Annotated in this window: 36 protein-coding genes and 2 pseudogenes (1 of these 38 running past the window's edge); 25 read left to right on the forward strand and 13 right to left on the reverse strand. The window is 69.2% G+C overall.

The window, feature by feature from the left end:
* The 3 genes from ACWEKS_RS36820 to ACWEKS_RS36830 form a co-directional block, all read right to left on the reverse strand.
* Positions 1 to 615: ATP dependent DNA ligase (locus ACWEKS_RS36820; protein WP_452344373.1), on the reverse strand; the 615-nt coding region annotated here is incomplete at its 3' end.
* On the reverse strand, positions 513 to 1,199 hold the full coding sequence (locus ACWEKS_RS36825) for an MspA family porin (RefSeq protein ID WP_452344374.1): 687 nt from the start codon (positions 1,197 to 1,199) through the stop codon (positions 513 to 515). The genes ACWEKS_RS36825 and ACWEKS_RS36820, both read right to left, overlap by 103 nt.
* 629 nt (positions 1,200 to 1,828) lie before the next feature.
* Positions 1,829 to 2,233: a hypothetical protein gene (locus ACWEKS_RS36830; protein WP_452344375.1), complete on the reverse strand. Its 405-nt coding sequence runs from the start codon at positions 2,231 to 2,233 to the stop codon at positions 1,829 to 1,831.
* A gap of 80 nt (positions 2,234 to 2,313) precedes the next feature.
* Here ACWEKS_RS36830 and ACWEKS_RS36835 point away from each other — a divergent pair, with 80 nt between their 5' ends.
* Positions 2,314 to 3,654 carry an alpha/beta hydrolase gene (locus ACWEKS_RS36835; protein ID WP_452344376.1) on the forward strand — a complete coding sequence of 447 codons (1,341 nt, stop codon included), beginning with the start codon at positions 2,314 to 2,316 and terminating at the stop codon, positions 3,652 to 3,654.
* A gap of 41 nt (positions 3,655 to 3,695) precedes the next feature.
* Positions 3,696 to 4,619, forward strand: coding sequence for a diguanylate cyclase domain-containing protein (locus tag ACWEKS_RS36840; protein ID WP_452344377.1), 924 nt, complete (start codon positions 3,696 to 3,698; stop codon positions 4,617 to 4,619).
* Positions 4,620 to 5,029: 410 nt separating this feature from the next.
* Here the strand turns inward: ACWEKS_RS36840 and ACWEKS_RS36845 are convergent, their stop codons facing one another.
* Both ACWEKS_RS36845 and ACWEKS_RS36850 read right to left on the reverse strand, forming a co-directional pair.
* Positions 5,030 to 5,509: a transposase gene (locus ACWEKS_RS36845; RefSeq protein ID WP_452344378.1), complete on the reverse strand. Its 480-nt coding sequence runs from the start codon at positions 5,507 to 5,509 to the stop codon at positions 5,030 to 5,032.
* Positions 5,510 to 5,546: 37 nt separating this feature from the next.
* Positions 5,547 to 6,170 (reverse strand): GntR family transcriptional regulator, encoded by a 624-nt coding sequence (locus tag ACWEKS_RS36850; RefSeq protein WP_452344379.1) that lies wholly within the window; start codon positions 6,168 to 6,170, stop codon positions 5,547 to 5,549.
* 269 nt (positions 6,171 to 6,439) lie between these two features.
* Here ACWEKS_RS36850 and ACWEKS_RS36855 point away from each other — a divergent pair, with 269 nt between their 5' ends.
* From ACWEKS_RS36855 to ACWEKS_RS36875, 5 genes are read left to right on the forward strand one after another with little or no spacing between them, the layout of a single operon-like run.
* On the forward strand, positions 6,440 to 7,207 hold the full coding sequence (locus tag ACWEKS_RS36855; protein ID WP_452344380.1) for an ABC transporter permease: 768 nt from the start codon (positions 6,440 to 6,442) through the stop codon (positions 7,205 to 7,207).
* Complete coding sequence (locus ACWEKS_RS36860) at positions 7,207 to 7,944, forward strand: ABC transporter ATP-binding protein (RefSeq protein ID WP_452344381.1); 738 nt, start codon at positions 7,207 to 7,209, stop codon at positions 7,942 to 7,944. Before ACWEKS_RS36855 ends, ACWEKS_RS36860 begins: the two co-directional genes overlap by 1 nt.
* A 22-nt stretch (positions 7,945 to 7,966) precedes the next feature.
* The gene (locus ACWEKS_RS36865; RefSeq protein WP_452344382.1) at positions 7,967 to 9,055 is read left to right on the forward strand and encodes an NrtA/SsuA/CpmA family ABC transporter substrate-binding protein; all 1,089 of its coding nucleotides are present in this window, start codon (positions 7,967 to 7,969) and stop codon (positions 9,053 to 9,055) included.
* A 13-nt stretch (positions 9,056 to 9,068) separates the two neighbouring features.
* Positions 9,069 to 10,433 (forward strand): LLM class flavin-dependent oxidoreductase, encoded by a 1,365-nt coding sequence (locus ACWEKS_RS36870; RefSeq protein WP_452344383.1) that lies wholly within the window; start codon positions 9,069 to 9,071, stop codon positions 10,431 to 10,433.
* Positions 10,430 to 10,843 carry an OsmC family protein gene (locus ACWEKS_RS36875; protein WP_452344384.1) on the forward strand — a complete coding sequence of 138 codons (414 nt, stop codon included), beginning with the start codon at positions 10,430 to 10,432 and terminating at the stop codon, positions 10,841 to 10,843. The genes ACWEKS_RS36870 and ACWEKS_RS36875 overlap by 4 nt, the downstream gene beginning before the upstream one ends.
* Positions 10,844 to 11,477: 634 nt before the next feature.
* On the opposite strand, the pseudogene ACWEKS_RS36880 reads toward ACWEKS_RS36875, so the two are convergent.
* Positions 11,478 to 11,701: pseudogene (locus ACWEKS_RS36880) on the reverse strand (transposase); the annotation flags it as partial.
* Between the two features lie 257 nt (positions 11,702 to 11,958).
* Between ACWEKS_RS36880 and ACWEKS_RS36885 the strand changes: the two are divergent.
* Entirely contained in the window at positions 11,959 to 12,261 is a 303-nt protein-coding gene (locus tag ACWEKS_RS36885; protein ID WP_452344385.1) for a DUF6907 domain-containing protein, read from the forward strand.
* 87 nt (positions 12,262 to 12,348) lie between these two features.
* On the opposite strand, the gene ACWEKS_RS36890 is transcribed toward ACWEKS_RS36885, so the two are convergent.
* Positions 12,349 to 12,771: a Scr1 family TA system antitoxin-like transcriptional regulator gene (locus tag ACWEKS_RS36890; RefSeq protein WP_452344386.1), complete on the reverse strand. Its 423-nt coding sequence runs from the start codon at positions 12,769 to 12,771 to the stop codon at positions 12,349 to 12,351.
* 512 nt (positions 12,772 to 13,283) lie between these two features.
* Between ACWEKS_RS36890 and ACWEKS_RS36895 the strand changes: the two genes are divergently transcribed.
* Complete coding sequence (locus ACWEKS_RS36895) at positions 13,284 to 13,835, forward strand: hypothetical protein (RefSeq protein WP_452344387.1); 552 nt, start codon at positions 13,284 to 13,286, stop codon at positions 13,833 to 13,835.
* Between the two features lie 175 nt (positions 13,836 to 14,010).
* On the forward strand, positions 14,011 to 14,181 hold the full coding sequence (locus ACWEKS_RS36900; RefSeq protein WP_452344388.1) for a hypothetical protein: 171 nt from the start codon (positions 14,011 to 14,013) through the stop codon (positions 14,179 to 14,181).
* A 655-nt stretch (positions 14,182 to 14,836) separates the two neighbouring features.
* On the opposite strand, the gene ACWEKS_RS36905 is transcribed toward ACWEKS_RS36900, so the two are convergent.
* From ACWEKS_RS36905 to ACWEKS_RS36915, 3 genes are all read right to left on the reverse strand, one after another.
* A complete protein-coding gene (locus ACWEKS_RS36905) occupies positions 14,837 to 15,295 on the reverse strand; it encodes an ABC transporter substrate-binding protein (protein ID WP_452344389.1) in 459 nt (152 codons plus the stop codon).
* A 57-nt stretch (positions 15,296 to 15,352) separates the two neighbouring features.
* Positions 15,353 to 16,555: an aminotransferase-like domain-containing protein gene (locus ACWEKS_RS36910; protein WP_452344390.1), complete on the reverse strand. Its 1,203-nt coding sequence runs from the start codon at positions 16,553 to 16,555 to the stop codon at positions 15,353 to 15,355.
* 118 nt (positions 16,556 to 16,673) lie between these two features.
* The gene (locus ACWEKS_RS36915) at positions 16,674 to 17,579 is read right to left on the reverse strand and encodes a sulfurtransferase (RefSeq protein ID WP_452344391.1); all 906 of its coding nucleotides are present in this window, start codon (positions 17,577 to 17,579) and stop codon (positions 16,674 to 16,676) included.
* Positions 17,580 to 18,050: 471 nt separating this feature from the next.
* Between ACWEKS_RS36915 and ACWEKS_RS36920 the strand changes: the two genes are divergently transcribed.
* From ACWEKS_RS36920 to ACWEKS_RS36990, 15 genes are all read left to right on the forward strand, one after another.
* Positions 18,051 to 18,542, forward strand: a complete 492-nt coding sequence (locus ACWEKS_RS36920; protein WP_452344392.1) for a cupin domain-containing protein — start codon at positions 18,051 to 18,053, stop codon at positions 18,540 to 18,542.
* A gap of 126 nt (positions 18,543 to 18,668) precedes the next feature.
* The gene (locus ACWEKS_RS36925) at positions 18,669 to 20,021 is read left to right on the forward strand and encodes an FAD-binding oxidoreductase (protein ID WP_452344393.1); all 1,353 of its coding nucleotides are present in this window, start codon (positions 18,669 to 18,671) and stop codon (positions 20,019 to 20,021) included.
* Between the two features lie 194 nt (positions 20,022 to 20,215).
* Positions 20,216 to 21,409, forward strand: coding sequence for an acyl-CoA dehydrogenase family protein (locus ACWEKS_RS36930; protein WP_452344394.1), 1,194 nt, complete (start codon positions 20,216 to 20,218; stop codon positions 21,407 to 21,409).
* Positions 21,410 to 21,454: 45 nt separating this feature from the next.
* Positions 21,455 to 23,146 carry an ABC transporter substrate-binding protein gene (locus tag ACWEKS_RS36935; protein WP_452344395.1) on the forward strand — a complete coding sequence of 564 codons (1,692 nt, stop codon included), beginning with the start codon at positions 21,455 to 21,457 and terminating at the stop codon, positions 23,144 to 23,146.
* Positions 23,147 to 23,173: 27 nt separating this feature from the next.
* Positions 23,174 to 24,130: an ABC transporter permease gene (locus tag ACWEKS_RS36940; RefSeq protein WP_452344396.1), complete on the forward strand. Its 957-nt coding sequence runs from the start codon at positions 23,174 to 23,176 to the stop codon at positions 24,128 to 24,130.
* Positions 24,127 to 25,044, forward strand: a complete 918-nt coding sequence (locus ACWEKS_RS36945) for an ABC transporter permease (RefSeq protein WP_452344397.1) — start codon at positions 24,127 to 24,129, stop codon at positions 25,042 to 25,044. Before ACWEKS_RS36940 ends, ACWEKS_RS36945 begins: the two co-directional genes overlap by 4 nt.
* Positions 25,041 to 26,720 (forward strand): dipeptide ABC transporter ATP-binding protein, encoded by a 1,680-nt coding sequence (locus tag ACWEKS_RS36950; RefSeq protein WP_452344398.1) that lies wholly within the window; start codon positions 25,041 to 25,043, stop codon positions 26,718 to 26,720. The genes ACWEKS_RS36945 and ACWEKS_RS36950 overlap by 4 nt, the downstream gene beginning before the upstream one ends.
* 37 nt (positions 26,721 to 26,757) lie before the next feature.
* The gene (locus tag ACWEKS_RS36955) at positions 26,758 to 27,519 is read left to right on the forward strand and encodes a DUF1684 domain-containing protein (RefSeq protein WP_452344399.1); all 762 of its coding nucleotides are present in this window, start codon (positions 26,758 to 26,760) and stop codon (positions 27,517 to 27,519) included.
* Positions 27,516 to 28,553: a ketopantoate reductase family protein gene (locus ACWEKS_RS36960; protein WP_452344400.1), complete on the forward strand. Its 1,038-nt coding sequence runs from the start codon at positions 27,516 to 27,518 to the stop codon at positions 28,551 to 28,553. Before ACWEKS_RS36955 ends, ACWEKS_RS36960 begins: the two co-directional genes overlap by 4 nt.
* A gap of 155 nt (positions 28,554 to 28,708) precedes the next feature.
* The gene (locus ACWEKS_RS36965) at positions 28,709 to 30,391 is read left to right on the forward strand and encodes an ABC transporter substrate-binding protein (RefSeq protein ID WP_452344401.1); all 1,683 of its coding nucleotides are present in this window, start codon (positions 28,709 to 28,711) and stop codon (positions 30,389 to 30,391) included.
* Positions 30,388 to 31,335, forward strand: a complete 948-nt coding sequence (locus ACWEKS_RS36970; RefSeq protein ID WP_452344402.1) for an ABC transporter permease — start codon at positions 30,388 to 30,390, stop codon at positions 31,333 to 31,335. The genes ACWEKS_RS36965 and ACWEKS_RS36970 overlap by 4 nt, the downstream gene beginning before the upstream one ends.
* Positions 31,332 to 32,192, forward strand: a complete 861-nt coding sequence (locus tag ACWEKS_RS36975) for an ABC transporter permease (RefSeq protein ID WP_452344403.1) — start codon at positions 31,332 to 31,334, stop codon at positions 32,190 to 32,192. Before ACWEKS_RS36970 ends, ACWEKS_RS36975 begins: the two co-directional genes overlap by 4 nt.
* Positions 32,189 to 34,015: a dipeptide ABC transporter ATP-binding protein gene (locus ACWEKS_RS36980; RefSeq protein ID WP_452344404.1), complete on the forward strand. Its 1,827-nt coding sequence runs from the start codon at positions 32,189 to 32,191 to the stop codon at positions 34,013 to 34,015. Before ACWEKS_RS36975 ends, ACWEKS_RS36980 begins: the two co-directional genes overlap by 4 nt.
* Positions 34,012 to 34,779 carry an SDR family NAD(P)-dependent oxidoreductase gene (locus ACWEKS_RS36985; RefSeq protein WP_452344405.1) on the forward strand — a complete coding sequence of 256 codons (768 nt, stop codon included), beginning with the start codon at positions 34,012 to 34,014 and terminating at the stop codon, positions 34,777 to 34,779. Before ACWEKS_RS36980 ends, ACWEKS_RS36985 begins: the two co-directional genes overlap by 4 nt.
* Before the next feature lie 54 nt (positions 34,780 to 34,833).
* Positions 34,834 to 35,259 (forward strand): ester cyclase, encoded by a 426-nt coding sequence (locus ACWEKS_RS36990; RefSeq protein ID WP_354847899.1) that lies wholly within the window; start codon positions 34,834 to 34,836, stop codon positions 35,257 to 35,259.
* A 66-nt stretch (positions 35,260 to 35,325) separates the two neighbouring features.
* On the opposite strand, the gene ACWEKS_RS36995 is transcribed toward ACWEKS_RS36990, so the two are convergent.
* From ACWEKS_RS36995 to ACWEKS_RS37005, 3 genes and pseudogenes are all read right to left on the reverse strand, one after another.
* Positions 35,326 to 41,541, reverse strand: a complete 6,216-nt coding sequence (locus ACWEKS_RS36995; protein ID WP_452344406.1) for a type I polyketide synthase — start codon at positions 41,539 to 41,541, stop codon at positions 35,326 to 35,328.
* A gap of 221 nt (positions 41,542 to 41,762) precedes the next feature.
* Positions 41,763 to 49,985: pseudogene (locus tag ACWEKS_RS37000) on the reverse strand (type I polyketide synthase); the annotation flags it as partial.
* Between the two features lie 29 nt (positions 49,986 to 50,014).
* Positions 50,015 to 57,671 carry the 3' portion of an SDR family NAD(P)-dependent oxidoreductase gene (locus ACWEKS_RS37005; protein WP_452344407.1) on the reverse strand. It continues 2 nt past the right edge of the window, so only the last 7,657 of its 7,659 coding nucleotides appear in the window; the start codon is cut by the window's right edge — 1 of its three bases falls inside, at position 57,671; its stop codon occupies positions 50,015 to 50,017.

A 57,671-nucleotide genomic window follows, 5' to 3' on the forward strand; every position in this document is an offset into this window, starting at 1 on the left:
GTACTCGTCGCCGGACTGCCTGCAACAGTCCGGCGACGACCCCCACACCCCGACAATCCACAACCCTGACCCAGCCGTGAACGAGTCAAAGACCCAACCAACCTCGGCCCTCGTGCCAACGCCGGCCCGACGGTGAGCCCACCGTGACCGCTGGCCACGACGATCGGAGCTCGACCTCGGCCGGGTCGATGTCTCGCAGCCCACGCCATGCCGGGTGACACAGATGCCCGCGCTGGTCGGCTCGGCGAAGACTACCTCTCCCACCAGCACGAGCTCCACCCAGACAACGCCTGCGGTCGCCGCAACGCCGACGACCGCAGGCGTATCACGTTGCAGCGCAGCCAGTCTCGTCTCCAGCTTCGCCCACATCACACGAATGAAACCGGTCCCGGCACTTCCGGCCCACACCCGCGAAGTCCGGACTGCGGCAAGCAGCGACCCGATCCGACCGGTGCGGATGCCCGCACCCGGCCGCCAACCGATGACCAGTGCTCGAAACCTGGGCCGCCGTTTCAGAAGGTGAACTGGTCGCCATAGGCCGTGGTCTGCGCCAGCCCCTGCGCGGTGCTCACCGTGGCGGTGACGAAAGGGACCGCCGACACCGGCGAGGCGCACTGGGCGACATTGAGCGCGGCATTGTCGAACGCGATGCGACGCGGGAACGCCGTGGCCGCATCCAGGCGGGCCGTCTCGGTTCTCGCGATAGTGACGTGGCCGGGTCCCAAGTTCCCGAACACGCCTTCGCCCACGCCCAGAATCCCGCGGACAGCAGGCCCGAGACTCACACTCGGCGGGCCGACCGCAGAACTGGGCGGGCTGACCGAAGGGGAAATACTGCCGAGCAGCCGTTGACTGCCATCGACATCGACGTCGACGCCGCCGGCCACACTGATCCCGCAACCGAGGATGAATCCCGCAACCGCCTGACCGGACCTGATCTGGCCACCGTCCACGGTCACCGAGTAATCGCCCGACATCTGCGCGGCATGCGAGAACGTCATGAGGAAGCTCGGTGTCCGCTCACCAGGCGGGTTCACCCCGATGCTGTCGACCGACGCCGTCAAATGAACTCCCCCACCAGAGACATCCCCGCCCGGCGGCTGGGCACGGCCGAGCCCGGCGCCACCGGCCCACAGGCCCAGCCCGGCCAGACTTACCACAACCGCAGCGGCCGCAGCGCCGGTGAACGAACGTCGCATGCCTGGAGCCTTCCGGTTCGCGACGATAGGCAACTCGACAACACAGCAACAAACCCGCACGTGATACCGCTTGGCAAGTCTAAACGGTGACACCGGCCGAGCAGCCTCGCCACAGACAGGCGTGTCGACCACGCCCCGTCGACCCCGACCAACATCGACACCAGAGCCGCCTCCCCCACTGATTCACCGAGCACTGATTCACCGAGCCCATGCTCGGTTCGGAAAACGATCTTGGGCTCAAGGGACCGATGCCCACGTGGATGATCATGTCAGCGTGGAGGTTTCGGTGCAGGACTACGAGATATGGGCCCGCTCGTCAGGACGAGCTGTGGCGTCGGTGGCGGACCGGCGATTTATTCAGCGCAATCGCTCGAACCCTCGGGATGGTGCTGCAGCACGGGCGGCGGCTCCTCGCGCAGACCGAAGGGGCCCGCAGACCGCCGTCGCGGCGGCGTATCCAATGCTTGACGATGGCCGAGCGGAGGTCACTGGGCCCCGACGGCGGGTCCACCGGCTATGCGAGTTGTAGCCGTTGCTCGAACTCGGTGAGTGACCATTGCTGCCGGAATGCGTTGGGGGGTAAGGAAACCCAGCGATCCGTGTGGCCGGCAACCGTTGTACTCGATGCGTCAATCCTCGGCAAGGACCTGCCCCTCGGTCAGGAAATGAAACACCTCGCAGGACAGGAATTCGTCGGTGAACGAACGTCGCATGCCTGGAGCCTTCCGGTTCGCGACGATAGACAACTCGACAACACCACAACAAGCCCCCACGGGGTACAGATTGACAAGTTCAAAACGGTGCCACTCGCCAGGTGCTGTCACGGAAAGGCGTGTCGACCAGGCCACCCCCGTCGACCCCGATATCGACACCGAAGCCGCCCCGCTTGCTGATCCACCGTTTGCGCATGGTCGAGTCGACCAGCCGGCCGATGGCCGCGCGACCATCAAGCCTGACAGCACATCGGTTTCGAAATCGGCGGTCTCGTCCTCGATCGCCAGTTCCCGCAGGTCCCGCACTGCCGCAAGCGCCAACCCACTCCTGCTGAGCTTGATCCGCAGTGAAGGAACGTCGGTCCAAACGCAGGTCACTCGGCACCGATGACGTCAGTTCGATGGAGGATTCGTCGGCGACGCCACAGGTGGCCCTGGTCCAGGACGGATTCAGCGAGCGGGGAGCAGCCCGGGAAATCAGGAACTCAACGACTGTCGGTTTGGACCGATACAGGTATGCCTGTGGTAGGTCGGCCGCTGTGCGCGTGCCTCCACTCGTTGAGGATTGGCCCGTGTCATTTGTAGGTCGTGCTGCTGAAGGATCGACGTTGCGACATGCAGAAAACCGGGGTCGTGCACCCATCCAATGCTGTTCGAGGAGTGCCCAGCGCTCGGCCGGCGTTGGTGTCCGGGCTGAATGCAAGTCGTGTTCGGCTGAGCCCGACCTGCAGATTACAGCGTCAGCACTGAGGATCCAGCGGTCGTACCGGGCCAGTCTCGGCACCAGAATCGCCCATCCGCTGCTGCGTGGCACAGTCGGGCTCGGGTTGGCGGCATTGACCCGTGTTGCCGACCATGGTCGGTTCGAGCACCTGGCGTGGCTCGGCGGCTTGCTCGATCTTGCGGCCGCGGCGCTGGCTGCTCCGAAGGGCACCAAGCGCCGGATGGTGCGATTCGAGAAGTTCCGGGCGGAATGGCTGTGGCACGACGATCGCGACCCGCAGCAACGGCAGGACTCGGCATTGCTGTATTTCCATGGCGGCGGGTTCATCTGCGGCGGGTTGAACACCCACCGGCGTATGGTCGCCAAAATCGCGCAGGCCAGCGCGATGCCGGCGTTCAGTGTCGATTACCGGCAGTTGCCCAAGGCGCATCTGACCGACACGCTCGACGACGCGGTCGAATCGTATCGGTATCTGCTGCAGCAGGGCTTCGCGGCCGAGCGCATCATCGTCTCCGGTGACTCGGCCGGCGGCGGGCTCGCTTTCCGGCTCGCGCTGGCGACTCGTGAGCGCGGGCTGCCGATGCCCGGCGGCATCTCCGCGATCGCACCGTGGGCCGACCTGGACTCGACCGTGCGCGACGCACACCCGAATCGGCATCGCGATTCCTACATTCCGGCCCAGGCTCTGGAGGTCATCGCACGCCGGGGCTTCGCCGCTGACAGCGAACTCGACCCTGCTTGGTCACCGGTCAACAGTGATTTCACCGGCCTGCCACCGGTCCTGATCCAGGTCGGCTCCACCGAATGCCTGCTACCCGACTCGCAGATGCTGGCCCGCCGCTGCGCCGAAGCCCGGGTACCGACGCTGCTGCAGATCTGGGACCGTGCCCCGCATGTCCACCACCTTGGCGCGGATCTGCTCTCGGATGCCCGCGCCGCGATCGACCACCTCGGGCAATTCCACCAACAGCTGATAACCGGCCCGATTTCATCGACCACACTTCCCGACGCCGGCTGACTATGGCCGACGACGCGGAGCAATACCCCGGACCCGAACGAGTGCCTGAGCAGCAGGCGTCCCGCGCAGGCGAGGAACGGTTCCGGATCGTCTTCGACAACGCCGCGATCGCGATCGCCATCGCCGACACCACGGGCACTGTCCTCGATGCCAACCCCGGCCTGGCCGCCATGATCGGCGTCCCGGTCGAAACACTGCGCGGGACCTCGGTCTTCCGGTTCGCCCACCCCGACGACCGCGACGAAATCCGCACACTGATCTTCGGCACCCTGGTTGCGGCGCGCGAAGGCACCACGAAACTGGAGAAGCGATTCATCCGCACCAACGGCAGCACCGGATGGGCATCGTTCGCCATCACCTACGTGAAAGGATCCAATGGGCAGGCCGACTATCTCCTCGCGGTCGGACAGGACGTGACCGAGCAACACCGGCTGCAAGCCGAACTGCACCGGCAAGCGCGCCACGATATGCTCACCGGCCTACCCAACCGCCGCCACCTCCTCGAACAGATCGAGGAGCTCACCGCTACAGCCACCGACAGCCATCGAGTAGGACTGTGTTTCGTCGATCTCGACGGATTCAAACAGATCAACGACCGCCACGGTCACGGAATCGGCGACCAACTCCTCATCGCCGTCGCAACCCGCCTGCGCGACAGCCTGCCCGACGACCAGGACACGATCGCCCGCATCGGAGGCGACGAATTCGTCGTCCTCGTCGCACCCCCCGCTGACGAACCTCGCGTCACCGCCATTGCCGACCGGCTGCTGTCCGCACTGGCCACCCCAATCATCATCGGCGAGCACGAACTACGGATCTCGGCCAGCATCGGGGCCGTGACAACCACGGCCCACACCCCGGCCACGGCCCTGCTCGACGCCGCCGACCGCGCGCTCTACCACGCCAAAACTAGCGGCAAAGACCAGTGGGTACTCCGCGTACTCGACACCCCAGCAAACGAGTGAACACAAATTGCGGGCCACACTGAAGCATCGACTCTCAGACCGTGGTGCTCGAAGATGCCCGAAACTGATGCAGCTGCGGTTACCGGCATGTCTTGGCGGAAATGTCCTGATCGGTTCGGGACTGAGTTGGCCGGCGCCGGACGAGGCCTGGGCAGTCAGGACTGTGACGGTGCTTGTTCGCGGCAAGGTCCCTATCGGGACACGCCCGGCCCGGTCCGGCGACAGCAAACACCGCCCGGGATGATGGTCGACAGATCAGACTCGAGGCGCCCAAGGGCCAGTCGAATCGCGGGTCATCCCATTACCCGAGGCGGCACACGATCATCTTCATAGTCGAACCTGGTTGCCAAGGGCCGGTTGGGCTCGAGCGGGTTGATGCCTCGCTCGACAGCGTTGGCGCTCGCGGTAGATCACGGGTCGAAGACAGGTGGCCGCCCGCCCGCCGAGCCATGGTTGCGGCGATGCCGGCTTGGTCGGCCCGGGACCGGGAGAGTGGCTTTGATCCCACGCCGACGCAGGTAGTCCCGGTTCGCGCGCGAGGAATACGCCTTGTCGGCCAGCACCCGATCAGGGCGCAGGCGCGCCCGCCCGGCTCCCGGCCGCGGAATCCGAATCTCGGCGAGCACCGCACCGCACTGCGGACTGTCACCAGCCTGGCCACCGGTCAGCAGCCTCGACAGCGTCCGACAGCCCTGCTCGCGGGCCAGATACAGTTTGGTCGTCCATCCGCCCCGCGACCGGCCCAGACCGTGATCGGCAGGCTCGCCGACGTATCCACCCGGTGGTTGCGCGTGCGTTCCGCCGTCACGGTGCGCGCCGGCGGCGTGCTGATGGGCCCGCACGATGGTGGAGTCCACGCACACCTGCCAGACGGATGCGGCCGGCGGCATCGGCGAAGGCCGCCTGTAGGTCGGCCGCGCGGCTGGCTCAGCGTTTCGCCATCGCCGCAATCCGCAGGTCTCGGGTACGGGACTGGTGGGCGATCATCAGCACACGAGCGCTCGCGGCGTCGCCGGTCTGGACTGCGGCGAGAATATCGCGGTGCTCGGTCTCGATCTGCTGCAGATTCGATTCGGCCCGCGATTCTTTTGCGTCGTAGACACGTAGCTGAGCATCGAGCCGGTCCATCAGTTCGGCGATGGTGTGGTTGTGTGCCGCGCTGCGCAGGGCGATGTGCCATTCGTTGTGCAACGCCAAACTCGTGACGGGATCGGTCGAGTCAACGGCCTGCTCGAACAGCCTCGTAAGGCGGGCGAGGTCCAGTTCGGTACGGCGGCTCGCCGCCGAGCAAGCGATCGCCGATTCGAGGGCGATGCGCGCCTCGCAGATCTCGAGTACCTCTTCGGCGGTCCGTTCGCGTACCCGGTATCCACGCGACGCCTGAACGACCAAGCCCTCGTACTCGAGTCGCTGCATGGCCTCGCGCACCGGTGTTCGCGACAGTCCCAATTCTGCCCCGACCGTCGCGGGAACCAGCATCGTACCGGGCGCATAGTCGCCTGCGGTGATGCGCTCGCGTAGTTGCTTGTACGCATGTGACTCTCGATCCACCACGGTCCCCTCTCCGGCAAGCATTACATGCCACGACGCAAGCCTTACCAGAGCCGAAGCTTCCGAGCAAAGGATTCGAATCCATGTGTATACAAATGCAGACACTAGTGTGCACTGACTTCTAGGCTGCCTCCCGTCCGCATTAGGAGGAGCCATGCACATCCGTTCCGCTCGACCGGGCGACACCCATGCCTGACACCGAACAGACATTGCGTCCCACCATCCCGCCAGCGCACGCCCCCCCGTTACCGGTTCCACGGCGGCGGCGCGTGCGGCCCGTCGTGCTGCTGCCATGGGTTGTGCCGGTCCTGGTGGTGAGCGGCTGGCAGTGGGCATCCTCAACTGGGGTGATCTCACCGTCGATCCTGCCGCCGCCCACGAAGGTGCTCGCTACCGCACGTCTGTTGTGGGCGAGCGGTGAGCTGCAGCACCACCTGGTCGTGAGCCTGCGCCGCATCCTGATCGGATACACGATCGGCGCGACGATCGGGCTCGTGCTGGGATTCGCCGTCGGCTTGTCCAAGATCGCTGAGGGCTTGGTGGACCGCACCCTGCAAATGGTGCGGGCGCTGCCGCATCTGGCGTTGGTCCCGCTGCTGATCGCCTTCTTCGGCATCGGTGAGTTGCCGAAAATCGTGCTGGTCTGCCTCGGCGTGATCTTCCCGGTATACCTCAACACCGTCGCCGGTATTCGCACCGTTGATCCCAAACTCGTCCAGCTGGGCCAATCCTACGGCCTCGGCCGGGGCGCACAGATCCGCGACATCATCGTTCCCGGCGCCATGCCGATGATCCTTACCGGCATCCGCTATTCCCTCGGCGTCGCCTGGCTCACCCTGGTCGTCGCCGAGACCATCGCTACCAGCGAGGGCATCGGCTTTCTGGCGCAGAACGGCCGCGAAATGCTGCGCAACGACCGGATCGTGCTCGCCATCTTGCTCTACGCCGCCGCGGGGCTGCTCGCCGACCAGATCACCCGACTCATCGAAGCACGGGTACTGCGCTGGAACCCACACTTCCGGATCGGAGACCGTTGATGACCACGCCCGCACTCGTCGGACTCGACCTGGTCGGCTTGGGCCACCGATACGGCGGCAACATCGTCCTGCACGACATCGACCTGCATATCGCGCCCGGCGAATTCGTGTCCTTTCTCGGTCCCAGCGGCGTCGGTAAGTCGACGCTGCTGCGCATCCTCGCGGGTCTGGAGATACCGACAACCGGCTCGGTCGAACCGGTCGGCACCTCCGCCGACGCGCTGGTCTGCCGGATGATGTTCCAGGAAGACCGACTGTTGCCGTGGTGGTCGGTCCTCGCCAATGTCGAGCTCGGTACCCGCGGTCAGCGAGGCCGAGCCGCCGAGCTGCTGCGCGCCGTCGGACTGGCCGGGCGTGACAAGGACTGGCCGGCAGAACTTTCCGGCGGTCAACGGCAGCGGGTGGCGCTCGCCCGGGCGTTGCTGCACCGGCCGCATGTGCTGTTGCTCGACGAGCCGTTCGGCGCCCTCGACGCGATCACACGAGTCGCCATGCAGCGGCTGCTCGAACAGGTACTCGCCGAAGGGCCCCGCACGGTCCTGCTCGTCACCCACGACGTGGAAGAAGCACTGACACTGTCCGACCGCGTGCTCGTCCTCACCACACACGGCATCACCCGCGACCTGCACATTCCACAGCCGCGGCCGCGGCACCGCAGCGATCCGCAGCTGGCCATCTGGAAAGAAGAACTACTCGACGGACTGCTGCAGACCGACGCCGCACTCACCTACCCCTAGCTCCGAAAGGGTTTACCCCCTCATGTCCTCCCACGTCCCTGCACCGTTTCGGGCGCTCGATCGTCGCGGACTGCTCAAGGCCGCCGGCGCCGGTGCTCTCGCACTGGCGGGTCTGTCCGTCGCCGCCTGCGCGCCCGGAACCACGTCGCGGCCCTCCGGTGGTCCGCTCACTCGGGTGCGTTATGCCCTGATCGGCGACGGCAAAGCTGAACCGGGCACCATCCTGCGCAACAACCTCGGTGGCTTCCATCTCGCCGGCGACCTCGGCGTACCCGTCGAGTGGCCGACGGGTTTCCCCGCATCACTGCCGGTGATGGAAGCGATCAAGGCCGGCAGCGTCGACTTCTCCTTCGCCACGGCGACCGCCGTCATCTACGCCATCGGCGGCGGCGTGCCGATCGTCCCACTCGTGTCCTACCCCCTGCCCGCGAACGAGGTCGACATCCTCGTGCCGCGCGGGTCCGACATCCGGACCGCGGCGGATCTGAAAGGCCGCAAAGTCGCCGACCAGCGCGGCACCACCAGCACCTACAGCCTGGTGAAGTACCTACAATCAGCCGGTCTCACCCTGCACGACATCGACTACGCCAACCTCACCGCCGCCGACGCCGAAGCCGCCTTCGCCCAAGGCAAAGTCGACGCCTGGATCAGCTGGCAACCCACCATCGAACTGGCCAAACGCAAACACGACGCTGTGGCACTACCCGGCGTCAAAACCTATGACTACGCGTTCTTCGTCGCCAGCGAAGACCTGGCCTTCCACCACCCCGACACCGCCGCCACCCTGGTGCGCAACGTGCGCAACGCCCAGCGATGGATCGACAACAACCCCGACACGGCTGTCTCGGCCTTCGCCGGCCTGGGCGGGTTCGGCAACAGCGAACTCGAACAGCAGGTATACCTCGATTTGGTGAAGTCCCGGCGGCTGTCATATTCCGGTGCAGGCGAATTCGGCGCCGTCGACGCCGCCGCGGTGCGCGCGACCCAGGACTTGGCCGACAACTTCCACAGCCTCGGGGTCTACCCCGACCGGGTCGACGTCACCTCCTGGTTGGCCGACTCACGCTTCGACTCGATCAAATCCTCGATCACCCAGGCACTCGCGAACTAGGACCAGCGCAATCATGTCATCACCCCGTATGCATCTGGCCGCCTTCATCACCGCCGGGCCGGGCCGCCCCGGCGGATGGCGCTACCCCGCGTCCGTTCCCGGCTGGCTGTCGGCCCGCTACTACCACAACATCGCCCGCACTCTCGAAGACGGACGCTTCGATCTCGCGTTCTTCGCCGACATCCTGTCCGTGCCGGACCGATTCGGCGCCAGCACCGACGCACAACTACGCAACGGCGCGCTCGGTGCGATGCGCCTGGACCCGCTGCACGTCCTGTCCTCGATGGGCGCGGTCACCACACACCTCGGATTGGCGGCGACCGTCTCCACCACCTACTCCCAGCCCTTCACCCTCGCCCGATCCCTCGCCACTCTCGACCACCTCACCGACGGCCGCGCCGCCTGGAACATCGTCACCTCCTTCCAGGAATCCGAAGCCCGCAACTTCAACCGCGACGAGCAATTCCCGCGAGACCAGCGATACGAGCGCGCCGACGAATTCCTCGAAGTCACCGCGAAACTCTGGGACAGCTGGGACGACGACGCACTGGTCCTCGATGCCGCCGCACCGCTGTTCGCCGATCCCGAACGGGTGCACCCCATCAACCACAAAGGCCCATGGTTCACCGTCCAGGGACCGCTCAACGTCGCGCGTCCACCACAGGGCTACCCCGTCCTGATCCAAGCCGGCGCATCCGCCAAGGGTAAAGACTTCGCGGCGCGCTGGTCGGATGTGATCTTCTGCAGTCACGCCTCCCTCGACTCGGCCAAGGATTTCTACCGAGAGATCAAACAACGCGCCGCCGCGCACGGCCGCGACCCCGACACCATCAAGATCCTGCCCGCCATCACCCCGGTCGTCGCAGCGACATCAGCGATCGCGCAGCAGACATTCGAGGAACTGTTCGACCTGGTGCCACCGCTGGGCGGGCTTTCGACCCTCGCCTACCACCTCGACGTCGACCTGTCCACATTCCCCCTCGACGAACGCCTGCCCGAGGTCGAGGTCCCCGGGGTCGAAGGACACTACCGCGAAGTCCGCGAGATGACCGAACGCGAAGGCCTCACCCTGCGCGAGTTGGGCAAACGCTACGGCGGTCGCGTCGAGGGCGGATTCATCGGCACCGCAACCGAGGTCGCCGACGGACTCGAACAATGGTTCACCGAGCAAGCCTGCGACGGCTTCATGGTGCAAGCGCCCTACCAGCCCGGAGGATTCGAAGACTTCACCCGCCAGGTCGTGCCCGAACTTCAAAAACGCGGTCTCTTCCGCACCGAATACGAAGGCCGCACACTCCGCGACAACCTGGGCCTGCAGCGCGTCCCACCCGCCGAATGGCAGCGCCGCATCCGCCACACCAGCGAGGTCGGTGCATGAGCAGCGACATCGTCGAAGTGACCGGGCACACCATCACCGGCGTGCCAGGACGGTTTCTGCTCGACGCCCGTCACAACCATCTCGTCAGCGACTCCCGCTTCGGGCCAGCCGAATCCATCCAAGCCGGCGAGCTACTCCTGTCTGCCCTCGCGTCCTGCGCAATGGCCAACATCCAATCCAATGCCGACATCGACAACATCACCATCGCCACCATCCATGTCCAAGCCACCCACCAGCGCGCAACCCAGGACCCCACCCACTACGACAACACCACACTGCGCATCGATATCCACGGCACCGGCCAAGCCATCGCCGAGGCACTCGCCGCCCGATTCGCCGCCACATGCCCCATCTACAACACCATCCGCCGAGGCAGCGGCATCGACCTCATCGTCCACGCAAACCCTTGACTCGACCGCGAACTGCCCTGCCAGGTAGCCACAATTCAGTCTCCAACACAAGGTCACCGACTCCGCTTAAACCGTGCCGGCCAAGATCTGGCCGAACGGCACGGGACAGACACCCAGGCTGCCGTCACGTGACATCAACTGCTGAGACTGCCAACAGCAAAATTGGACTTAAAAGGACTGGGAGCAGAACGCCCGCTGAAGCGACTTTTGACCCAGGCCAAGCTGAAGAAGGCATCCGATTTAGCGAATCCATCGATGTCGTAGCGGATTCTGTTCTGCACCAACTTCTTCCCGACGCTGTCGCGAATGCAGATCTGGTGATGGGTTCCGCCCCAGTCGATTCCGGCGAACACAGGGCCGCCGGAGAGGGCGGCCGATGGGTAAGCCGACGATGCTCCTCGAGGAGGATCGGGTCACCGCTCGGCTGGCTTCCCCGGAACCTCATCTCGGCGCTCGAAGCACGACTCCCGCTGACCGATGTGAAGCCCGCCGCCATCCCGGTCCGGCAGGTCTGCGCCTGGACCTCGAAGGTTGCGCGTCTGCAAAGGCCGTGACCGGGATGGCGTGTGTGACCGCCGCGACCATCCCGGCGCAGCCATTGTCGACAAATGAGGACTACACCACCGGCGACCAGCCAGACCTGCCCGAACGCCCCGCGGAGTCCTCTGAGGCCGTCGCAGACGAGCATGCACACGTCCTCGACGCCCCGGTCGCGCAGCTCGGTGAGGATCTACAGCCAGAACTTCGCGCCCTCACCACCGTCGCCGGCCCAACATCCGAGGATCTCGCGGCCACCTCGCAGGTGACCGCCAACGCCACGTAGATGGGCCGGTTGGCGACCTTCCCATCGCGGATCCTGGCTCCCGAGCAGAAGGCCGCAGGTTCGAATCCTGCCGAGAGCACCAGGGAATCAGACCCTCTGACCAGCACACCAAGCCGGTCAGGGCCTCTCTCGTACCCGAGCACTGTAGCCAAACAGGTAGCCTGTGCACCCAATACTCTCGGTCGTCCGACTCCCAACTGACAGCGGAAGGTCACCGACTGGAGGTCGTGAAGTGAGATATGCAACAGGCCGGAGTACTGAGCCGCACGCCGGGTTGGGCAGGATAGAGCCCATGACTCAAAACCCATGCCCGCGATGGTGTTCCGAACACATCTACCTCAACGCCGCAGACCCCGACGCGGAGCCACTGCATCGCAGCGCCCCCGAGGAACTGGCCATCTCCGGCACGAACCTGGCACAGGTGTCAGCGATGGTCCGGATCCGGATCGAAGGGGCATACACCGCCGAAGGGTTCTTCGAAGAGTGGGCCGACCTCAACATCGCGGGCAACAACACCGAACTGACCGCTGTCGAACTGCGCGCGCTGGCGCACCTACTCAACCGCACCGCCGACCAGCTCCAGGGCGCACGATAGCCTAAAGCCGCGGTCACACCCGCGACGCTTACAGGCGCGGCTCGCCGACGCGGTGCGCCAGGTGGGCGACGACGAACTCGACGACCGTTACCGAGTGCCCGTGTGTCGGCAGCCGGCCGCGGGCATGATCAGTGTGCGGGCGGGGTCACCGGTGCGGGACAGGCCGGCGAGCAGGTCGAATGTCTCTCCGTACACCGCGATCTCGCGCGGCTGGGTGATCGTCAGCTCGGCCGTGATGGTCTCGACGGTCGTCATGCGATCGTTGAACATGACGAAATTGGTTGTCTGCTGCGGAATCTCAGCGACGCCTGGGATTACTCCGATGGTAACCCGAGGAAGTCCGATCGCGACGAGCAGGCGGTCGAGCTGCCCGATCATCACGGAGTCGTCGCCGATGGTGGTCAGCAGGGCGTGCTCGGCCAGCACGATATGAAACCGCCGGTCGCCGCGATAGAGGAACTGCTGACGTTCCATGCGTTTCGCGACCCCGGCGTCTATGTCGTCGGTCAATCCGTGCCGGGCGACGGACCGTTCCAGGACCGCGCAGGCATACTCGGGTGGTCTGCAAAATGCCTGGTATCAGTTGCGCCACAAACCTACTGGAGTCCCACGACTTGCTCCGGGGGCCTTTCCATGGCCGCCGGGCCTGGTCGCGAGGTGGCAATGCGTGCCCTAATCGGCGGCCACCAGCGAGAATTCAGCGAGAGAACCTGGTGGTTCGCAATCGTTTTCAGTAGTAGTACTTCTTGTTCCAGTTCATGACGTGCCACGCATAGACAATGCCGCCGAAACCGGCAGGTAATATGAACAGTAAGTGAACGGGAAGTATTCTAAACCGTTGGTGCGTGCCCTTTTCATGACCCTATGTGCCAAATGCCGACCCGTTGCTGGATAGAATTGGTAGACCGTGCAACATTTGTCGTCGTGACTTCTCCTGTCGGGGGGGTCACCGAAACACATTCACTCCCAGGGGAATCCATGCGAATTGCGCTCGTCTGTCCATGCACCTCGGCGGTGGCCGAGTGACCTACCAATACCCGCAGCAGCAGCCCTACGCTCAACCGCTGCGCCCGATGCCTTCCAAAAAGAAGACGCCAATGTGGGTGTGGGTTGCGGCGGTCATCAGCGGCTTGTTCATCCTCGGAGTTATCGGCAGCGCGCTCAGCGATGGCGACAAGAAGACAGCAGCCACCATCACTGTGCCGGTGCCGATTACGACGTCGGTACACGTGCTCACTGGTCCGCCGACAACCAGCGCGGCAGCGCAGGTGAAAGACCTGGTCGTGCCTGATGATCTGGTGGGCAACAACGGTGCGGTCGCTGCGGATGAACTCAAGCGGCTCGGATTCACGAACGTGACCTACGGCTCGGCGACGCCCGGCGTCAACGCGGTACTGCTGCCTTCGAACACGATCGAGTTGCGGGCCGGAATCGGCGCGGTCATGGGATTCTTTGCCGGGCTGCCGATATTCATCGTCGGCTCGATACCGGCCGCCTTCGCGGGCGCAGGGACGGGCGCTCTCTCACCAGTCATCGCGAAGTGGTCTGCCAATCAGATGCCGGGCCCGTACTGAACTGACGAGTCGATCCACACCGCGGTCATGCGCGCCTTCGTTGTCATCGCCCTGGCATCATTTCTTCTTGGCATCGCCATCTTCGTGGTCATCCGCTGACCATTGCACGGACGGGCCAGTCATTCATCAACGGGCAGCCCGGTCCAAACGCCACCCGCGTCCAGCCGGTCACCCCGTGCAGCTTACCACCCACCAGCTCACGTCCGGCGTCATGCGCGGAATCATCGGCGCCACTGTGGCGCGCGCCACGATCGGGTTTGTGCTTGCCATCGCCATTTTCGCCCTGTTCGCTCATTCCAAACGGGAAAAGCGCCACAGCCGAAACATCTGGGGCAGGCATCAATAACCAGATTGCTTAACGTCCGTACAAGAGCATGCGCTGTTCGTCTTGTGACTTTCCGTGTCAATTCTCTGTCCGGTTGCTGACCCGCGACGCACGGCCAGGAAGTATCGGGGCGTGACGTTCCATCTGGAAATATCGCGGCGCGGTGGGGCCGCGAGGGGAGCCCGCCCGGAAATCATGCGATACGAAAGATGCTGAATATGAGCCATTTTGTGCGGTTCGGCCTGCTGTCTGGTATCGCCGCGGCGAGCGCTCGACACGCATCGTTTCCTGCATCAAGGCTCCCATTTCACGAACGGGTCGGAGCAGCATGGCAATACACCCACAACGGCGTGAAGGAAGAGTGCTCGGCGAAGGCTAGCGATAGCTGGATCAGCGAAATTCCCGCCTCCGCAGGGAGTTTCGCGAGGTTCTCGACTGCTTCCCGTTTGCGCTGATTGGCTGCCAGTAACTGGGTCGTGGCGGTGAGGCTGACGCGCCAGCCGGCTCGAGACAGCCACCGGTCCGGTGCGCGTGGAGCGCCCGAAGTCACCGCGTCCGGCGGCGGCCAGCCAGTGCAGGTACTTGGCCAATCAGTCCACCGCGCGCTATCACGACCAGGCCGAGGCCGTCTCCTTGTGGCCGGGCACCTTCAGCTCCCTGATACGCAAGTCGAAGCTCACCCGCACCGTCGATGGATCCAATAAGGCGGTGCCGGTGTAGCCAAACAGTAGGCGGTCACCAGCACGATGCCCAGCCCCTTGTCCCCGCGACCGAACAGATCGAAGTCTTCCTTGACCGAATCGGCGGTGAACTTCGTTCCGTCGCTGAAGCTCACGTCGTCACACAGGTGGAAGGTGAACTGGGTCAGCGCATCGTTGATTTCCCAGGACTTCGCCAGCCACGATTCGATGGCTCCGGTGTCGGGGTTTTGGTAGGTGAGCTGTTGGTGACGTTGTTCAAGATAAGCGATTCGGGATAGGAGCTGCCCGAGTACGGGTCGAGATTGTCTGGCGCGTCCAGCACCCCGAATTCCAGGGTGCCTCCGGATACCGGAGGTCCGGCGTGGTCGGCGCCTGGAAGTGGCTGCCCGAGGCAACGTATCGCCCAGGACCGTGGCCAATACAGCGGTGGCCATGAGGACCGTCGTACAACCGGAATCGGTTGCTTTGCATGATATTCGAAACTCCTGCTGTCAGCGCGGCGTGAATGCTTCGGCGATGCGGTCGACCGCGGTGCGGAGGTCGTCGGGGGTGTTGTTGCTGAAGCCCAGCCGCAGATGATCGGTGAAGGCCACCGCACCCGCCGGATCGAAGTAGCGGCCCAGGGAGAAGTCGGTGCCCAGAGCGCGCGCTCGCGTCTGCACCGCCGCCAGATCCACGGTGGGATCGGTGACCTTGACCCACAAGAAGATTCCGCCATCGGGGTCGGTGAATTCGACGGCGTCGGCCAAGGTGGCGCGCAAGGCGTCGGTCAGTGCGGCCGCACGGGTGCGGTAGATCTCGCGTGCGGTGACCAGGATGTCGTCGAGCACCGCGGGGGTGTGTAGCAGTCGCGAGACGGCGGTCTGGCCGAGCAGCGAGCTGTGCTGATCGACATTGCCGCGCAGGCGCGCCAGCACCGGCACCAGCCAGGCAGGCGCGGCGATCCAGCCCAGCCGCAGACCCGGTCCCAGCGTCTTGGAAAAGGTATTGACCCGCACGACGTGATCGCTGTCGAGGCTGAGGTCTTCGATGGTCTCGCCGCCGAAGCGCAGATCCCGGTAGGGATTGTCGGAGACCACCACGAATCCGTACCGCTCGGCCAACGCGACCACACGGACCCGATCCGGCGCCGGCAGGGTTGTTCCGGTGGGGTTCTGGAAATCGGGGATGAGATAGAGCAGCTTGATCCGCAGCCCTGCCCGCAGTCGCTGCGCGAGGTCGTCGAGATCGAGGTGACCGTCGGTGCTGGGCACCGTAACCACCTGTGCGCCATGATGTCCCAGCACCCGCACCGCCAACGGGAAGCTGGGTCGCTCGACGGCCACACTGTCACCGGGATTCAGCAGCGCGGAGAACAGCAGGCTCAACCCGTGCAACGCCCCGTTGGTCACCAGGACACGGGCGGGCTCGGCCTTCTCACGCGCACCGATCCAGGAACGCAGCGGCTCGATGCCGTTGACCACCGAATACTGCAGTGCCGCAGCCGATTCGGCTCGATCTTCGAGCACCTCGCGATAGGCGCGAGCCAACTGCGCGGTAGGCAGGGCCTCGTCGGCGGGAACCCCGCCGAGCAGGCGGATAGCATCCGGCACGCTACCGGTGGCCGGTGGACCGAACCCGCCGATCGGGGATTCCCGCGCACCGAGCGCGGACAACAGGGTACCGGTGTCGAACTGATCGAGCGTGCCGGTCATCGAGGAACTCCTTCGAAACAGATCGGGGCGCGATGGATGTGTGCGCTGGTGAACAATCCAGCCGTCCTTCGAGATTCGTTCAGAATTCGCGAAAGGGGCGGCGGCACGGCAGCCGAATTCACGGCCGCGAATCGTCGTCGCCGCGAGCGGTCGACGAGCCGGCCGCAACGGGAAGCGCCGGATTGGCACTCCATTGGGACCACGAGCCCGGAAACAGGGCGGCGTCGATCCCGAGAACGGCCAGTGCCGCGATTTCGACTGCTGCGGTCACCCCGGACCCGCAGTACACCCCGACCACCGCTGCGTCTGCCGCTCCGACCGCACCGAAGCGTTGCTCGAGTTCCGCTGCGGGACGGAAGAATCCGGCGTCATCGAGCAACGACCCGCTGGGCAGGTTGCGTGCGCCGGGGATGTGTCCGGCGACGGGATCGACCGGTTCGGCGGCACCGCTGAAGCGCTCGGGGGCACGCGCGTCGAGCAGCACCCCACGATCGGGGACGGCCGCGGCCTCGATGACCGTGAGTGTCGGCAAGTCACCATCGTGGAGATCGTCGTGGAGGACTCGGACATCGCCGGGGACCGGATTCTCGATGCCGTCTGCGATCGGCAGCCCGGCCGCACGCCAGGCCGGCAGCCCGCCATCGAGAATGCGGACGTCGTGGATGCCCGCGGCACGCAGCACCCACCAGGCACGCGCCGAGCCGGCCCGATTCCAGTTGTCGTACACCACAACCGGAACGCCGGATCGCAGACCCCAGCGGCGCGCCGCCGCCTGCACCGCCGCCCCGCTCGGCAGCGGATGGCGGCCGTGCCCGCAGATCGAGTGATCCGACAGTTCGCCCTCGAGGTCCACATACACCGCGCCGGGGATGTGCCCGAGGCCATGATCGGCCCGACCGTCGGGACGATCGAGCTGCCAGCGCACGTCGAGGATGGTGATCGCCTCGCCGGCCTGGACCCGTTCCGCCAGCTGTTCGGCGGTGATCAGGATGTCGGCGCGAAGCACATCGGTGCGAATGGTCATGACATGACTCCTCTCGCGTTCCAGCGAAACAGACACGGCCACACCGATGAATCCTTGCGCTCAGCGGAATCGGAATCGCATCGCCCCGTGCCGCGCGGGTCAGCAGTGTGCCACCGCATGTCAGGACCGCGGAGGTCCCAGCCGGACGCTGCGCCCGCCATCGAGAATTGATGTAGTGCTTCGACTCGTTCGAGTCCGGGGTACCGGTGGCAGGGGCCCGCGAAGTCAGCCTGACCGATCCTGAATCTGGACGCCCACGCGGATACCTGGTACCGCACACTTTGAGGCAAGTCCGCTGTCAAACTGCCTCCACCGGCAACACTTCTCGCTCCGTCACGCCCTTCTCAGGAATTGCCCGCATCTCGAGCCGAACCCTCGGCGAACGCAGCCAAAGACTGAACGATCGTGTCGCGACCTTCACCACCGCGACCGGTCTTACTGTGGAATCGAACCGAGAAGGAGAGCTGGCGTATGACAACTCATGGGCGGCAAGAGGATTCGAGATCAGCCACCGAGTGGCGCGAACACGGGGTCCGGGTGATCAAATCCGGCCAACTCGACCCCAACACAGCGCAAACGCCGGGCATGAACCGCGCCGCAGCGATCGACGCGGCCCGGGTGGGCGCCCAGCGGATCTGGGCCGGAACCGTCACGATTCACCCGGACGCCAAGACCGGCGCGCACCATCACGGCGAGCTGGAGAGCATCATCTACGTCATCCGCGGGCGCGCCCGAATGCGGTGGGGCGAGCGGCTGGAATTCGTCGCCGAGGCCGAGCCGGGCGATTTCATCTTCGTCCCGCCCTATGTCCCGCATCAGGAGATCAACGCCAGCACGGACGAGCCGCTGGAGTGCGTCCTGGTCCGCAGTGACAGCGAGGCGGTCGTCGTCAACCTCGATATCGAACCGGTCGAGGCGCCGGAGACCGTGCACTGGGTGGACCCGATCCACCCGCATCCCTAGTCGGTGATGGGTCCCCATCGGGTATTCCGATCGTTCGTGACCGCCGCGAGTAAGGCCATCCGGACATGATGGATTCTTGCCCGCGTCATGCCGGGCGCGTTCCCATCGGACAGGAGGAAGGCCGAGATGACCGTGGCTCGCCCGGAGGCAGAATCGTTCGCGGGCACGGTGTTCACCGGAGCGGACATACCGGCGACCGCACAGCGAGACAGGTCCGGTCATGCTGTCGCGGGCGACCCCGACGTATTGATCAGAGCCGCGGATGTCGCCGACGTACAGCGCGCAGTCACCTTTGCGACCCGGGAAGGACTGTCGGTGGTCGTGCGGGGAGCCGGGACGGGCCTGGCAGGCGGTGCCACCGCGGGTGCCGGGACACTGGTCCTGGACGTCTCCGGGCTGGACCGGATTCTGGAGCTCACGGCCACCGATGAGCTGGCGGTCGTCGAGGCCGGGGTGCCGGCCGCGACCCTCGATGCCGCGGCCGGTCGCATCGGACTGCGCTACGCACCGGATCCGGCGAGTACCGCGATCTCGACCATCGGCGGCAATATCGCCACCAACGCCGGTGGCCTGCGGTGCGTGAAGTACGGCGTGACCGGCGATTCGGTACTGGGCCTGAGCGTGGTGCTGGCCGATGGCACGCTGCTCCACACCGGGCGCAGGACCGCGAAAGGTGTTGCGGGACTGGATCTGACGAGCCTGTTCACCGGTTCGGAGGGCACTCTCGGCGTGATCGTGTCGGCGACCGTGCGCCTGCAGCCGGTCCCAGTCCGGACCGTGACAATCGCGGCATACTTCGACGACGTGGAGACCGCCGCCGCGGCGACGGCCGAGGTCCTGGCCGCCCGGGTCCGGCCCGCCATGCTGGAGCTGCTCGATGCCGACTCGCTGCGGGAGGCCCAGGATCTGCTGGGTCACCAGGGGCAGGACGCGGGCGCCTTCGTGGTGGCGCAGACCGACGGTTTCGGCGCGGACGCCGAGGCCGCTGTCGTGGAGTCCTGCTTCGCCCGCTTCACCTCCCGCGTCTCGGCCGAAGCGGATCCCGGTGCCGCCGAACATCTCCTGGCGGTCCGCCGGGCAGCGCTGCCGGCATTGGAGCGGCACGGTCGCGTACTCATCGAGGACATCGCCGTGCCGCGCTCACGCATAGCGCAAGCCGCCCGGCGTATCTCCGCGATCGCCCGGGAGTACGACAGCCGCATCCACACCTTCGGTCACGCGGGTGACGGCAACCTCCATCCGATCATCGTCGTCCCCGCCCACGACCCCGGAGCCGGCGAGCGCGCGCAGGCGGCCGCCGACGAGATCTTCTCCACCGCACTGGAATTGGGCGGCACGATCACCGGAGAGCACGGTGTCGGCCTGCTGAAACGGGACTGGCTGGCCCGTGAACTGGGGCCCGACGCTCTGCGGGTGCAGCGGGCGATCCGTCGGGCCGTCGATCCGGGCGGACTGTTCAATCCCGGAAAAGTATTCTGACAACCTTTCCGATCTCCGAGACCCGAATACGGAGCACTGTTTTCGCCTATCGGTCGCAATCGGAGAACTAATTCGATCCCCTGATTCGAACTCTTTTTCCACCGGCACCGGACTCATAGCATGGCGTCGCGCACACGCAATCGAATCGCTTCGCGCACAACAGCACTCGCCTCACCGTGCGGGAAAGGATTGCCATGCCCGAGGTTCGGACCCGACGCCCAGCGCTCACGGAATATCCGCAGCTGACGGTCCCGGATACGTCGGCCGCCGCGCTGGCCGCGCTCACCGCGAAAGTCGCCGCCACCGCCGCGGAATACGATCGCAGCGGCGAGATTCCCACGGCCGGACTACTGGCCGCGCACCGGGGCGGCTATCTCACCGCCACCGTCGCGGCCCGGTACGGCGGACCCGAATCGGACCCCCTCGAGGTGGCGCGCATCCTGGCCGCGCTCGGTGCGGGCGATGCGTCGGTGGCGCTCATCGCCGCCAACAATCTGCAGGCGCATCAGCTCCAGACCGCCACCGGCGCTTGGCCCGACGACGTGTATGCGGAGCTGGTGCGCCGGTCGCTGGACGGCCCGGTCCTGCTCAACGCGATCCGCGCCGAGCCCGAGCTCGGTGCCCCGGCCCGCGGTGGCCTGCCGGCCACCGTGGCGCGTCGAACTCCCGCGGGCTGGGTCATCAACGGGCGCAAGACCTTCGCCACCGGCGGCTCGGCCCTGGCCTACCACATCGTGTGGGCCGTCACCGACGAGACGCCGCCGCGGGTGGGCCATTTTCTGGTCCCGGCGGACGCGGACGGTATCACCTGGCACGACACCTGGGATCATCTCGGATTGCGGGCGTCGAACACGCACGACGTGAGCTATGTCGATGTCGCGGTCCCGGAATCGCACTTCCAGGAGATTCCGCTGGTGGACGGCGTCTACCGCGATCCGGCGACCACCGCCAATCCGGCGGTCCTCGGCCACGCCGCACTGTATGTCGGAGTGGCGCGCGCCGCCCGGGACGCGTTCGCCGAGTTCGCCCGTACCCGGGTGCCGACGGCGCTGGGTCGGCCGATCGCCGAGACCGAGCGCATCCAGTTCGTGGCCGGTGAGGTCGAGACGCAGCTCGTCGCCGCCGAATCGCTGCTGTTCGGTACCTTGCTCCGGCTCCCCACCGAACCTGAACTCGAGCAGCGGCTACCGGCGGTCAAGGTGGTCATCGCCCGCTCGGCGATCGCGGCCGTGCAGGCCGCGGTGGCGGCACTCGGCAATGCGGCGCTGACCCGTCACCATCCGCTCGAACGGCACCTGCGCGATGTGCTGTGCGTCCGAGTCCATCCGCCGCAGGAAGACTCCGCGCTGCTGACCACCGGCCGCGCCGTGCTGTCCGCTGCCCACTGACCGCTCCCTCCGCTTCATCTCCGCCATCCTCCGAGGAATCACCCCATGTCGCATTCTGTTTCGCTGTCCCCTGCTCGCCGCGCGCGCCGATGGCGGCTCACGGCTTCGGTCGTCGCACTGACCTCGGCGCTCGTCGCGAGCGCGTGCGGCGGTGGCGGATCGGCCGGCGGTCCCTCCGGTGACGGCAAGGACCCGGTGCGCGGCGGCACCCTGCGCATCGCGTTCTGGCCGGACAACGCCGCCTTCCCGTGCATCGACCCGTTCCAGGTGTATTGGATCGAAAGCCGTTCGCTGATCCGGAATTTCGCGGACTCGCTTACCGATCAGAACCCCGACACCGGCGAGATCGTGCCGTGGCTGGCCACCGGTTGGCAGATCAGCCCCGATGGCCGCGACTACACCTTCACCCTGCGCGACGGAGTCACCTTTTCCGACGGCGCGCCCCTGGACGCCGCGGCGGTGAAGACCAACTTCGACGCCTTCTCCGATCTCGCGCGGTCCAGTAATGGCACCGCCTACGGCGCGAGCTATATCGTCGGGCTCGAGTCCACGCAGGTCGTGGACCCCAAAACCGTCACATTCCATTTCTCGCAGCCGAATTCCTCGTTCTTGCAGGCGACGTCGACGACCAACCTGGCGCTGCTGTCCCCCGCCTCGTTCGCCAAGACGCCGCAGCAGCGCTGCCAGGGCCAGATCGCGGGGTCCGGCTTGTTCGTGCTGGACAAATACACACCCGCACAAAGTGTTTCGCTGAGCCGGCGCACCGGCTACCACTGGCCGTCGGCCCTGAGCAACAACAAAGGCGAGGCCTATCTCGACAAGGTCGAGGCGAGCTATATCGCCGAGGATTCCGTGCGCACCGGGAATCTGGTGAGCGGTCAGATCGATATCGCCTGGCCACGTAACCCGTTCAGCGCCGAGGACCGGCAGCTGATCTCCCATTCCGGCTCCTACCTGCGGTCCCGTCCGCTGCCCGGAGTCTCCTACACGCTGTACCCGAACGCGTCCGAGGGACACCCCCTGGCCGACGACGCGGTCCGCCAGGCGCTCTACCGGGCGATCGATGCGAAGACCTACGCTGCCACCATTTTCGGCGCGGACTACCCCGTGGTGGGCGGCCCCTTCGATGCCACAACCCCGTATTTCTCCTCACAAGCCGCCAAACTGACCTACGACCCGGCGGAGGCAGGACGCCTTCTCGACGCCGCCGGTTGGCGCATCGCGCCCGGCGACCAGTACCGGGCCAAGGACGGCAAGCGCCTGGCGCTGACCGAGCTGGTCACCGCATCCAGTCCGGGCGCGGAGTTGTTCCAGGACCAGTTGCGCAAGGCGGGCATCGATCTGCAGCTGAAGGTCATCACCGACGCCGAACGGGCCGGACTCGTCGCTGCCGGCCAATACGACCTGATCGAAGGCTATTTCACCCGCGCCGACCCCGGCGCACTCCAGTTCCTGCTCGTCGAACAACTGGCCAATTCCAAGGCGCTGGCCCGCAATGCGCAGCAGCCCGCCGTCGCCGCACGGGTGCGGGATCTGTTCGCCCAGGCACTGCAGACCACCGACGAGACCCGCCGCCACGGTATCTACGCCGATCTGCAGAACGTGCTCATCGACAACGGGGTCACCTTCCCGTTGTTCGAACGGCAGCAGTACGCCGGAATCAGGAACCAGGTCAACGGATTCCGATTCACCTCCGAGAGCTTCCTCGCGCTCAATGACACCTGGATCCAGCCCTAGTCCGGGACGTCGAGCGAGGACGACATCATGATCCGATATATCGCGGGACGGGTCGCGCAGGCGGCGGTGGTGCTATGGGCGGCCTTCACCGCCACCTTCATGGTGCTGTATCTGCTGCCCAGCGATCCCGTCCAGATCCAGCTCGGGGCGGCCGGCATCCAGCCGGATTCGCTGACCCCGCAGCAGCTCGCGGCCGCCGAGGCGAAGTATGGGCTCGATCGGCCGGTGGCCGATCAGTATCTCTGCGCGCTGACCGGGGCGCTGCACGGCAACTTCGGCACCTCGATCGCCAAACAGATCCCGGTCGATGACCTGATCGGCGATCGGCTCGGCGGGACCCTGGTCCTGAGCGCCCTGGCCGGACTGCTGGCGGTCGTCGCGGGCACCGCGGTGGCCTATCTGGCGGCGCTGGTCCGCTTCCGTCCGGTGCGCGCACTGCTGAGCCGGTTGCCCGCGCTCGGGGTCGCGGTGCCCTCGTTCCTGGTCGCACTGATCCTCATTCAGCTGTTCGCCTTCCAGCTGGGCTGGCTGCCCTCCCTGGGCAACAGCGGTCCGCGTGCACTGGTACTGCCGGTGATCACCATGGCGATCCCGCCCGCCGCCCAGCTTGCGCAGGTGCTGATCCGCAGCTTCGAGGACACGCTGCGCGAGCAGTACATCGTCACCGCCCGGGCCAAGGGCCTCTCGCGCGGGCAGGTGCAATTGCGGCACGCCTTCCGCAATGCCGCGCTGCCCGCGCTCACGATTCTCGGACTGCTCGTCGGCACCACCGTGACCAGCGCGATCGTGGTCGAGACGGTGTTCAACCGCAACGGCATCGGCCGGCTGGCCCAGGAAGCGGTGCTGGCGAAGGACATTCCGGTGGTACTGGCCATCGTGGTGATCGCGGCCGCCGGGTTCGTGGCGGTGAACCTGCTCGTCGACCTTCTGTATCCGCTGCTGGATCCCCGAATCACCCACATACGGTCACGGGAGCTGACATGACAGATCCGGCAACGGACGGACCGGGCGACCCGGTCCCAGTCCTGGCCGAGGGCGCAGTCTTACTCGACGATCGGCCGATTGCCATCGGCGGCAATCGATTCCGTCGCTGCGCCGTGCGCCTGCTGCGGCGTCCCGGGTTTCTGGCCGCAAGTGCCGTCGTCGGATTCGTGCTCGTCTCCGCGTTCCGGCCCGCGACATTCACCGCTGCCGACCCCTTTGCCACCGACCCGGCCGAGCGGCTTCGGTCCCCCAGCGCGGCACATCTTTTCGGGACCGACAGTGTCGGCCGCGACCTGTGGGCGCGCACCTTGTACGGCTCCGCACTCACCGTCCAGGCCGCACTCATCGCGGTCGGCATCGCCTTGGTGACCGGCCTGGCGGTGGGGCTGCTGTCGGGTTTCCTCGGCGGTCTTGCCGACGCCGTGTTCATGCGCGGAGTCGATGTGCTACTGGCCATTCCCGGTCTGCTGTCCGCGCTGGCGATCGTCACCGCCCTGGGTTTCGGCACCGTCCCGGTGGCGATAGCGGTCGGCATCGCGATCGTGCCCGGCTTCGCCCGCACCACCCGCTCGGAGGTGCTGCGCGTCAGATCGCTGCCCTATGTCGAGGCCGCGCGGGCCGGCGGCGGCTCCTGGCTGCGTGTCGTGGTGCGGCATGTGCTGCCGAACTCGTGGGGACCGGTGCTGGCGTTGTCGGTGCTCGATGTCGGCACCGCGATCATCGCGGTGGCCGCCCTGAGTTTCCTCGGATTCGGTGCGGCGCCACCGCAGGCCGAATGGGGGTCGCTGGTCTCGGGTGGCCGCAATTTCCTGGTGACCGCGCCGTGGGTGTCCCTGCTGCCCGGTGCTGTGATCGCCGTGACGGTGCTCTCGCTCAATCACATTGCCATGACCTTGCAGGAGCGCACCCGATGACCCGGACCATCCATCCACGGATACCGTCGGCCACACCGCCGACGCCGATACCCGACCTCGTGGAAATCGACCGGCTCGGTGTCGGTTACCTCAGCGACGGCGCGGTGGTTCCCGCGGTACGCGATGTCACGCTGCGCGTGCGATGCGGCGAGATCGTGGCACTGGTCGGCGAATCCGGCTCCGGCAAGACCACCGTCGCGCAGGCCGTCATCGGGCTGCTGCCGGATCGGGCGCGCATCACCGGGGGCTCGGTGCGAGTGGCGGGGATCGACATCACCGCGGCCGCGGAGCAGGTGGTGCGCCCCCTGCGCGGTGCAACCGTGGGGCTGATCCCCCAGGACCCCATGGTCGGGCTCAACCCGACCCAGCGGATCGGGCACCAGGTCGCCGAGGCGGTCGCGCTGCGTGGTCCGAGTGGCCGGCGACGCGACGCGGAGGTGCTCGACATCCTGCGCGCGGCCGGACTCGACGATCCCGAACGTCACCTGCGCCGCTACCCGCACGAGCTGTCGGGCGGGCAACGCCAGCGGGTACTCATCGCGATCGCGCTGGCCGGCGAACCCGATCTGCTCATCGCCGACGAACCCACCAGCGCCCTGGACGTCACCGTGCAGGCCCGCATCCTGGACCATCTGCAAACGCTGGTCCGCGACCGCGGCACCGCGCTGTTGATCATCACCCACGATCTGGCCATCGCCGCCGACCGAGCCGACCGGATGGTGGTGATGCGGCGCGGACGCATCGTCGAAGAGGGCACGCCCGCAAGGATTCTCGGCGATGCCGAGCAGCCCTACACCCGCCGTCTCATCGCGGCCGCTCCCGCGCTGGCCCATGGCGGCGTGCTCGAACCGCGATTCACGCTCACCGCTGAGGAGGCCGAGAGCGGTGATTCACTGCTCGAACTCGATGCAATCACCAAGCGCTATCGATCCGGGCGAAGCCCCTCGGCGGAACACCTCGCATTGGATCAGGTATCGGTGCGCGTGGCCGCCGGGCGCACCCACGCCCTGGTCGGCGAGTCCGGATCGGGCAAGACCACGGCGTTACGCATCGCCGCCGCCCTGACCGAACCGACTTCCGGCACAGTGCGTTTCGACGGACTCGATCTCACCGGCCGAAGCTGGCGGAGCCTGCGACCGCTACGGCGTCGCTTCCAGCTGGTGCACCAGAACCCGTTCGCCGCCCTCGATCCGCGATACCGCGTCGGCGACAGCATCGTCGAGCCCCTGGTGTCCTATCGGCTCGGCGACCGGCGCAGCCGCCGGGCCCGGGCACTCGAACTGCTCGACCAGGTCGCGCTCCCCCGCACCGCCCTCGACCGGCGACCAGCGGAACTGTCCGGCGGGCAGCGCCAACGCGTGGCGATCGCCCGGGCGCTGGCACTCGAACCCGAGCTGGTGCTGCTCGACGAACCGGTCTCGGCGCTGGATGTGTCTGTGCAGCAACAGATTCTCGCCCTGCTCGCCGAACTGCAGCAGCGGCTCGGCCTGACCTACCTGTTCGTCTCGCACGATCTCGCCGTCGTCGGTCAGCTCGCGCACACCGTCTCGGTCTTCCACCGCGGGCAGGTCGTCGAATCCGGCGCGACCGCAGCGGTTTTCCGTGACTCGTCCAGCGAGTACACCCGGCAACTGCTCGCGGCGATACCGGGCCGCCGCCCGAATACCCGCTCCTGACCTATGCCATGTCGAATCCCATTGAAAGGCATCCACAGTGACCACTTCCACAACGCCGGCGACCGCGGCCTGGCTCAGCGACTGGCGGCGCTGGCGCGCCGAGCGCAATGCGCTCGCCCTCGCACCGCACGGCCTGGCCTCGGTCACCGGAACCCACTGGCTCGGTGACGAACCAGAAGCCATCGACGGCCTGCCCGGCCATTGGGCGGCGGTAGCCGGCCGCGCCATGGCGGACGGACCGGGCGACCTGCATCTCGAACTCGATCCGGGCACCGCGGTCGCCATCGGTGAACTGCTGATCCAGCCGCTGGCGCGAGCGGGCCGCGTCGCGGTCCGGGTCTTCGATCCGCAGGCCGCCACCCGCGCCGCGATCGAGGGCATCGACGCCTTCGATCCCGACCCGGAATGGGTCGTCGAGGGCCGCGCCGACATCGATACGCAGCCCTTGCGGCTCGACCACATCGACGGGTTCGTCAGCTCCAACAGCGCGGCCCAGGTCCATGTGCGCATGCAAGGCCGCGAGCCGGCGCTGTGGGGCACCCTCGCACCGAACAGCGACATCCAGATCACCTTCGCCGACACCACCAATGGGACCGAGACCGAGCGATTCCGCTTCCTGACCGTGCCCTCCGCGGACGAGAACGGCCGGGTCACCGTCGATTTCAACCGTGCCCACCTGCCGCCGTGCACCTTCACCGACCACTATCTGTGTCCGCTACCCCCGGTCGGCAACCGGCTCGACTTCCCGGTGCCCGTCGGTGAGACCCGGGTACGCCGCAACGGTTCCTCGGCCCGATGACCCGATACGTGATCGTCGGCGCCGGGGCGGTCGGGGTGAGCCTGACCGTCGAACTGGCCGACCGCGGCCACCACACACTCGTGGTCGCGCACGGAAACCCGTTGCACCACTTCGCCACCCATCCGCTGGTGTATCGCACCGCGGCGGCGGTCCGAACCATCCGGCTGCCCGTGGCCTCGGTCACGAGCAATCTGGGTTTCGAACCCGGGGACATCCTGATCCTGGCGGTCAAGTCCCAGCACGTGGCGCGCGCGGCGCAGTCGCTGGCCTGGCACGATGTCCGCGACGCCGACGCCACACCGCTGGGTGTCGCCGCCGAGCACATCCCGGTGGTGACCATCCAGAACGGGCTGGACGCGGAACGCGCCGCCGCGCGCTGGTTCGGCACCGTCCTCGGCGCGACCCTGGTGCTCTCGGCCGGGTACGAGCATCTCGGCGAGATCCGGAGCAGCATCGAGCCCCGGACGGGCGCTGTGTTCGCCGGACTCGCGAACGACACCGCGGGAATCGGCAAGGCAGCGCTCGAAACATTCGTCGAGGATCTGCGACACGCACATTTCCGGGCCGAGCAGGTCACCGATATTCGCTCCTACAAAGCCACCAAACTCGTCTACAGCGTCACCAACGGCTTGGAAGTGCTCGGCGGCAGCGCCGCTGACAAGGCCCGGGTGGGTGCGGCCCTGATCGCCGAGGCGCGATCGGTCTTCACCGCTGCCGGAATTCCGGTCCATCCCCTGACAGCACTGGTACCCGATGCCACACCGGATGTCGCCTACCGGGCGACCGACGCCCGGCAATCGACGTGGCAGAGCTTCGCCCGCGGCGCGGACACCAACGAGGTCGACTACCTCAACGGCGAAATCGCCTTGCTCGCACGAGAACACGGTCTCGAAGCGCCGGTGAACTCCGCCCTGCAGCGACTCCTCGGGCGCGCCACCCGCCACGGCGGCGGCCTGGATCTGCCGGGCCTGGACACCCTCGCCGCGCTGCTGTCCGCCGACTGCGAGGGGCCCGGCGCGCAGCGATCCGATTAGAAATTCCGATCCCTTTCGATGCCGGAATTCGATCGATCGAATTGAATTCAGGTGATCATAAAAGCATTGACCCCAACACATTCGGCGTGTTGAGTTTTCCTCGGTCGGCGGGGTGTCGGTTCCGGCCCAACTCTCACTTTCGAAGAACGGGTGACATGTCTACAGACGAAGAGACCGATCGTCCCACCGCGCGACCCCGGCTGCGTTCACGCCGGCGGCGCACCGCCTGGATCGCGGCCGGGGTGCTGGCCGGGGTGGCCGTCGCGGTCGGCGTGGTCGCCGGGGTGTCCGGGACCGATTCGCACGGCGGCGGCGCGGTCACCGAGAACGGCACACTGGTGTACGGGGTCGCGGGCACCCAGGTCTCGTTGGATCCCGCTGTCGCGGCGACCGCGGTGACCAGCCTGATCAACCGCAATATCTTCGATTCCCTGGTGGCGCAGACCGGTCCGGACTCCTTCGGCCCGTGGCTGGCGAGCTCGTGGACGATCTCCCAGGACGGGCGGACCTACCGGTTCATCCTGCGCGACGACGTCACCTTCCACGACGGCACGCCGCTCACCGCCGACGCCGTGCGCGCCAGCCTCGATCACGTCGTCGACCCGAAAACCAAGTCCGCGTATGCGGCTTCGCTGATCAGCGCGTATCAGGAAACCCGGATCGTCGATCCGCACACCGTGGACATCGTGCTGAAGCAGCCATTCACGCCGTTCCTGCAGGCGCTGTCGACCCCGAGTCTCGGGATTCAGAGCCCGAAAGCGCTCGCCGACGCGAATTACCGTCCGGTGGGGACCGGCCCCTTCGCTTACGAGAGCTGGGAACCGGGCAAGGCCGAAACGCTCACCCGGTTCGACGGCTATCGCTGGCCCGCACCGGGCGCCGCGCATTCCGGCGCGGCGCATCTGGGCAAACTGGTGTTCCAGTTCATCAACGAGGACGCGACCCGCTACGGCGCGCTCACCAGCGGCCAGGTTCAGGCCATCGGGGGCGTGCCGCCGGTGTCGGCCGACGATCTCGCCAAGCGTGACGGTTTCACGCTGCACTCCGACGAGACGCCGGGCCTGAACTACAACGTCTATCTCAACCAGTCGCGCGGTCCGCTCACCGATCCGCTGGTGCGCCGCGCGCTCACCGGTTCGGTCGATGTGGCCAAGCTGGTGCACAGCATCTACTTCGGCCACTATCCGGTGGCGGACAACGCGATCAGCAATGTCACCGCCGGCTACGACGCCTCGGCGCGCAACGACCTGACCGCCTACGACCCGGACAACGCCAAACGGCTGCTCGATCAGGCGGGCTGGAATCGCACCGACTCCGACGGCATTCGGGTGAAGGACGGCGCGCGGCTGTCGCTGGTGTGGCCGTACTGGCCAGAGGGCACACGGGAACAGCGCGATGTGGTCGCCGACGGCATCCGGGCCCAGGCGCGCGCGGTGGGCATCGACATCCAGCGGCCCACCGCCGACACCGGCACCTATGTGGACAAGTATCTGATCGGCGGCGGCTACGACCTCGTCGACGTCAGTTTCGCCCGGCCCACACCCGATGTGCTGCGGTTCGCGTTCTTCTCCGCCAACACCTATGCCAAGGCAGGCGGCAATGTGGCACTGGTGAATTCGCCCCAGCTCGACTCCTGGGTGACGGGGGCGGCCGCCACCGCCGACGCGAAGCAGGCCGCCGGCGACTACTCGTCGGTTCAGCACGAGGTCCTGAAGCAGGCGTACATCATCCCGATCTACACCCCAGTCAGCCTGACCGGCTACTCGAAATCGGTGCGCGACTTGGCCTTCGACGCACAGACCTATCCCCGCTTCTACGACGCCTGGCTGTCGTCGTGACCCGGCTGCCCGAACCCTTGCGGTGGCTGGCGGGCCGGATCGCGCTGGCGGTGCTGGTGATCTGGGCCGCGGCCACCCTCACCTTCGCGGGCCTGCAGGCGATTCCGGGTGACCCGGCGCGCGCCATCGCCGGCGGTGTCGCCGCGACCAGCTCGCCGCAAGTGCTGGACCGGATCCGCGCCGAATACGGCCTGGATTCGCCGATCCGCGTGCAGTACGGCCGTTTCCTGGGCCGGCTGGCGCGCGGGGATCTCGGTACGTCGTATCAACAGCATCGTCCGGTGCGCTCGCTCATCGCCGAACAGCTGTGGCCCACCGTCTCGCTCGCGGTCGGCGGGCTCGTGCTCGGGCTGGCGCTGTCGGTCGCGGTGGCGGTGTTCACCGCGCAGCGGCCCGGGGTGCGGGCGGTCGCGCGCGCGGCCGAGTTCACCGCGTTGTCCATGCCCACCTACTGGGTGGGTTTCGTGCTGCTGGCGCTGTTCTCGTTCCGCTGGCAGCTGTTCCCGGTGGTCGGCGAGACCGGTCTGCGCGGGCTGGTGCTGCCGTGGCTGACGCTCGCGGTTGCAGTGGCCGGTGTGCTGTCGCAGGTCACCAGGGATGGGCTCGAACAGGCGCTCGAACAACCGTTCGCGCTCACCGTGCGGGCCCGGGGCGCGACCGAACTGCGGGTGCGGGTGCGTCACGCGCTGCGGCATGCGGCGGCTCCGGTGCTGACGCTGTCGGGGTGGATGCTGGGCAACCTGCTCGGCGGCGTGGTCGTCGTCGAAACCGTGTTCGCGCGCCGGGGTTTGGGGCAGCTGCTGGTGACCGCGGTCCGCGGGCGGGACTATCCGGTGGTGACCGGCACGGTGGTGCTCACCGCGGCGGCATTCGCGGTGATCTCGATCGTGCTCGACCAGCTCTACCGGCTGGTGGATCCCAGGATCCGGGAGGTGGCGCGATGACCGCGTCGCCGATCAGGCCACGGATGGCGCGAATCGGATTGCGGGACCGGCTGTCCGCGCCGCGATCCGGCCGGGTGGCCGCCGCGCTGGTGCTACTAGCGGTGGCTACGGCGGTCATCGCGCCCGGCCTGCTCGCCGGTTCGCCCGAAGTCATCGATCCCGGTATCGCCCTGCACCCGCCCAGTGGCACCCATCCGCTCGGCACCGACTGGCTCGGCCGCGACGAATACGCGCGCGTCGTCCACGGCGCCCGCGCCTCCCTGCTGGTCGGCCTCGGCTCGACACTGCTCGCGAGCCTGGCGGGCACGATCTGGGGGCTGGCCGCGGCGCTCGGGGGCCGGGTCGCCGATCAGATCGGCATGCGGCTCGCCGACGTACTGCTGGCCTTTCCCACGATTCTCATGGCGCTGCTGGTGGTGGCGGTGCTGGGGCCGGGCACCGGCAATGTGGTGCTGGCCATCACCATCGCGATGACACCGGGTTTCGCCCGCCTGGTGCGCATCCGCACCCACCTGGTACGCCGATTCGCCTATGTCCGTTCGGCATTGGATCTCGGCACCGCGCCATGGCGGGTGACGCTCCGCCACATCGTGCCGAATGTGCTACTGCCGCTGGGAGTGCTGGTGGTGATCAATATCGGCACCGCCATCATCATCGGCTCCTCACTGAGTTTCCTGGGCCTGGGGCCCGATACCGAGGTGCCGGAGTGGGGCGGGATGTTATCGCAGTCACGGAACTATCTGAGCGCCGCGTGGACGCTGGCGCTGTTCCCCGGTTTGGCGGTCACGATCACGGTGATGGCGATCAGCGTGGCCGGCCGCGCCCTGCGCGAACGTGTGGACGGAGTCGCGGAATGAGCACGCCGCTGTTGCGGGTGCGCGGGCTGTCGGTGGATTTCGGCGGCGCAGCCGCGGTACGGCAGGTCGACCTGGATGTGGACCGGGGTCGCTGCGTGGCGATCGTCGGCGAATCCGGTTCCGGCAAGAGCGTGACCGCGCGTGCGCTCATCGGGCTGGCCGGAGCGGGTGCGCGGGTGCGGGCGAGCGAGCTGACCCTCGGTGACGCCGACCTGCGCCGGTCGACGCCCGCGCAATGGCGTCGAATCCGCGGCCGCCGTGTGGGTTTCGTCCACCAGGATGCGCTGACCTCACTGGATCCCCTGCGCCGCATCGGCTACGAGGTCGCCGAACCACTCGAGATCCACCGGCTCGCCACCGCCGACGACCTCGACGACGCGGTGTTGGGCCTGCTGCGGCGGGCGGGCATCGCGGATCCGGAGCGACGCTGGCGGCAGTACCCGCACGAGCTGTCCGGCGGGTTGCGCCAGCGCGCGCTCATCGCGTCGGCGCTCGCGGCCGGGCCGGAGCTGCTGATCGCGGACGAACCCACCACCGCACTGGATGTCGTTGTGCAGCAGCAGATTCTGGCCTTGCTGTCGGAGTTGCGGGCGGCGGGCACCGCCGTGCTGTTGATCAGTCACGACCTGGCGGTGGTCGCCGAGTCGGCCGACACGGTCGCGGTCATGTACGCGGGCGTCGTCGTCGAGCAGGGACCCGCCGCGGCGGTACTCGACGAACCCGCGCATCCGTACACGACCGAGTTGCTCGCGGCCGCACCACGACTGGAGGGTCCGATCCTGGCCTCCGCGGCGCCGCGCTGGGCCCCACCGGCCGACACCGGATGCCCCTTCGCGCCGCGGTGCCCGCTCGCCGACGCGGACTGCCGGGAACGACTCCCGGACCCGGTCGCCCTGCCCGGCGGGCGCACGGTGCGCTGCCTGCATCCGGGCCGGGCCACAGCCCTGGTCACGCCGGTGCCCACCGTGCCCGAGCCGGCCGCCGACCCGGATCGGACTCCGCTGCTGGAGTTCCGGAATGCCGGCAGGCACTACCGGCTGCCCGACGGTGGCCGCAATGTCGCCCTCGAGTCGGTCTCGTTCACGCTGCGCCCCGGGGAGGCCCTGGGCGTCGTCGGTGAATCCGGTTCCGGCAAGAGCACACTCGCCCGGCTGGCGCTCGCGCACCTGACTCCCGACAGCGGCGAAATCCTGCTCGATGGCGAGCCCTGGTCACGGCTACGCGAACGGGAGCGGCGGCCGCGACGGCATCGGGTACAGCTCATCGATCAGGATCCGCTCAGCGCCTTCGACCCCCGCTACTCGGTGGCGGCGATCATCGGTGAGGCCCTGCACCGGATCGGTTCGCGGGCGGCGCGCTCCGAGCGCGTCGACGAACTGCTCGCCGAGGTCGGGCTGCCGCGCGCCCTGCGCGACGCCCGGCCCGCACGGCTGTCCGGCGGGCAGCGGCAACGGGTGGCCATCGCGCGAGCCCTGGCCGCCGCACCCGATCTGCTCGTCGCCGACGAACCGGTCTCCGCGCTCGACATCACCATTCAGGCGCAGATCCTCGACCTCTTCGATCGGGTCCGGCGCGAGCGCGGCGCGGCACTGCTGTTCATCTCCCACGATCTGGCGGTGGTGCGCAGGCTGTGCCCGCGGATCGCCGTCATCCAGCACGGCCGCATCGTCGAGATCGGCGACACCGCAGCTGTTTTCGCCGATCCCCGGCGCGAGTACACCCGGCGGTTGCTCGCGGCCGTGCCGCGCTCGCCCGGCCCGGCCGCCCGGCCGGAGCTACCCCACTCACTGCCCGAACGTTCACTCTCGAAAGGACTCTCATGACATCGACCGATGACCGCCGGGTCGCGATCGTCACCGGCGCGGCATCCGGCATCGGCCGCGCCACCGCCGAACTGTTCGCCGAGCGCGGGTACCGGGTGGTCGCCGTGGACCTCGACGAGCCCGGTCTCGCCGAGCTGTCCGGCGATCCGGTGAGGCTCACCGGGGACGTCTCGGCCGAACCCGCCAATCGAGCGGCGGTGCGGACCGCGCTGGATCTGTTCGGCCGCATCGACACCGTCGTCCTCAATGCCGGGACCGGCGGCACGCCCCCGCTCGAGACGCCCGGCGCTGTGGATGCCGCCGATCGCATCTTCGGGGTCAACCTGCGCGGCCCGATCCACGGTCTGCGGGCGGCGATCCCGGCGCTGCGCGAGACCCGCGGGTCGGCGATCTTCACCGCGTCGGTGGCGGGACTGCGCGGCGATCCGGGCAACTGGGCCTACAACGCGTCCAAGGGCGCGCTGATCAACCTGGTGCGCGCGTTCGCGATCGACTATGCGGCACAGGGTGTCCGGGTCAATGCCCTGGCGCCGGGATTGACCCGCACCGGCATCACTGCCAACGTGCATCAGGATCCGGGCCTGCTCGCAGCCATCGAGCGGCGAATTCCGCTGGGCCGCTTCGCCGAACCCGTCGAGCAGGCCGAGGCCATCTGGTTCCTGGCCTCCCCCGCCGCCGGCTACATCACCGGGACCACCCTGGTCGTCGACGGCGGGCTCGACGCCAATCTGGGCATCCTGCCGCTACCCGGCCAGGGCTTCTGAACCTCGTTTCCCGATTTTCGATAGTTCCCCCAACCACTCACGAAGGAGCACATCATGACGACGACCTCCGTCATCGAAGCCAACAAGGCCGCGGCGCGGCGGTTCTACGAGGAGGTGGTCTCGCAGGGCAAGCTCGAGGTGCTCGACGAGATCATCGCCGAGGACGGCCGCGACACCGCGGTGCCGGCCGGAAACATCAAGGGCCGCGCCGGTTTCGTGGAGCACATCACCTGGCTGCGCGACAATGTCGAGGGCGTCACCGCCACGGTGGACGATCTCATCGCCGAGGACGATCGCGTGGTCGTCTACTGGACCATCGACGGCGTGCAGCGCGGCGAGATCTTCGGGGTGCCCGACAGCGGCGCGGGCCGCCGGTTCACCGGGATCAGCATCAGCACCATCCGCTTCCAGGACGGCCGCATCGTCGAGTACGGGGTGCTGCCGGATCGGTACGGCATCGTCGCGCAGCTCACCGCCTGAGCGGCAGGACGGCGAAGCCCGGCACGGATATCCGTGCCGGGCTTCGCCGTATCCGACCACCGCAGCTCAGGCCGCGGAGTTCTCCAGGGCGCCGATCCACTCCCGCAGTGCCGCGGCGGTGGTGGTCGCGTCCTCCTCGAGCACCGTGAAGTGGTCGCCCGGAATGTCCGCGGTGCCGTGCGGGACGGGCCAGAAGGCGCGCCAGTCCCGGGGACCGTCGGTCCGGGTGCCCGGCAGCGGAGTCTGCGAGCGCAGCAACTGGATCGGCGTGCGCACCGGGGTGGCGCGCCAGTCCAGGAACAGCCGGTTGTAGGTGCCCATGGCGGTGAGCCGCTCGTCCTGCACCGCCATGTCGAATCGGTCGACGCGGGCGAGCATGCCGCCGATCATGGCCCCCGTCCACCATTCCATCCCGGGTTCCAGGGCCGCCTCGACCGGGTAGCTGTCGATGAGCAGCAGCCCGCGCGGGCGCCGCCCCGCGGATTCCAGCGCGGCGGTGACGGCGTGGGCAACACAGCCGCCCATGGACCGGCCGAGCACCACGAAGGGACGGTCTGCGACCACCTCGGTCAGCGCCTCCACACCCAGCCGCACCAGGGTGTCGACCGAGTCGGGCAGGTCGTCGCTGCCCGCGGTGAATCCTGGTGCGGGGACCACGAACACGTCCCGCTCACCGCGCAGTTCCTGGGCCATGCGCGAGTATTCGTGCGGCCCGGAGATCGCGCTCACCGCGGGGAACGCGACCACCACGGTCTCCCCCGGCCCCTCGGCCAGGCGAATCGGCGCCAGGGCGTGGCGGTCGCGCTCGTCCACGCCGAAGGTGGAGCGGGCGTGCGAGGCGGCGATGAGCAGCTGCGCCGCCTCGAAATGCTTTCCCGTGTCGTGCATTCGGCGATGGATCGCCGACAGTCCCGCACTCGGAGCGGGTGCGGTCGCGGCCGCATTCGCCGTGGTCCCGGCCTGGCCATCGAGGAATTCGGCGATGGCCTGTGGAGTGGGGTGGTCGAAGGTGAGGGTGGCGGGCAGGCGCAGGCCGGTCGCCCGGCCCAGGCCGTTGCGCAGTTCCACGGCGCTGAGCGAATCCAGTCCGAGTTCGATCAGCGCCCGGTCGGCGGCGATGGCCTCCGGTGACGGATGTGCCAGCGCCACACCGACTTCGGCCCGCACCAGGTCGAGCAGGGCGCGCTGCCGGGCGACGCCGTCCAGTCCCGCGATGTCGCGCAGCACCGATCCGGTGTTCCCGTCGTGGGCGGCGGTGCGCCGGCGCGCGGGCACCAGCGACCGCAGCACCGGTGGCAGCGCGTCGGTGCGCCGGGCCAGGGCACGGCCGTCGAATCCGGCCGCGATGACCACCGGGCCGCCGCCGGACGCGGCGTCGAGCAGTGCCAGCGCCGTGGCCGTCGGCAAGGCGCGCAACCCGTTGCGGGCGATGCGCGCGCGATCGGCGGCCGACAGCGCTGCGGTCGTACCGCTGTCGCGTTCCCACAGTCCCCAGGAGATGGACACGGCTGGTAGACCCCGCGAACGCCGTTGCGCCGCCAGTGCATCCAGTTCGGCGTTGGCGGCGGTGTAGGCGGTCTGTCCCGGGCCGCCCAAGTGCGCCGACACCGAGGAGAACAGCACGAACCTGGTGACCGTGTCCACCGCGCGGGTCAGCCCGTCCAGTACACGGGCCCCGCCGCTCTTGGGTGCGGCGACCGCCGCGATCCGATCCGCGGTGATCGTCTCGAACAGACCGTCGTCGACCAGTCCGGCGGCATGGATGACGGTGGTCAGCGGCCGATCCGCCGGGACAGCGGCCAGCACCCGCCCCAGCGCCACCCGATCGGCGACATCGACGGCGGCGAGAGTGACTGTCGCACCGGCGGATTCGAGCTCTTCGACCAGGTCCGCCGCGCCCGCCGTGGCGGCACCGCGGCGGCCCGCCAACACCAGCGACCGGACTCCGTGCACGGTGACCAGGTGCCGCGCCACCTCTGCGCCGAGCCCGCCGAGGCCACCGGTGATCAGTGTCGTGCCCGCGACATCCCATCCCGAAGTCGCCTCGCCAGTCGGCGGATCCCAGCGCCGCACCCTGGGCACCGAGATCCGCCCGGAGCGCACGGCCGTCTGTGTGTCCCCATCCGCCGCGGTGACGAGAATTCCGGCGAGCGCCGGCCAGGACTCGGGCGCATCGTCGATATCGCTGAGCAGCAACCGATCCGGATGCTCGGCCTGCACGGACCGTACCATCCCCCACACCCCCGCGGCGGCGGGGTCGGGCGTCTCCGTCTCGTGCGCGGCGACCGCGCCGCGGGTGAGCACGACCAGCGGCACCGTCTCGGTCGCGGGATCAGCGAGCCACCGCTGCAGGACCGGTAGGAGCGAGTCGACCTCGGACGCCGCCACGATCGCCGCCGCGGGAGTGAAACCCGCTGCGGCCGCGCCCGTCTCGCCGGCGAGCACGGCGCGGTGGCCGCCCAGCCGCAGGGCGTCGAGAATCGCCTCGGATGCGCCCTGGTCGCCCAGGACGGTCCACTCCGCCGGTCCGGCGGAGGTCTCGAGCCCGGTCCAGGCGACCTCGAACAGCGTGTCACGCAATTCGGCACGGGCCGAGCGCAATTGGGCGGTCGACACCCTGCGGGCGACGAGGCTGTCGATGCTCAGCACCAGCGCTCCGGTCGGATCGGCGGCGTCGATGGTGACCGTGTCCGGCCCGCTCGGCGCGATGCGGACCCGCAGCGCCGCCGCGCCCCCGGCGGACACCCGGACTCCACTCCAGGCGAAGGGGAGGCGGTTCTGACCGGAGGGCACGTCGGCCAGCGCCCGCAGGGCCGGGAGATGGACCGCGGCGTCGAGCAGCGCCGGATGCACGGCGAAGGCATCGGCGTGCGGCCGCTCCGATTCGGGCAGTTCGACCTCGACGAACAGCTCGCCCGCACGCTCCCATGCCCGGCGCAATCCTTGGAAGGCAGGACCGTAGGCGAGTCCGGTCTCCAGCAGCGTGGGGTAGATGCCGCTCACCTCGACCGGCTCCGCGCCCGGCGGCGGCCAGGTGCCAAGATCCGCTGCGGTGGTGCCTATTTCGGAGACCAGCACGCCGGTGGCATGCCTGGTCCATGCTTCTCCTGCACCGCTCGCCGGCCGTGAGTGGATCGCGACCGAAGAGGTACCGTCCCCGTTCGCGCTCACCGCGACCTGGAGATCGACGACGCCGTCACCGAGCACCAGCGGGGATTCAGCGATCAGTTCCCCGATCACCGGCAGTCCGGCTTCCTCCCCGGCCCGGGCCGCCAGTTCGAGCAGCGCCGTGCCGGGCACGATGACGGTGCCGAGCACCGCGTGGTCGGCCAACCACGGATGGGTGCGCAACGACAACTGCCCGGTGAGCAGCAACTGGCCGCCCTCTGCGGCCGCGATCACCGCGGACAGGAGAGGGTGGTCGATGGGGGTCACGCCCGCCGCGGCGGCGGTCCGGCCGCGTGCGACAGGTTCGGCCCAGAAGCGCTGTCGTCGGAAGGCGTAGGTGGGCAAGGCGATACGCGGAGCCCGCGGCACGATCTCGGCCCAATCGACCCGGTGCCCGTAGGTGAAAACGGCACCGGCGGCGCACAGCACGGAAGCGACCTCGGAGCGGCCGCCACGCAGCAGCGGGGTGACCGTCACCTCTTCGTCGGCCAAGGTCGCCGAGATCATCGGCGCGAGCACGGCGTCGGCCCCGACCTCGAGGAACACGCCCACGCCCTGCTCGCGGACCGTGCGCACCGCGTCGGCGAAGCGGACCGTCCCGCGCAGATGCCGGACCCAATAGTCCGGATCGGCCAGCTCCGCCGGGCTCACCACCGCGCCCGTGCTGTCCGACACCACGATGACGCCGTTCGGCTCCGCGAAGGTGAGTTCTGCGACCACACTGGCGAATTCGTCCAGGATGGGCTCCATCAGCGGGGAGTGGAAGGCATGCGACACGGTCAATCGTTTGACCCGCCGCCCCGCTCCGGTGAGCTCCGCCGACACCGCCACCACCGCGTCCTCGGCCCCCGACACCACCACCGCGTGCGGTGCGTTGACCGCGGCGACCGACACCGACGGCGAGTCCTCCAGCGCCACCCCGGCCCCTTCACCGGTGTGGGCCACGCTGCCCGCACGGGCACCGACCCGATCGATGACCTCACGCACTTCGGCCTCGGTGGCCTCGATCGCGACCATGGTGCCGCCCGCGGGCAACGATCCCATCAACCGCCCGCGCGCGGCGACCAGCCGCGCGGCATCCTCGAGTGACAGCACCCCGGCCACGTGCGCCGCCACGATGCCGCCGATGGAATGCCCGGCGACGGTGGCGATCTCGACTCCCCAGGACGCGAGCAGCTGGTACAGCGCGGTCTCGAGAGCGAAGATCACCGGCTGGGTGTAGACGGTGGCGTCGATCAGGCCCGCGGTGCCGAGCGCGCCGAAGGCGACGTCGCGCACCGAATGCTCAACGGCGGCACCGAGATAGCGGTCCAGCGCGGCGCTCGCCGCGTCGAATGCCGCCGCGAACACCGGAAAGCGCCCGTACAGTTCGGCTCCCGCGCCGACCCGCTGACTGCCCTGTCCGGCGAACACGACGCCGACTCCCCCGGTGACGGCGGTCGCGGCGAGCACCGACGCGGGCGTGGCACGCCCCTGTGCCACCGCGTCCAGAGCCGCGGCCAGCTCGGTACGGTCGGTCGCCAGCACAATGGCGCGGGTGTCGTGCGGCACCCGCTCACGAATCAGCGCCGAGGCGATCAGCGCCGGTTCCGCCGTGGTGCCCGTGCTGAATTCGGCGAGCCGCGCGGCTTGCGCGCGCAGGCCGTCCCCCCCGCTGCCCGACACCACGAAGGGGAGAAGCCCCTCCCGCGCCGGCTCTGAAACGGTTGTGCCCGAATCCGGCGCGGACTCGTCCACGGACTGTTCGATGATCACGTGCGCGTTCGTGCCCGACACTCCGAATGCCGAGACTCCGGCTCGCCGCGCTCGGCCCGTCTCCGGCCAGTCCCGCGCCCGCGCCAGCAGCTCCACCCGCCCGGACTCCCAATCCACCAGCGTGGAAGGCGTACCCAGATGCAAGGTTTCGGGTAGCCTCCCGCGCCTGATCGATTCGACGAGTTTGATCACACCCGCCACCCCGGCCGCGGCTTGCGCATGTCCGATATTGGACTTGAGCGAACCCAGCCACAGCGGTTCGCCCTCGGTGCGCGATCCATAGGTCGCCAGAATGGCCTGCGCCTCGATGGGATCGCCCAGCACCGTGCCGGTGCCGTGCGCCTCGACGGCGTCGACGTCCCCGACACCCAGCCCGGCGTCGGCGAGCGCCGCACGGATCACCCGCTGCTGGGCGGGCCCATTGGGAGCGGTCAGGCCATTGGACGCGCCGTCCTGGTTGATCGCGCTGCCGCGCACCACGGCCAGCACCTCGTGCCCGAGCCGACGCGCCTCCGAGAGGCGTTCCAGCAGCACGATTCCCACGCCTTCCGACCAGCCGGTACCGTCGGCCGCGTCGGAGAACGCCTTGCAGCGGCCGTCACCGGCCAGTCCGCGCTGCCGGGAGAATTCGGTGAACCCGATCGGCGTCGACATCACCGACGCGCCACCGGCGACCGCGAAATCGACTTCACCGGATCGCAGCGCGCGCACCGCGAGATGCACCGCGACCAATGAGGAGGAGCAGGCCGTGTCGACGGTGACCGCGGGGCCCGCGAACCCGAAGGTATAGGCGATCCGGCCCGACACCACACTGCCGAGGTTGTTGATCGCCAGATAGCCCTCGAGCTCCTCGGGCACGGGATCGAGCCGGGAACCGTAATCGTGCCCGGCGAGTCCGGCGTACACACCGGTGCGCGTGCCCTTGAACGCGTGCGGGTCCAGGCCTGCGCGTTCGAACGCCTCCCAGGTGACGCGCAGCAGCAGTCGCTGCTGCGGGTCCATCGACAACGCTTCGCGATGGGAGATGCCGAAGAAGTCGGGATCGAATTCGGCGGCGCCGGTGAGAAATCCACCTTGCCGGGCATAAGAGGTGCCGGGCACGTCCGGATCAGGATCGTAGAGCGCTTCCAGATCCCAGCCACGATCGGCGGGGAAGTCGCCGACCGCGTCGCGGCCCTGTGCCACCAGGTCCCACAGCTGTTCGGGCGAGGACACCCCGCCCGGCAGCAGGCAGGCCGTGCTGACGATGGCGATCGGCTCGCGGGAGCGGGCCTCGATCTCGTCGAGGCGCTGCTGCAGCCGCTGTTCCTTGGCGATGGAGCGCTTGAGGTATTCGCGGAGTTTCGCTTCGGTGGCCATCTCGGTCAGTTCCCGTCTACCAGGTCGAATAGTTCGTCGTCGGAGGCGGAGTCGAGGTCGAGCTCCGCTGCGGGCGCCACGAGCCGGTCGGCGAGCGCACGCAGTCGCTGGGCGAACTCGTCGGTCGCGGCGTCGTCGCCGGTGAGCAGTCCTTCCAGCGCCCGCAGGGCCTCGTCGGCGTCGATCGGACCGCCACGCTCGTCACCCCTGCCGTCGCGGGGCAGAGCCGTGGCGATGTAGTCGGCGACCGCCTCGGGAGCCGGGTGGTCGAAAATGAGCGTGGCCGGCAGGGCCAGCCCGGTCGCGGTGCGCAGGCGGTTGCGCAGGTCGACCGCGGTGAGCGAATCCAATCCCAGTTCCCGGAAGGCCCGCGTGGGTGGAACATCCGCGGCACTCCCGTGTTTGAGCACCGCCGCGGTCTCGGCACGCACCAGTTCGAGGACCGCGCCTCGCCGCTCCGTCTCACCGAGGCCCGAGAAGCGGTCGAGGACAACGGGAACCGGGGCCTGCGCGACGACGCTCACCGATCGCCCGGCACGGTCGTCGCGGCGCGAAGCCGAGCGATCCGCGTCGATCCAGTAGCGGCTGCGCTGGAAGGCGTAGGTGGGCAGCTCGATCCGCTGTCCCCGGCCGCCCAGCACCGCCTCGCCGTCGACGGCGAGGCCACGGCTCACGGCGGTGGCCACCGACAGTGCGAAACGCTGCGGGCCGCCCTCGTCGCGGCGCAGCGTCCCGACCACGGCCGTGGCCGTCGTGCCCGCGTCGCCGATGGTCTCCTCGAGGACCGACGACAGCACCGGGTGCGGCCCGATCTCGACGAAGGCGCGATACCCACCCTCCAGCAGCCGGCGCGTCGCCTCCTCGAATCGCACTGTGCTGCGGAGATTCTCGTACCAGTACTCGCCCGTCAGTTCCGGACCGGCGACCCAGTCCGCCGACACGGTCGACAGCATGGGGACGGTCGCGGCCGTGGGCCGCACCGGTGCGAGCTCGGCGTGCAGTGCCTCGCGCAGCTCGCGCATCTGCGCGGAATGCGAAGCGTAATCGACCGCGACCCGCCGGTTGCGCACACCCTCGGCGTCGAGCCGTGCCAGCACCTCCTCCATCGCGTCCACCGCACCGGAGAGCACCACCGAGGTGGGCGAGTTCACCACCGCCACCGAGATCCGGTCGCCGTAGCCGGCAACCAGTTCGGCCGCGGCCGCCGCACTCAACGACACCGCCGCCATCGCTCCGTGCCCGGTGTGGGCGGCGATCGCCTTGCTGCGCAACGCCACCACGCGTGCGCCATCGTCGAGCGAGAGCGCCCCGGCGACCACGGCTGCGGCGATCTCACCCTGTGAATGACCCACGACCGCGTCCGGGCGCACGCCGTGAACGCTCCACACCTCGGCGAGCGCGATCATGATCGCCCACAGCGCGGGCTGCACCACATCCACCCGGTCGCCGTCGATGTCGGAGCGCCCGAGCAGGACGTCCAGCACCGGCCAGTCGACGAAGGGCGTCAGCGCCTCGGCGCACGCTTCGAGCCGGCGCGCGAAAACCGGTGTAGTGCGGTACAACTCGGCGGCCATGCCCGGCCACTGACCGCCCTGGCCGGGAAACACGAATACGGTCCGGCCGGTCAGGTCGGCGCTGCCGGTGACGACCTGAGCGGGCAGCGCGGCACCCGAGGCCAGCGCCTCGAGACCCGCGTACAGCTCCGCCTCGTCCGTGCCGACGATGAGCGCGCGCTCGGCCAGCGCGGCGCGCGAATCCCACAGCGTGCGTGCGATATCCGCCGCGGCGAGCTCGGGCCGGGCGCGCAGGTAGGTCGCCAGCGCCACCGCCTGCCCGCGCAGCGCGGCGGCATCGTGCCCCGACAGGGCCCACAGCAGCGGGGTGTCCGGATCCGGAGGCGCGACCGGCGCTTCGAGGGCCGGCGGTTCCTCGATGATGACGTGGGCATTGGTGCCGCTGACCCCGAACGAGGAGATGCCGGCCCGCCGGGGAGCATCCCCCGGCTCCCAGGACCGTGCCTCGGCGAGCAGGCGCACGGTGCCCGCCGACCAGTCCACATGCGGCGACGGCTCGTCGATGTGCAGGGTCTGCGGCAGCACCCGATTCCGCAGTGCAAGAATCATTTTGATGATCCCCGCCCCGCCGGCCGCGGCCTGGGTGTGGCCCACGTTCGACTTCAGCGAACCCAGCCACAGCGGCCGCTCCGGTGCGTGCTCCGCGCCATAGGTGGCGATGATCGCCTCGGCCTCGATCGGGTCGCCCAGCCGGGTGCCGGTCCCGTGCGCCTCCACCACATCGACCGCGGCGGCGCGCAGGCCCGCATTGGCCAGCGCCTGCCGGATCACCCGCTGCTGGGCGGGACCATTAGGCGCGGTGAGCCCGCTGGACGCGCCGTCCTGGTTGACCGCCGACCCGCGCACCACGGCCAGCACCGGATGCCCGGATCGTCGTGCGTCGGAAAGCCTTTCCAGCACCAGCATGCTGACGCCCTCGGCCCAGCCGGTGCCGTCCGCAGCGGCAGCGAACGCCTTGCACCGGCCGTCGGCGGCCAATGCGCGCTGGCGCGAGAACTCCACGAACGTGGCCGGGCTGGCCATGATCGCCACCCCGCCCGCCAAGGCCAGATCGCTCTCCCCCGAGCGCAGCGACTGCGCCGCCAGGTGCAGGGCCACCAGCGACGACGAGCAGGCGGTGTCCACACTCAGCGCTGGTCCCTCGAAGCCGAAGGTGTAGGCGATCCGGCCGCTCGCGACGCTGCCGGCGCTGCCGTTGACCAGATAGCCCTCCAGATCGGCCGGGGCGTCCTGGATGTGCGGGGCGTAGTCGTGGTACATGGTGCCCGCGAACACCCCGGCTCGGCTGCCGCGCAACGAGGTCGGGTCGATGCCGGCGCGCTCCAGCGCCTCCCAGCTGGTCTCCAGCAGCAGGCGCTGCTGGGGGTCGGTGGCGAGGGCTTCCCGGGGCGAGATGCCGAACAGTCCCGCGTCGAAGTCGGCGGCGTCCACCAGGAATCCACCGTGCCGGGTGTAGGACGTGCCGGGGTTGTCCGGGTCGGCGTCGTAGAGGGATTCGAGATCCCAGCCGCGATCGGCCGGGAATTCGGTGACGGCGTCGCCGCCGGTGTCGAGCAGTCGCCACAGGGCGTCGGGCGTCTCGATGCCGCCGGGCAGGCGTAGCGCCATGCCCACGATGGCGATGGGATCGTCGTCGGCGGAGTCCGGCGTGCGGGCCGCGTCCGGACCGGCGTCCGGCACGCCGGTCAACCGGCTGCGCAGCAATTCCGCGATGGCCTGCGGGGTCGGGTGATCGAAGGTCAGCGTGGCGGGCAGGCGCAGACCGGTCGCGGCCGCGAGCCGGTTGCGCAGTTCCACCGCGGTCAGCGAATCCAGGCCGAGTTCGGTCAGGGCACGGTCGCCGCGAATGCCGGTGGGGTCGCGATGATCGAGGGCCACGGCGGCTTCGCGGCGCACCACGTCCAGCAGCAGGGCTTCCTGTTCCGCGGCCGAACGCCCGCTCAGCGCGCCGGACAGTCCCGATTCCTGTTCGCGGACAGCCGATTCCACCCTCCGGCGCGGCGGCCGGACCAGACCGCGCAGCAGCGGCGGCACCGAGGCGGCGGGCCGGGTGAAGGCGGACAGGTCCAGGGACGCCGGTGCGAGCAGCGCGCTGTCACGCTGGAAGACGGCGGCGTCGAACAGATCCAGTCCATGGTCGACCGACAGCGCCCGGACGCCCTGCCGCGCCAGCCGGGCCCGATCGGCGTCGGTGAGATGGGCTGTCACACCGCTGGTTTCGGCCCACAGGCCCCAGGCCAGCGAGACCGCGGGCAGACCGTCGGCGCGCCGCCGGGCGGCCAGGGCGTCCAGGCCGGTGTTGGCGGCGGCGTACGCCGCCTGTCCGGCCGTGCCGAGCAACCCCGCGACCGAGGAGTACAGCACGAAGGCGGCGAGGCCGCGTTCCCGTGTCAGTTCGTCGAGCAGCTGCGCCGCACCGAGTTTCGGTGCCAGCACCGCGTCGAATCGCGCATCGGTCACCGTGTCGAGGACACCGTCGTCCACGATTCCGGCGGTGTGCACGAGCGCGGTGAGGGGATGCTCCGGGGTGACGGCGGCCAGCACCCGGGCGACGGTGTCGCGATCGGTCAGATCCGCCGACACCACCAGCACCTGCGCGCCGAGCCCGCGCAGTTCCGCGGCCAGTTCCGAGGCTCCGGGCGCACCGGCCCCGCGGCGACTGGCCAGGATCAGATGCCGGACACCGTGTCGGCGCACCAGGTGTCGCGCCAGCACCGCCCCGAGTCCTCCGGTGCCGCCGGTCACCAGGACCGTGCCCTGGGGATCCCACGGCCGTGGCGCGACCGAGGCGGCGCCCGCGTGCGCCAGCCGCGGGACGAACGCGCGGCCGGCTCGCACCGCCAGCTGCGGTTCGCCCGGAGCCGCCGCGAACACGCGGTCGAGGACTGCTCGCGAGGCCGGGGTGTCGTCGGTGTCGACCACCGCGACCGCGCCGGCGCGTTCGGTGGCCGCCACCCGGGCCAGACCCCAGACGGGGGCGGCCACCGGATCGGGCCGGTCACCGTCGAGCACCGCGACCGCGTTGTGGGTGAGCAGAATTCGCGTGGCGGTGTCCGCGCCGCGCAGCACCTCCAGCGCGCCGTGCGCCGGCGCCTCGAGCCCCGTCGAATCCCAGACAACGTGGTTCCCGCTCGGTTTCGACTCGGGCAGCGGGTATTCCACCCATACGGGTTCGTACAGTCCGTCCCGGACCGGCGTGGGCTCGCCCGGTGACGCGCGCAGGATCAAGGTGTCCACGGACAGCACAGGTTCACCGGCGGCATCGGTGGCGACCAGATCGCGCAGACCCTCGGCGGTGACGGTGAAACTCACCCGCAGCGTGGTGGCCCCCACGGCGTGTGCCCGGAACCCGGTCCAGAGGAACGGGATGCGCGGGGCGACGCTGTCCTGGCCAGTGACGGCCACCGGGTGCAGCGCGGCGTCGAACAGTGCCGGGTGCACCACGTAGCCCGCCGCATCCACGGCTCCGGATTCCGGCAACGTGATCTCGGCGTAGCGCACAGGTCCGCGCCGCCAGATCGCGCGGACTGCCCGGAAGCTCGGGCCGTAGTCGAGTCCCGCCGCCCGCAGCCGCTCGTAGGCGTCGGTCAGATCGACGCGCTCGGCGTCGGCCGGGCGCCACGACGCCGGCATCGGCCCGATCGACGGCACCCCGGCCGCCTCCAGCCGCCCGACGGCATGCCGCGTCCAGGGGCCGTGCGGGTCGGTGCCCGGGCGGGAGTGGATCTCCACAGTGTGGTGCTCGCCGACCCGGTGCGCGCCGACTTGCACCTCGGTAGCCGACTCGGAGACCAGGACCAGCGGAGTCTCGATCACGAGTTCCTCGACCGTGTCGGCCCCCACCGCGTCGGCGACGTGCAGCGCCAGTTCCGCGAGCGCGGTCCCGGGTACGTAGATCCGGCCGGACACCACATGGTCGGCCAGCCAGGGCTGACTCTCGATCGACAGCCGCCCGGTCGCGACGACGCCGTCGCCGGAGGCGAGCCGGACCGTGGTGCCGAGCAGCGGATGCCCACCCCGACCGGCCTCGGTGACGGCGGTGGCGGTGGCCCAGAAGCGCTCGTATCCGAAAGCATAGGTGGGCAATGTGATCCGCCGTTCCGGTGGAACGACCGCCGCCCACCGCACGGAGCGCCCGTTGACATGCGCGGCTGCCGCTGCGGACAGCACGGTGGTGATCTCGTCCCGTCCGGTGCGCAGGGCAGCCACCGCGACCCAGGGGTTCGCGTCCTCGGCCAGGGCCGCGGAGACCATCGGCGTGAGAACCGCATCCGCGCTGAGCTCGAGGAAGACGCCGACTCCCTCGGCCCGCAGCGCACCGACGGCGTCCGCGAATCGCACGGTGCCGCGCAGGTGACGCACCCAGTAGGCGGGGTCGGACAATTCGGCGGCCGACACCGGCGTGCCGGTCGAATCGGAAACGAGCGTGCGCGCCAGGGGCTCGGTGACGGTCAGTTCCGCCACCACCCGGGCGAAGTCTTCGAGCACGGGATCCATTGCCGCCGAATGGAAGGCGTGCGAGACCACGAGCCGCTTCACCCGCCGGCCCGATCCGGCGAGCTGTGCGGACAGTGCGAGCACCGGCTGCTCCGCGCCCGAGATCACCACCGCCCGAGGGCCGTTGATCGCGGCGACCGACACCGCCTCCCGCACGCCGGCCTGTTCGATCACCGCCCGGACCTCGTCCTCGGCGGCTTCGACCGCGACCATCGCGCCGCCGCGTGGCAGCGCGCCCATCAACCGGCCGCGGGCAGCCACCAGGCGGGTGGCGTCGGCCAGCGACAACGCGCCCGCCACGTGCGCGGCCACCACACCGCCGATGGAATGCCCGGCGACCGCGTCGATCTCGATGCCCCACGATTCCAGCAGCCGGAACAGTGCGACCTCGACCGCGAAGATCACCGGCTGGGTGTAGGTGGTGTCATCGATCAGCCCCTCGGTGCCCGGCGCGCCGAAGGCGACCTCCTTGATCGAGAACCGCACCGCCGTGCCGAGATTCTCGTCCAGCAGGGCCACCGACGCGTCGAAGGATGCCCGGAACGCCGGGAACCGTTGGTAGAGAAGCTGTCCCGCACCCGCACGCTGGCTGCCCTGGCCGCCGAACACCACCCCGACCGCGCCGGTGACCTCCCCAGCGACCGTGACCTCGGCGCCCGGTGCGCCGTCGGCCAGGCTCGTCAAGGCGGCGATCAGGCTCGCGCGATCACCGGCCGCGACCACCGCGCGCGTCCCGAAGCTGACGCGGTCGCGAATCAGCGCGGACGCGATCGGGGCGAGGTCCTCATCGGCCACGCCGGAAAGGTGGTGCGCCAGTGCGGCCGCCTGGGCCTGCAGTGCGCCGGCCGAGGTCCCCGAGATCACGAAGGGCAGGATTCGCTCGATCGATTCCTGTTGTGCCACTGCGGACTCCGTCGTCGGAGTCGCCGCGGGGGCTGTCGTCGCAGGCGTCTCGGGCTCCGCCGCCGGATCGCCTGCCGGTGCCTGTTCGAGAATCAGATGGGCATTGGTCCCGGACACTCCGAAGGCGGATACCCCCGCCCGCAGTGGCCTGCCCCCGGACTGCCACGGCCGTGACCGCGTCACCAGCTCGACCTGTCCGGCGCTCCAATCCACCAGCGCGGAGGGCTTTTCCACGTGCAGCGTGGCCGGCAGCACCTCGTGGCGCAGCGCCAGCACCATCTTGATGACCCCGGCCACGCCCGCCGCGGCCTGAGTGTGCCCGATATTGGATTTCACGGCGCCGAGCAGCAGCGGTTCGGCCCGGTGGCGGCCGTAGGTCGCCAGCAGCGCCTGAGCCTCGATCGGATCGCCCAGTTCGGTGCCGGTGCCGTGGGCCTCGACCGCGTCCACCTCGGCGGCGCTCACCCCGGCGTCGGCTAACGCCTCCCGGATCACCTGCTGCTGGGCGGGTCCATTGGGCGCGGTCAGGCCGTTGGACGCGCCGTCCTGGTTCACCGCGCTGCCCCGGATGACCGCCAGGACTTCGTGGCCGTGCCGCCGGGCATCCGAAAGCCGTTCCACCAGCAGCACTCCCGCGCCTTCGCCCCAGCCCGTGCCATCCGCGCCGTCGGCGAAGGCCTTGCAGCGGCCGTCCACCGACAACCCGCGCTGCCGGGAGAACTCGACGAAGATCGCCGGAGTCGACATGACGGTCGCGCCGCCCGCGACGGCGAAATCCACCTCGCCCGCCCGCAGCGCCCGCACCGCCAGGTGCAGCGCCACCAGGGACGACGAGCACGCGGTGTCGACGGTGAGCGCGGGTCCCTCGAAGCCGAGGGTGTAGGCGATCCGGCCGGACAGCACGCTCGCCGCGGTCCCGGTGACCAGGTACCCCTCGACGCCGGCGGGCACCCGTCCCGGACCGCTGACGTAGTCCTGCCCGTTGGTGCCGACATACACGCCGGTGCGGGTGCCGCGCAGGGTGCGTGGATCGATGCCCGCGCGTTCGAATGCCTCCCAAGTGGTGTGCAGCAGCAGCCGCTGCTGCGGGTCCATGGCCAGCGCCTCCCGCCGGGAGATGCCGAAGAAGGCCGGATCGAAATCGGCCGCGCCGTCGAGAAATCCGCCGTGTCGGGTATAGGCGGTCCCTGGATGGTCGGGGTCCGGGTGGTACAGGCCGGCCAGTTCCCAGCCGCGGTCGGCGGGGAATTCGGTGAGCACGTCACGACCCTCGGCGAGCAGCTCCCAGAACTGTTCGGGGGTGTCGGCCCCGCCGGGGAATCGGCAGCCGATCGCCACGATGGCGATCGGTTCCTGCTGCGCGGCGGTGACCTCCTGCAGCTGTTGCCGGGTCTTGTACAGTTCCTCGCTCACCCGGCGCAGCAGGTGCCGGATCTTGTCGTCGCCAGTGGCGTCGTCGACAGCGTTCACAGCGGAGCCTTTCACGATTCGCGGGCGGTTCAGGAGATGCCGAGCTCGGAGCCGATGAAGTCGATGAGATCGGCGTCGGAGGCGGACTCGGACAGGGCGGGAGTGGCGTCGGGATCGGTTGCCGCGCCGCCGGATTCGCTGGCCAGGCCGTGCAGGCGGTCGAGCGCGATCGCGCGATCGGCGGCCGAGAGTCCGGTCGCGGCCAGCCCCGCGGCCACGCGCTCGAGGTCACCGAGCAGGACGTCGAGCAAAGGGGGTCGCGCCGGGACGATCCGATCGGCGATGAACGCCGTCAGGGCAGTGACCGTGGGATGGTCGAAAACCAGTGTGGCGGGCAGATCCAACCCGGTGCGCCGGCGCAGGCTGTTACGCAACTCGACCGACGACAGCGAGGTGAACCCCTGATCGCGCAGTCCGCGATCGTCGTCGACGGCGTGCGGATCGGTGTGGCCCAGCGCCGCCGCGGTCTCCTCCCGCACCAGGACGTGCACCCGGCGGCGGCGCTCGGCATCGTCCACGTCGCCGAGCTGTTCTGCGAGCCCGGCCGGGGCGGCCGCGGGCTCGGCGGCAGGCAGCAGATCGGTCAGCAGCCGGGCGTGGATCGGATCGGCTGCCGCCCAATCGATGTCGGCGACAACGATCTCGGTCTCGCCGCCCGTCACGGCGTGCTCGAGGGCGGTGAGCGCCGGCGCGAGATTCATCGGCCGCAGCCCTCCGCGCCGCAGTTGCCCGGCGGCCGCGCCCCCGATTCCCGCGCCCGCCCAGTGTCCCCACGCGATCGCGGTGGCGGGCAGGCCCAGGTGGCGACGGTGTGCAGCCAGTGCGCCGAGGACCGCGTTGCCGGGCGCGTAATTCGCCTGCCCCGGTGCCGGAATCACGCCGGTGACCGAGGAGAAGAGCACGAACGAGGACAGCTCGCAGTCGCGGGTCAGCTCGTGCAGGTACAGCGCCGCGCCCACCTTCACCCGGTGCACCCGTTCGATGCGCTCGCGGTCGAGGCTGTCCACCAGACCGTCGTCGAGCAGCGCGGCGGCGTGCACCACGTCCGTGAGCGGCCGATCGTCCGAGATGCTCGCCAGCAGGGCCGCCAGCGCGCTCCGATCTCCGACGTCGCAGGCCGCCACCACCGGATGTGCTCCGGCAGCGGACAATTCGGCGATCAGCTCCGCCGCGCCGGGGGCCTGGGGCCCGCTCCTGCTGACCAGCAGCAGATCGGTGACCCCGTTGCGGGCCAGGCGGCGCGCGATCTGGCCGCCCAGCGCGCCGGTCCCGCCGGTGATCAGCACCGTCCCGGTCGGGCGCCAGCGGCCGCCGGCGCGAAGACTGCCCGGCCGCAACCGCTTCACCCAGATCCGGCCGGCGCGTATCGCGAATTCGCGCTCGCCGCCGGTGTTCCGGAGTGCGCCGACGACCTGATCCGCGGCGCGGGTGCCGGATTCGGCGGGCACATCGAAGACCGCGCCCGCGCCCAGGCCGCCCTCGGTGGCCGCGGCGGCGGTGAAAGCGGCATGCCACGCTCCTGCGGGATGGACGTCCGCGGCGACCGCGTCGGTGTTCGGCGCGAGGTCCTCGGTGTCGAGGGCGAACGCTTCGCTGGTCAGCACCGCGAAGGCGGTGACTCGTGGGGTGGCGGCCGAGGCTTGGGTGAGCGCCGTCGTGGCGGCGGCGATATCGAGGTCGAACACCGGGCCGGTGGCACGTGCCGCGAATGGCAGCAGGGACACCACCGTCAGGGTCTCGCCGGGCACATCGGCCAGGGCCGCGGTCAGCGCGGATCTCGTGGTGGTCGAAGGACTGATCCGCAGCTCGGCGAGCCGAACGCCGTCGAGCGCTTCGCGCAGGGCAGCGGCCCAGCCGTCGGCCGCGCCGTTGCCGGGGGTTACCAGCACCCAGGTGGAATCGTCGCCCGATATCGCAGTGGCGGGTGTGAAAGGCTCCCATCGGACGCGGTACACCCACTCGCCGGGAGTGCGACCGGCTTCCGCGCGCGGTGCGTCGGTCCAGTACCGCTCACGCTGAAAGGCGTAGGTGGGCAAGGCGACCCGACCGGCTTCCGGCACGATCGCGGACCAGTCCACGCGATGTCCGTGGGTGAACACGGTGGCAGCGGCCGTCAGCAGGCTCGTGGTCTCGTCACGGTCGCGGCGCAGCGCGGAGAGCACGGTGACGCCGTCGAGCGTGCTCGCCAGGGCCGGGGCCAGCACGGCGTCCGCGCCCAGTTCGACGACCAGCCCGATCCCGGTCGCCGCCAGCGTGCGCGCCGCGTCGGCGAAGCGCACGGTGCCGCGCAGATGGCGGACCCAATATTCGGGGTCGGCGAGTTCCGCGCCGGTCGCCTCGCAGCCCGTGTGGTCGGACACGATGCGCGGACCGGTGGCGGCCGCGAACGTCAGGCTCGCGACCACCTCGCGGAACTCGTCGAGCACGGGATCCATTGCCGCGGAATGGAAGGCGTGCGACACCGCCAGCCGTTTCACCCGCCGGCCCACCGCCGACAGGCCGCCCGACACCTCCGACACGATGCCCTCGGGGCCCGAGATCACCACCGCGCGGGGACCGTTCACAGCGGCGACCGAGACCGTGGCCGCCGCTTCGGCGGTGGCGATCGCCGCCCGCACCTCATCCTCGGCGGCCTCCACCGCCACCATGGCGCCGCCGGCGGGCAGCCCGTCCATCAGGCGGGCGCGGGCCGCCACCAGCCGCGCGGCGTCCTCGAGCGAGAGCACGCCCGCGACGTGCGCGGCCACCACCCCGCCGATCGAATGCCCTGCCACGGCCGCCACTTCGACGCCCCAGGACTCCCAGAGCCGGTAGAGCGCGACTTCCACCGCGAACACCACGGACTGGGTGTAGATCGTCCGGTCGATCAGCCCCTCGGTACCGGGTTCGCCGAAGGCCACCGCACGGACCGGGAAATCGACCGCCGCACCGAGATACCGGTCCAACAGCGCCACAGCGGCATCGAAGGACTCGCGGAACACCGGAAACCGCTGGGACAACTGCCTTCCGGCTCCGGCACGCTGGCTCCCCTGTCCACCGAACACCACGCCCAGCGCACCGTGTGCGGAGTCCGGCCCGCGGATGACGTTCGGTGCCGTGCCATGTCCGGCGAGAGCGCCCAGTCCGGTGCGCAAGGACGCGTCACCGTCTGCGATCACCACGGCGCGGGCGGCAAACGTGGCCCGATGCCGAATCAGGGACGACGCCACGGCCGTCGTAGCGAGCGCACCCGTCCCGCCGGCGTGCGCGGCGAGACGGTCCGCCTGCGCGCGCAGAGCGGCCGGAGTCCGGCCCGACAGCACGAACGGCAAGGGCTCCACCGTGCCCGGGGCCGAGTCGGCGACCGGTACGTCGGGCGCTTCCTCGATGATCACGTGCGCATTGGTGCCGCTGATCCCGAACGATGACACCGCCGCGCGCCGGAGCCGGGGACCACGCGCCCACGGCCGGGGCTCGACGACCGGACGCAGCGCCCCGGCCTGCCAATCCACGAGCGGGGAGGCCGGTTCGGCGTGCAGAGTGGCAGGAATCAGCTGATTCCGCAGCGCCAGAACCGTTTTCGCGACGCCGGCGATGCCGGCGGCGGCCTGGGTGTGGCCGATGTTCGACTTGAGCGAACCCAACCACACCGGCGCGGTGCGGTCCTGTCCGTACACCTCCTGGAGGGCCTGGGCCTCGATCGGGTCGCCGAGCGCTGTTCCGGTGCCGTGCGCTTCGATCAGATCCACGTCGGCGGCCGTCAGTCCCGCGTCGGCGAGCGCCGCACGGATCACCCGCTGCTGGGCGGGCCCGTTGGGTGCGGTCAGGCCGTTGGACGCGCCGTCCTGGTTGATCGCGCTGCCGCGCACCACGGCCAGCACCTCGTGCCCGAGCCGGCGCGCCTGCGAGAGCCGTTCCACCAGCACCAGACTCACCGCCTCGGACCAGCCGGTACCGTCGGCGGCGGCGCCGAAGGCCTTGCACCGGCCGTCCGCGGCCAGTCCACCCTGCCGGGCGAATTCGGTGAACATGCCGGGACCGGCCATGACCGTCACCCCGCCGGCGATCGCGAGATCCGCCTCCCCCGCACGCAGTGCGCGAACCGCCAGGTGCAGGGCCACCAGCGAGGACGAGCAGGCCGTGTCCACGGTGAGCGCGGGCCCGGCCAGCCCGAAGGTGTAGGCCACCCGGCCCGACAGCACGGACGGCGCGGTTCCGGTCAGGCCGAATCCGGCTGCCGCGCCGCTTATTTCGTGCAGGCGTGGACCGTACTCCGAAGGACTCGCGCCCAGATACACCGCGGTACGACTGCCATGGAGCGAGTCCACGACGATGCCCGCACGCTCGAACAGCTCCCACACCGACTCGAGGACCAGCCGCTGCTGGGGGTCCATCGCGACCGCCTCGCGCGGTGAGATACCGAAGAACTCGGCATCGAAATCAGCTGCCTCACCGAGGAATCCGCCGCGCCGGCCGGGTTGCCCGATGACGGTGGCGAGGGCGTCCAGGTCCCAGCCCCGGTCGGCCGGGAGGTCGCCGATCGCCTCGCCGCCGGCTGCGAGCAGGTCCCAGAGTTCTTCGGGGGAACCGTGTCCACCGGGAAACCGTCCGCTCACCGCCACGATGGCGATGGGCTCAGCGGCGTCGACGGGTCGGCCCGGTGCCGGTGTGATACCGGCCGGATCCTCGGCCCGAGATCCTGCGCTCGCCCACAACCGGTCGTCGAGGTGGGCAGCGAGGGCCGAGGGGGTCGGGTAGTCGTAGACGACGGTCGGGACCACCGCGATACCGAGCTCCCTGGTCAGCAGCGTGGACAACTCACCCGCGCCCAGGGAATCCAGGCCGAGATCCCGGTAGGTGCTGCCGATGTCGACCTGTTGTGCGTCGGTGTAGCCCAGCACCGCGGCGGTCGCCCCGAGTACAGTCTCGGCGACCGATACCGCCCGCGGCGCAGCCTGATCGACCGGCACGGGAGCCCGCGCGGAATCCGCCTCGGACTGAACGGCATTGGCGCGCACAGCGGAGTGGGCAGGCGTATCCACCCAGTACCGCTCGCGTTGGAAGGGATAGGTGGGCAGATCGATACGCACCGCGGGTGGTATCAGTGCGGTCCAGTCCACCCGGTGCCCATTCGTGTAGACCACGGCGGCCGCGGTCAAGAGTCCGGCAACCTCATCACGGTCCCTGCGGAGGGCGGCCGTCGCGACGGCCTGCGTGAGATCCGGCAGCATGGCCGTCACCATCGGAGCCAGGACGGCATCCGCGCTCAGTTCCAGGAACACGCCGATGCCGTCGGCACGCAAGGTACCTACGACGTCGGCGAAGCGCACGGTGCCGCGCAGATGGCCGGACCAATACTGCGGGCCCAACGCCTCCGCCGCGGTGAGCCGGGTGCCGGTCGCATCGGACACCAACGTCAACTCCGGTGCGGTGAAGGACAATCCGGCGAGCGCAGCCTCGAAATCCGCGAGAATCGGGTCCATCGCCGCGGAGTGGAAGGCATGCGACACCGTCAGGCGCTTCACCCGCCGCCCCGATTCCTCCAGGGTCCGGGCGAGCGTCGAGACCTCGATGTCCGGGCCCGAGATCACCACCGCCCGAGGGCCGTTCACCGCGGCCACCGCCACGACGCCGGACTGTCCGGCGGCCTCGATCGCGGCGCGCACCTCCACCTCGGCGGCCTCGACCGCCACCATCGCGCCACCGACGGGCAGCGAGCCCATCAACCGGCTCCGCGCCGCCACCAGGCGCGCGGCGTCCGGGTGGGAGAGCACACCGGCCACGTGAGCGGCGACCACTCCGCCGATCGAATGCCCGGCCACCCCAGAGACTTCGATCCCCCACGACTCGAGCAGCCGATACAGCGCCACCTCCACCGCGAAGATCACCGGCTGGGTGTAGATCGTCCGATCGATCAACCCTTCGGCGCCCGGCTCGCCGAAGGCGACGGCGCGCACCGAGAAGTCGACCTCCGCACCGAGATACCCGTCCAGCAGTGCCACCGACGCGTCGAAGGACGCACGGAAGACCGGGAACCGCTCGTACAACTGCCGCCCCGCGCCGGCCCGCTGACTTCCCTGCCCCCCGAACACGACACCCACGGCGCCGCGCGTGCCCGACCCGGTCACGAGCCCGGCCACCGTGCGTCCCTCCGACAATGCGGTCAGTCCGGCCACCAGAGCAGAACGATCATCGGCCAACATCACTGCGCGGGTGACGAATTCGACCCGATCGCGAATCAAGCCGGAAGCCAGCGCCACCGGCTCGGGCTCGACGTCCGCCGCGAACCCGGCCAGTCGCGCACCCTGAGCACGCAGTGCGCGGCTCGAATCGGCCGACACCACGAACGGCAGTACGCCTTCCACGAGCGTGCCCGGCCGCACCGATCGCTCATCGGCGCCCGGCTCCCGCCACTCCCCCGCGCCGGCCGGCGCCTGCTCGACGATCACGTGCGCGTTCGTCCCGCCCATGCCGAACGAACTGACACCGGCCACCAGGGTGCGGTCGGGGTGCGGCCACGGGCGCGACGCGGTCACCACTCGCAGGTTCGACGCCGCCAGATCCAATGCGGGATCCGGGTTCTCGTGCCCGAGGGTTGCGGGCAGCTCGCGATGCCGGAGGCTGAGCACCGCCTTCAGCAGACCGGCCAGCCCTGCCGCGCCCTCGAGGTGGCCGACGGTGGGCTTGACCGACCCGACCAACAGCGGGTCGTCCGCCGGGCGCGCGCGGCCGAGGGTCTCGGCCAGCGCCGCCGCCTCGATCGGATCTCCGGCGCGGGTCCCGGTGCCGTGCAGTTCCACATACTGCAGATCACCGGGGCCGATCCCGGCCCGCTCCAGAGACCGCAGGATGGCCGCAGACTGCCCGGCGGCGGTGGGCACCGTGAACGACCGGCCGCCGCCGTCATTCGTCACCGCGGTGGACCGGATCACCGCATGGATCCGATCCTGTTCCGCGACAGCGCGATCCAGCGGCTTCAGCAGAAACACCACCGCCCCTTCACCTCGCACATACCCGTCGCGGCCCGCGTCGAACACCGACGCCCGGCCCGTCGGGGAGACGCCGCCGAAGCGCTCGGCGGTCAGCGTGCCCGCACGGGTGAGATTCAGGTTCACCGCAGCCACGAAGGCCGAGTCCGATTCGCCCGCAGCCAGACTCGTACACGCAAGATGAACGGCGGTCAATCCCGACGACTGACCGGAGTCGACCGTGAAGCTCGCACCGCGCAGGCCGAAGGTGTAGGAGAGACGATTGGCGAGCGCACCGCGGCTCAGGCCGGTGAGGGTGTGCCTGGTGAGCGCGGCCTCCCCGCCGTCCCGCACCAGCTCGGCGTAATCCGCGGCCATCGCCGCCGCGAAGACCCCGGTCGCGGAATCCCTGAGGTCGGTGATCGGGATGTTCGCGTCTTCGGCTGCCTCCCAGGCCAATTCGAGCAGCAGGCGTTGCCGCGGGTCCATCAGCCGCGCCTCGGCCGGCGAGATGCCGAAGAACGGGGCATCGAACTGGTCGACCTGCTCGAGGAAGCCGCCGATCAGGCCCGCCACGTCACCACCCGCCGCCGAGCGCGTCCGGGCGGGCACTCCGAGCGAACTTCCGGCCGATTTCAGGAGATTCCAGAATTCACCGGGATTGTTCGCTCCCGGCAACCGGCACGACACACCGACGATCGCGACAGCCCGGGAAAACCCCGCATATCGAAAATCATTC

The sequence above is a fragment of the Nocardia sp. NPDC004711 genome, assembly GCF_053601595.1.

Bases quoted from the DNA above. Each gene is read 5' to 3' on its own strand.
- ACWEKS_RS36975 (WP_452344403.1), top strand. From the start codon at position 31,332: ATGACCGCGTCGCCGATCAGGCCACGGATGGCGCGAATCGGATTGCGG.
- ACWEKS_RS36905 (WP_452344389.1), bottom strand. From the start codon at position 15,295: ATGGCCACCGCTGTATTGGCCACGGTCCTGGGCGATACGTTGCCTCGG.
- ACWEKS_RS36915 (WP_452344391.1), bottom strand. From the start codon at position 17,579: ATGACCATTCGCACCGATGTGCTTCGCGCCGACATCCTGATCACCGCC.
- ACWEKS_RS36885 (WP_452344385.1), top strand. From the start codon at position 11,959: ATGACTCAAAACCCATGCCCGCGATGGTGTTCCGAACACATCTACCTC.
- ACWEKS_RS36825 (WP_452344374.1), bottom strand. From the start codon at position 1,199: ATGCGACGTTCGTTCACCGGCGCTGCGGCCGCTGCGGTTGTGGTAAGT.
- ACWEKS_RS36985 (WP_452344405.1), top strand. From the start codon at position 34,012: ATGACATCGACCGATGACCGCCGGGTCGCGATCGTCACCGGCGCGGCA.
- ACWEKS_RS36925 (WP_452344393.1), top strand. From the start codon at position 18,669: ATGACCGTGGCTCGCCCGGAGGCAGAATCGTTCGCGGGCACGGTGTTC.
- ACWEKS_RS36845 (WP_452344378.1), bottom strand. From the start codon at position 5,509: ATGCCGCCGGCCGCATCCGTCTGGCAGGTGTGCGTGGACTCCACCATC.
- ACWEKS_RS36995 (WP_452344406.1), bottom strand. From the start codon at position 41,541: ATGGCCACCGAAGCGAAACTCCGCGAATACCTCAAGCGCTCCATCGCC.
- ACWEKS_RS36980 (WP_452344404.1), top strand. From the start codon at position 32,189: ATGAGCACGCCGCTGTTGCGGGTGCGCGGGCTGTCGGTGGATTTCGGC.
- ACWEKS_RS36930 (WP_452344394.1), top strand. From the start codon at position 20,216: ATGCCCGAGGTTCGGACCCGACGCCCAGCGCTCACGGAATATCCGCAG.
- ACWEKS_RS36920 (WP_452344392.1), top strand. From the start codon at position 18,051: ATGACAACTCATGGGCGGCAAGAGGATTCGAGATCAGCCACCGAGTGG.
- ACWEKS_RS36865 (WP_452344382.1), top strand. From the start codon at position 7,967: ATGTCCTCCCACGTCCCTGCACCGTTTCGGGCGCTCGATCGTCGCGGA.
- ACWEKS_RS36910 (WP_452344390.1), bottom strand. From the start codon at position 16,555: ATGACCGGCACGCTCGATCAGTTCGACACCGGTACCCTGTTGTCCGCG.
- ACWEKS_RS36950 (WP_452344398.1), top strand. From the start codon at position 25,041: ATGACCCGGACCATCCATCCACGGATACCGTCGGCCACACCGCCGACG.
- ACWEKS_RS36860 (WP_452344381.1), top strand. From the start codon at position 7,207: ATGACCACGCCCGCACTCGTCGGACTCGACCTGGTCGGCTTGGGCCAC.
- ACWEKS_RS36870 (WP_452344383.1), top strand. From the start codon at position 9,069: ATGTCATCACCCCGTATGCATCTGGCCGCCTTCATCACCGCCGGGCCG.
- ACWEKS_RS36990 (WP_354847899.1), top strand. From the start codon at position 34,834: ATGACGACGACCTCCGTCATCGAAGCCAACAAGGCCGCGGCGCGGCGG.
- ACWEKS_RS36875 (WP_452344384.1), top strand. From the start codon at position 10,430: ATGAGCAGCGACATCGTCGAAGTGACCGGGCACACCATCACCGGCGTG.
- ACWEKS_RS36835 (WP_452344376.1), top strand. From the start codon at position 2,314: ATGGAGGATTCGTCGGCGACGCCACAGGTGGCCCTGGTCCAGGACGGA.
- ACWEKS_RS36945 (WP_452344397.1), top strand. From the start codon at position 24,127: ATGACAGATCCGGCAACGGACGGACCGGGCGACCCGGTCCCAGTCCTG.
- ACWEKS_RS36960 (WP_452344400.1), top strand. From the start codon at position 27,516: ATGACCCGATACGTGATCGTCGGCGCCGGGGCGGTCGGGGTGAGCCTG.
- ACWEKS_RS36965 (WP_452344401.1), top strand. From the start codon at position 28,709: ATGTCTACAGACGAAGAGACCGATCGTCCCACCGCGCGACCCCGGCTG.
- ACWEKS_RS36940 (WP_452344396.1), top strand. From the start codon at position 23,174: ATGATCCGATATATCGCGGGACGGGTCGCGCAGGCGGCGGTGGTGCTA.
- ACWEKS_RS36935 (WP_452344395.1), top strand. From the start codon at position 21,455: ATGTCGCATTCTGTTTCGCTGTCCCCTGCTCGCCGCGCGCGCCGATGG.